We start from the raw sequence: 57,671 nt of genomic DNA, 5'->3' as shown, positions 1-57,671 counted from the left end.
TGCTGTTTTTTCGATACCAATACTTATCAAAATCAACAATATTAAAGTGATTAAGGAAGGGTTAGTGAAGTTAATTAACGCACCTTCTAAATTAATAAGGCCTGCTAAATAACTTACACTAATCGCGCCAGCAAAAACCCATGCAGGCTTAAGTCGCGTGCCAAAAAGGCAGGCGACTAAAACAAACATAATAAGGCTAAGGCTGACTTGCTGATACATATTTATAGCTTTGAAATATCAATTGCTTGCCAGTGTGGGAAGTGTTTACGCACAAGTGCATTAAACTCAACTTCAAAGGCGCTAAAATTAGATGGTGCTTGTTGTGCATCGGCAGTGTCAAGTACTTGTTCAATCATGCCAGCCGCAACTGTTAGGTTTGACAAGCGATCAATCAAGATAAATGAGCCTGTTTCACGGTTTGCTACGTAGGCATCAGCGAGCACTTGCTCATCGATTTCAATTGTAACAATCGCGATTTCATTAAGCTGTAAACTATCGGCTTGGCCATGCGCTAGTGTATTCACATCGATGGTGTGATCAATAGCAACCACTTTCGTAGTTGTTTTCTTGGTTGCCAACTTAACATTGTATTCTTTGCCTAACACTAACGGTGCTTCGTGCATCCACACTAGCTTAGCTTGCAAGCGGTTTGATATTTTAGCTGTACTATTAGCAGGCACAATAACATCACCACGACTGATATCAATTTCATCGTTAAGCGTTAAGGTAATTGCCTGACCTGCTTCAGCATGCGCTAAGTTACCATCAAAGGTTACAATTTCTTTTACCGTAGACGTTTTGCCTGACGGTAATGCTTTTACTGCATCGCCAACGGCTAATTCACCCGCAACTAAAGTGCCTTGGAAACCACGGAAATTCAGGTTAGGACGTGTAACAAGTTGTACTGGTAAACGCGCTTCAAACTCAGTATTAGATGCCGCTGCAGGCGAATCTTCAAGTAATTCTAGTAGCGGTGCACCCGTGTAGTATGGTGTTTTTTCAGAGCGTGTAACAACGTTATCGCCTTTTAAAGCTGACATTGGGATAAAACGAATGTCTTCTACATTTAACTGCTCTGCAAAGTCTAAATAGTCTTGCTGAATTTTGTTGTAAACGGCTTCATCAAAATCCACGATATCCATTTTGTTGATTGCTACAACAAATTGTTTAATACCAAGCGAATCACAGATAAAGCTGTGACGTTTGGTTTGTACTTGCACACCATAGCGCGCGTCAACCAGAATAATGGCTAAATCAGCTGTAGATGCACCAGTCACCATGTTGCGCGTGTATTGCTCATGCCCAGGCGTGTCAGCAATAATAAACTTACGCTTATTTGTTGAAAAATAACGGTAAGCAACGTCAATTGTGATGCCTTGCTCGCGCTCTGCTTGCAGACCATCAACGAGTAATGCAAGGTCAAGTTCTTCACCTGCGTTACCTACTTTTTCGTTATCTTTATGAAGGGCTGCTAGCTGATCTTCATAAATTTGGTGACTGTCATGCAGTAAACGACCGATAAGAGTTGATTTACCATCATCTACGCTACCACAAGTTAATAAACGTAATAAGCTTTTGTCTTGTTGACGTGCAAGGTATTGCTCAATACCTAATTCTCTTACTTCATTTGCTGTCGACATTAGAAATAGCCCTCACGTTTTTTCTTTTCCATAGAACCTGACGAATCGTGGTCAATTGCACGACCTTCGCGCTCAGATGATGTTGATAACAACATTTCTTCAATGATGCCAGTTAAAGTATTTGCTTCTGACTCAACCGCACCCGTTAGTGGGTAGCAGCCTAGAGTACGGAAGCGAACAGAACGTAGTTCTGGCTCTTCGCCTTCACGTAGAGGCATACGCTCGTCATCGACCATAATTAGCAGGCCATCACGCTCAACAACCGGGCGTTTGTCTGATAAGTAAAGCGGTACAATTTCGATATTTTCTTGGTAGATATATTGCCAAATATCAAGCTCTGTCCAGTTTGATAACGGGAATACACGAATGCTTTCGCCAGGGTTTACTTGGCCGTTATAGTTGCTCCACAATTCTGGGCGTTGGTTTTTAGGATCCCAGCGGTGGTTTTTGTCACGGAACGAATACACACGCTCTTTTGCTCGTGATTTTTCTTCGTCTCGGCGAGCACCGCCAAATGCAGCATCAAAGCCATACTTATCAAGCGCTTGTTTTAAGCCTTGAGTTTTCATAATGTCAGTGTGCTTAGATGAACCGTGGGTAAATGGGCCGACACCCATAGCAATACCCTCAGGGTTTTTATGCACAATTAGTTCAAAATCATATTCTGCAGCTAAGCGATCACGAAATTCGATCATTTCGCGGAATTTCCAATCGGTATCTACGTGCAGTAGTGGGAAAGGAATTTTGCCTGGGTAAAAAGCCTTGCGCGCTAAGTGCAATAACACCGATGAATCTTTACCGATTGAGTAAAGCATCACTGGGTTTTCAAACTCAGCCGCAACTTCGCGGATAATTTGAATACTTTCAGCTTCGAGTTGCTGAAGATGGGTTAATGCCATGATTTTGTCCTAAAACGTAAAGTTAATTCTAAATTTGTTATGCAGCGTTTGTGAGCAATTGACTGCTCGCCAAAGATGTCTGCTGTGAATTACCAAACCAAGCAAGCTCTTTGCTAAGGTTGGCAACTTCACCAATAATCAGTAATGCTGGCGATTTAATCTGTTCACGTTCAATTAAATTAGCCAAGTCATTGAGCTCACCTGAGACTACACGTTGCTCTTTGCGTGTACCATTTTCAATAATCGCCACAGGTGTCTCGGGTGCTCGCCCATATTCAATTAATTTTGCTTGAATATGCGGCGATTTTATCACACCCATATAAACAGCGAGAGTTTGATTTGCCTTTGCTAATGATTGCCAATCAAGCTCCTGACCTTCTTTCTTGCAGTGACCGGTAACAAACTGGATTGCTTGAGCATAATCACGGTGTGTTAATGGAATGCCGGCATAGGCTGAACAACCTGCTGCCGCTGTGATACCAGGCACAATTTGAAACGCAATATTCTGCTTAGCAAGCTCTTGTACTTCTTCACCACCGCGACCATAAATAAAAGGGTCTCCGCCTTTTAAGCGGCATACTTTTTTGCCTTGCTTAGCAAGAGAAACTAAAATTTGGTTGATTTCATCTTGTGGCACACTGTGATTACCTAAGCGTTTACCAACACAGACTAACTCTGCGTCTTTACGCACCAAAGCCATAATTTCGTCAGATACTAAATAATCATACACGATAACATCAGCAGTTTGCATTGCTTGCAGTGCTTTAATTGTTAATAACTCTGGGTCGCCTGGACCTGCACCAACAACAAATACTTCACCGCTTAACTGATTGTCACCGGCTAAGATGTTCTCAAATGTCTGTTCTGCCCCAGCGATATCGCCTTTAGCAACTTGTGCTACAGCGTTTGAGGTAAATGCTTTTTCCCAAAACATACGACGTTTGCTAAAGCTATCTAACTGGTTTTTAACTTTATCGCGGAAGTTGCCTGCAAGTTCAGCCAACGGGCCAATATGCTGTGGAATAATGGTTTCAAGCTTTTCACGTAAGCGACGCGCAAGCACTGGTGCTTTACCTGCGCTCGAAATCGCAATCGTAATAGGGCTGCGATCCACAATCGATGGAAAAATAAAGCTACACTTTGGTTGATCATCCACCACATTTACGAAGATATTTTTTGCTTCGGCGGCATCGAAAACTGCTTTATTAACAGTTTCAAGATCGGTGGCGGCAATCACTAAACTTTGGTTGCTGATGTGTTGCTCTGAAAAATAATCATGTATCAGCGTTACTTTATTGCTGTCATTTAGTGTAATTAACTCAGCACAAAATTCAGGTGCAACAAGGGTTATGTTTGCATTTGCTTGCAACATAGCTTGGCATTTTCTATGTGCGACTTCACCACCGCCGACAATTAATACAGGCTTGTTTTCAAGCTTGGTAAAAATTGGAAAATAATCCACGAGTTGTCCCCTAAAAAAGAATTTCGTACTGCTTTACCCGATTACTGCTTAACTGGGTAAAAGATTTAGCATGGAGCATAGAGAAGAGTTATCAAAGAAAAAAATAACTTTAAATCTGACTATATTCCTTTTGGTTATATATCAACTTTCATTTTGGTTTAAGCAAGTAAAAACAAGGGCTTTGAATTAAATAACTGTCTTAATAGTGGATTAGCCATTATAGTTATTAGATATAAGCTTTTTATTCTTTATAGGACAACCATGCTGCAAGCAATTTATTTATGCCTTTTTGCGTGTTTTGGTGCAACCGCGACCTGCTTTTTGCAGTTTATGTATGCCTATTGGGTTAAAGGAGAAATGAGGGCTGTATATTTACAACGGGCAGGTGCCGGGCTGGTGTTAGCGGTGTTGTGTTATGGCGCTATTTTATTGCTTCATTGATAGCAAAAAAGAGCGCAAGCGCTCTTTTGTATTTAGTTAACCTGAACTCAGCTTAACTTAGTCTTTCTCGTTAAGCCAAATCGCAGCTTTTTTCGCGAAGTAAGTCAAAATGCCATCAGCGCCAGCACGTTTGAATGCCAATAATGACTCCATAATCACCGGCTTTTCTGCAAGCCAGCCATTTTGAATCGCTGCCATATGCATTGCGTATTCACCACTCACTTGGTAGGCAAAGGTTGGTGCGCCAAATTCATCCTTCACGCGACGCACAACGTCAAGATACGGCATACCTGGTTTCACCATCACCATATCGGCACCTTCTTGTAGATCTAATGCAACCTCGCGTAGTGCCTCGTTAGAGTTTGCGGGGTCCATCTGATAGGTCTTCTTGTCAGCGCCTTTTAAGTTGCCAGCTGAGCCAACCGCATCCCTAAATGGGCCATAGTAACTTGAAGCATATTTAGCTGAATAAGCCATGATACGCGTATTAATAAAACCAGCTTCTTCAAGTGCTTCGCGAATTGCGCCAATACGGCCATCCATCATATCTGATGGGGCAACAACATCTGCACCAGCCTCTGCATGAGACAATGCTTGCTTAATTAGAATATCGGTAGTGATGTCGTTTAATACATAGCCATTTTCATCGATAATGCCGTCTTGACCATGTACAGTAAAAGGATCAAGCGCAACGTCGGTAATAACGCCCATGCTCGGTACTTCTTGCTTAAGTGCTTTCACCGTTCGCTGTGCTAAACCTTCTGGGTTATAGGCTTCTTCAGCTTCTAGCGATTTTTTGTCAGATGGCGTAACAGGGAAAATAGCCATGGCAGGCACGCCAAGCGCTGCTAGTTCTTTTGCTTCTTCGATAAGTAAATCGATTGAAAGTCGCTCGATACCTGGCATAGAGTCAATTTTCTCGCGACGCCCTTTGCCTTCTAAAACAAAAACTGGGTAAATTAGATCCGCTGGTGTTAACACATTTTCTTGCATTAACTTACGTGAAAATGGGTCTTTACGCATGCGACGCATACGTGCATATGGGAATAAATCTAAACCTGATTGGGCCATTATAACTCCTCGGTATCGTTGGATGACTGGGTCGAGTTAGCAAAACACACGCGATTTCGACCTTGTTGCTTGGCTAGATAGAGTGCTTTATCTGCCCAGTCGGTATATTGATTTGGATCTAAACTTGCGTCAGCAATATGGCTAAATATGCCAGCACTTATGGTTAGTTTAACATCGCCAGAACTTGTTTTAATTGCGTGCTTTGCAATGCTCTTACGAATTGTTTCAGACACTAACTTTGCACCTTCAGCATCGGTGTTAGGTAATATCAATGCAAATTCTTCACCACCATAGCGGCACGCGATATCTGATGGGCGACGCAGCGCTCCTTTGATACTGGCTGCCACGTATTTTATTGCTTCATCACCAGCGAGATGCCCGTATTCATCATTGATTGGTTTAAAGTGATCAATATCGAGCATCACCACAGCCAATGGTGTTTGTTCGCGGCGAGAGCGGCGAAACTCCATAGTGATTTTTTTATCAAAGTGGCGGCGGTTTCTTAATCCGGTGAGTGAATCTAACGTATTCAGTTCTTCCAGTTCTAAATTCTTTTCTTGCAGCTCGCGTAATGTTACTTCTAGTTCAAAAGTACGCTCTTGGATTTTGCTTTCCAATTCTTCTTGATGTTGTTCTTGTAAGCGAATCGTTTCACTTTGAATTGCTTCGTTAGCCTCAGCTTCTGCTAGGCGTTTTTGCTGTTGGCTTACTTTTATGTCGCGTTGTTGAATGTATTGGCTGATAGCTATAAGTGTTAAGGTAATACAGCTTATTAGGTAACTTATGCCAAACAACACCATCAATTGGCTAAAGAAGATGCTATAGGAAAATATCAATGCGCCTTTGTACAGCATGGTTATAAGTAGCGGTAAAATGCAGACAACCAATAACTGAGCTTTAGTATCGCGTTTTTGTGCACGAATACCTGTTACAAACAACAATACTAAAATATGAAATAGGGCAAATACCACCGCCACAGTGAGTGCTAGGGTGTAACTTAATAAAGGTGATATTAGCACTAAAGCGACGCTTATACCGAGTGTTATTCTAAGGCATGCAACTAGAGGCTTGGCAAGGCTGTGCAAACCTAGCAGACGTTCGGTTAAAATATTAAGCGGGATTAAAACAAAAATAGTAAGTGCTGGCACCACAGTATGTACTAGCCAAAATCCTTGATCAGAAATATAGCGATAAACATAACCAAGTAGCCAAGCAAACAATAGCCAAACACAAATGTTAAATACCGCAGCAAGCGCAAACGTTTGCTTTTTGGTTATGAAAAAAAGCACCGATAGAATCAGCGAAGATGCAAACATAACACCTAAAATAAGGCCCATTATTAGATTGAATCGGGCTTTTTGTTCGATGTATTTGTCTTGTTGCCAAAGCGATAAATTTAATTTCATTACCCCGGCAGTTTGAGCTTTGATGTAATACTCTTGTTTTTGATTAGGCGCTAAGCTGAGTTTAAATATCTGATCAGCATCTTTTAAATAGCGTGTTTTTATTGGCACACTGTCACCCAATTCTCTTTGGGTAAATAGCTTACTGCGCTCTTTGTGATAAAGCGTTAATTTATCAATATGTACAAAAGCGTTGAATAAAAATAAGTCTTGCTGCGTCGCTGTGTTATTAACAATAGCGAACTTTAGCCAAACAGGGGAGGTACCTAACCCTAAATTGATTTGTCCACCTTCAACACGTTGCCATGCTGATGCAGGAATGTCTTGTGGTGAACTTACATTAGCGATGCTGTATTCATAATTAAGCTCGGTATGCCCATGCAGTTTACTGTTTAAGGTATTAGCATGCAGTGCAAAAGAGAACAGCCAACACAAAATAGCGATTAATCGCATTACGCTAACTCCAAACCAAACAGGTTATGGGCATTGTAAAATGCAGCGTTTGCAACTTCTTCTAAAGGACGTTGGTATAGTTCAGCTGCCTGTTTTGCCACATATTCAATATGCAAAGGTTCAGAGCGTCTGGATTTAGGTTTTGGCTTAATATTTCGTGGCAAAAGATAGGGTGCATCAGTTTCAAATAGCAGCTTATCAAGTGGAATGCGCGGCAGTAATTTTCGTAATGTATCGCCACGGCGCTCATCACAAAGCCAGCCCGTAATACCAATATAAAAACCGAGATCTAAGTAAGTCTCTAAAGCTTCTTCACTGTCAGTAAAACAATGGACAACACCCGGAACTTGAGCTTCTTTAACTATGGCTAAAAAATCATGATGGGCATCACGTTGATGCATATAGAGCGGTTTATTAAGTTTATTTGCAAGTGCGACTTGCGCTGCAAAGACTTCGCGTTGCTTATCGCGAGGTGAAAAGTCGCGATTATAATCAAGACCACACTCACCGATAGCGGCAACAACGGTATTTTGCTCGACAAGGTTTTGGATTATTTGGCAATAATCACCTTCGGCTGTTTTTGCATCATGAGGGTGAATTCCAGCACTTGCAATAAGTGAAAACTCGTTTGCAAGTGCAATTGCCTGGTGACTATCTTCGATATTGGAACCAATCAGCAGCATGTTATCAACACCCGCTAAACGGGCGCGACTAACTACATCTGCTCTGTCTTTAGCAAATTGTTCACTGCTCAGGTTTACACCAATATCAAAGTAGCGCATAAAACTATTTGCGTTTAACTTTGATGCCTCTATTACGACCTTCAACTTTCATAATAAATGAGTTAAACATACCGCGAGAGATCACTACCGTTTCACCTTCTTTAAGAGTAAATCTATCACTACCAATTTGTTGCCAAACATGGCCGTTTTCTAAGGTAATAATCAGTTCACCATGAGGATGCGTTTTCACATTGGTAACAACAGATGTAATCTCATCACCTTGTTTTTCAACTTTACGGTGCTCTAAACCAAAATTGTCTTCAGCTTTTTTAGGTGCAGTTTCAACACTTTTTGATTTAACTGTTGCAGGGGCGGCTGCATGCTCAGGTACCTTTGCATGACTTTTTGCAGCTTTGCCTTTTTTGGTCGTGGTTAATTCTTTACCTGCGATAACTTGGTCATAGCATTGCAGGCGCTGAAAATCATTTTCTACAAAACTACAGGCTTTTAAAGCTTGTGTATTAATCTCTGCTGCACTTAAAGGTAATGCAAATACTGAGAAAATAAGGGTAGGTAACTTTTTCATTTTAGTTTTTGACCTCTTCTGAGTCCGTATTTTTTTGGTAAAAACCAGCTAGCAGTAAGCCTAACTCAAAAAGGGCTAGCATGGGAATAGCCAACAGCGTTTGTGATAACACATCTGGCGGTGTTAAAAACATCGCTATGACAAATGCGCCTACCACTACGTATGGGCGTTTTTCTTTCAGACTTTCCTTGGTTGTTGCACCACTCCAGCAGAGCAACATAATCGCAACAGGGATTTCAAAAGCAATACCAAATGCGAAGAACAACTTTAATACAAAACTTAAGTAACTACTGATGTCAGGCGTAATAGTCATGACATCTGGACCGATTCCTGTGAAAAATCCAAGCACTATTGGCATTACTAGGTAATAACAAAACGCGATGCCACTATAAAACAAAATAACGGAGGCCGCTAAAATTGGCATTAATACCTTTTTTTCATTTTGATATAAGCCAGGTGCAATAAATCCCCAAACTTGATGCAAAATAAAAGGAAATGCTAAAAACAGTGCTGCAAATAATGTTAGTTTGAATGGCGCGAAAAAAGGCGCTGTAACATCTGTTGCAATCATGCTGGCATTTTCTGGCATGTTTGATATCAAAGGGGTTGCTACAAATTCATAAATATCATTCGCAAAATAGACAAGCGCTAAAAATATTAACAAAATTGAGGCAAGCGCTCGCATTAAGCGATTACGTAACTCAACTAAATGGCTAATAAATGTTGGCGTTGTTTCAGCGTTACTGTGAGGGTTTGTCATTACTGCTATTCTGCACTTGCTCGGTCGTTTGAACGCTCGATTTGTAGCTGTGGGTCACTGATTGCGCAGCTTCAGAAAGTTCATTAATTGAACGCTGAAGTTCTGGCGATAGATTATCCATACCTTGTTGTTCGGCTTTTTTAAGGTTTTGATGCAGTTCATGTACACGCAACTCTTCGTTGATCTCAGCTTGTACATTTGTTGCCATTTGCTTAATTGTTTTTATCCAACGTGCAACAGAGCGCACCGCCGTTGGCAAACGCTCAGGGCCCAATACAATCAGACCTACAACAAGAACAACAAAAAGCTCCCAAAAGCCCATGGTTATACCTTATCGTGCTTTTTTTCGCTTTCGCTTGTTTTATCGTGCTCAGTTTTATTTTGAATTGCCTCAGATTTTTGTTCTTCATCTGAAACAGCTTTCTTAAAACCTTTAACTGCACCACCTAAATCGCTACCGATTCCACGCAGCTTTTTAGTGCCAAACAACAATACGATAATTGCTAAGATAATCAGTAGTTGCCAAATGCTAATACCACCAATACCCATAATAGTTTCTCCAATTCAGTCGATGGTTAAATTATACCTGATGATTGCTTGAATGTCGCAAAGCGCGCCAAGCACAGATTGTTGCTGCGCTAAACAAAGCAATTGAAGGAATAATAAATTCAGTCACAAAAAATACAGTGCCAGTTAATGTAAATGTCATGGCAAAAATTGCCCATACAATAGCACGGTTAGATTGTTGTATTGTGACGTTTGCACTGTTATTTGTGTTTTGTTTAAGTGCTTTATAGAGTAAATCTGGCATTTCAGGCAGCTTTTCGCCCCAAAATGGCAGGTTTTCTTTAATTTGTGAAAAGACTGCTTTAGGCCCTATTTGTTGTTTTACCCAATCTTCTAAAAATGGTTTTGCGGTTTTCCAAAGATCTAATTGTGGGTAAAGTTGGCGGCCTAATCCTTCAATATACAACAGCGTTTTTTGCAGTAACACAAGCTGTGGCTGTACTTCCATATTAAACCTGCGGGCGGTATTGAATAAATTTACCAGTACTTGGCCAAAGGAAATCTCAGCAAGCGGTTTTTGGAAGATTGGTTCACATACTGTGCGAATCGCAAACTCGAATTCTTCAACATTTGTATCTGCTGGCACCCAACCTGAATCGACATGAAGTTCTGCCACTTTGCGATAATCACGATTGAAAAACGCGATAAAGTTTTCGGCTAAATAGCGCTTATCTTCTTTGTTGAGTGTGCCAACGATGCCGCAGTCGATACCAATATACATTGGGTTTTCTGGATGCTCGCGAGAGACAAAAATATTGCCTGGATGCATATCCGCATGGAAAAAACTGTCGCGAAATACTTGGGTGAAGAAGACCTCTACACCGCGTTCTGCAAGCAACTGTAAGTTAGTGTTTTGTGCCTCAAGAGCGCAAATATCAGATACGGGAATACCGTAAATTCGCTCCATTACCAGCACATTTTTACGGCTGTAATCACTGTAAACATAAGGGATATAGAGGCTGTCAGAGTTTTCAAAATTGCGCTTAAGCTGAATCGCGTTAGCGCCTTCACGTTGTAAATCAAGCTCATCTAACAGTGTTTTTCGATATTCGTTAATAACTTCAACAGGGCGTAGGCGTTTTCCATCAGGCAAAAATTGACTGACTAATTTAGCCAATTGCGCCATTAGTTTTAAATCCGCATAAATTGCGTCTTCAATATCGGGGCGAATGACTTTGATCACTACTTCATGACTTTCATCATGGTGCTTTAACTGTGCAGTATGAACTTGTGCAATTGATGCAGAAGCAAGTGGTTTAGTATCAAAATCGTCAAATAATTGATGAATATCATCTAAGCCAAGGGCTTGCTCAATAAGCTTTTGCGCTTTTTCACCATCGAATGGCGCGACATTGTCTTGAAGTAAGCTAAGTTCTTTCGCGATATCAGGCGGTAGTAAGTCGCGTCTTGTTGATAACATTTGGCCAAATTTAACCCAAACCGGACCAAGTGACTCGAGTGCTAGGCGCAATCGCTGACCAACGCTCTTATCTTTGTGTTTGTTACCAAGCCAAAAGAAACATGCGCGCGCTATTTTTCCATACCAAGGAAATAAATGATTTGGGATAAGCTCATCTAGGCCGAAATTAAGCAAGGTTTTGATTATTTTATAAGCACGAGGGAAATGCACTAACTGGATCCTTAAATTACCGTTTTAAGCTTATCAACACGCTGTTCTAATTGTGCCAAATTTTGTTGTAATGCACGGCAGTGTTGCTTGAATAATTGCGCTTCAAGCGGGTGAATCGAGACTTTTAACTCATCTTGTAAAAGGCTGGTAATTGTTGTCTCAGTTATCTTTCTTTGCTGTTTCAGTTTATGAGTTGTTTGTTTAATAAAGTTTACTAAGGTGGAAGCTGGGCCATCGCCGAAATAGCGTGACAGATTATCCGCCCAATCAATGTCTAAGTTATTGAATGCTTTGCTGTAGTGCTGAGCAAGATTTAAATCACCGTCTAAATTGAGCTTACCGCTTCGGATAAGTTGAGTAACATTCTCAGGTTTTTTCAGTTCAAGCAGGGTGTTTAAATCTGCGCTAATAAAGCAGTCACTGCTTGCATCACCGTTTGGTAAAATATGAAACTTGGCACCGTCAAAAATCACCGTCATAACAGCATTAAGGTCGGTCACTTCAACGGTTAACTGCTGGCGAACAGCTGGAGTTAAATCATTAATAAACTCATTATCAAGTTTAATTAATCGATTTAATAGCTGCTCGATTGACGCTGCAATAAGACTAGACACCATAGTGTTAGAACTTAAACCCTTTATGAAGAGCAACAATCCCGCCCGTTAGGTTTTCATAGCTGGTCATTTCAAAACCGACTTCTTCCATCATTGCTTTCAATGTTTCTTGGTCTGGGTGCATGCGAATTGATTCCGCTAAATAACGATACGATTCTGCATCGTTAGCAACGAGTTTGCCCATACCTGGTAGTAAGTTAAATGAGTAAAAATCATAAGCTTTATTCAGTGGCTCATAAATCGGCTTGGAAAACTCTAATACCAATAAACGACCACCAGGCTTTAATACGCGTTGCATTGACGCCAGCGCTTTGCTTTTATCTGTGACATTTCTAAGGCCAAAAGCAATGGTAATAAGATCAAATGTATTGTCTGGGAATGGCAATGCCTCAGCGTTCATTTGAACATATTCAATGTTCCCTACCTTACCTAAGTTACGTAGTTTGTCGCGTCCGACTTTAAGCATGGAATCATTGATATCACCAAGAATAACTTGGCCTTCAGGACCAACAATATCACTGAAACGCGCGGTCAAATCGCCAGTACCACCGGCTAAATCTAAAATAGTTTGACCTTGGCGAGCACCTGAGCAAGCAATGGTATGGCGTTTCCATAAACGGTGAACACCAAACGACATTAAGTCATTCATTACATCGTATTTGGCTGCAACAGAATGGAATACATCGGCAACTAAACCTTGTTTTTCGTCTCTTGCTACAGATTTGTAACCAAAGTGCGTTTGCTCGTCTTGCGGCTTCATTTTCAATCCTATGATTATTAACGCCTATAGTTTACTCGAATGGAGTGAGAAATGACAATCATCAGCAAGGTCTAATAGCTTAAATTGGGCACTTTTGTTGATCTCACACTAGACTGAATTTATTGGTGAAAAAATGATCTTATAAAATATGACGTTAAAAACCTATTTTAACTTAATTGTGGCAGTCATTATGGTGCTGCTGTTTGCTGCTATTACAAGCTTTTCGCTGATAAATAGTAAAGCGTTTGTGAAACAGCAGTTAGCACAGCAAACTCAATTGGTTGGTCAAAATGCGGTGCAAACTCTCAAGGTTCAAATGGGACTTGAGCAAGATGAAATGATAAAACGCTTTGCTGACTTTAAAAAAGCGTATGAGTTTACCTATTTACGACTTCAGCACAATAACACCACTTTGCTTGAACACCGCTCAAGTCCAAAAACAGTAATGCCAGCTTGGCTGCAAAGTTTGCTAGCTTTAAATAGTCCTTTATTTCAGCAATCGGTATATGTTGATGAACGTGAATACTTGGTGCAGTTGCAAATATCAAATGTGATGGCCAATGATTATATTTTTCAGCAGCTCAAAGATGTATGTTTGATTTTTGCTTTCTTTACGTTTCTTACTTGGTTTGTTTTTCGCGTCGCGATTAACATTATCAAAGCGCCTATTGAAGCACTTCAGCAGCATACCAATAAATTGGCCGATAACGATTTCTCAGTTGCACCTGAAATTCACAGTGTGTCTGAAATGAATGCTTTGATGTCCAGTCATAATCGTATGACTAATCAAGTAAAAGAACTTGTTAATGAGCTTACAAAGCGTCTTGAACATGCAAAAAATGCCTTATATCGTGATGAGTTAACTCAACTGGGTAACCGACGTTTATTTAGTGCACAGTTTAGTCAGTTGTTACATGAAGAAAAAAACCAAAACGGTGCGCTAATTTTGATGCGTCTAAGTGAATGGGAGAATGTGCGGCGAAAAGAGGGGTTTTTAGTTGCAAGATCATTCTTAGAAGATGTCATTCATACATTGCAAAGCAACTCAAAGCAAGGAGCCAATGCGCGTATTTTCCGCCTTAACGACAATGAGTTTGCTTGTGTTTTACAGCATCTAACACGTGATGAATTAGTAAAACTTCTCAATGATTTATCATCTGATTTAGCAAGGTTACAAGGACGTTATCAGCAGAAAAAAGAAGTGTTGATCGGTGCGGTGCTATGGCACAGCAATGATGATATGTCGGCGGTAATGAAGGCTGCTGATGAAGCTGTCTTAATGGCAACAAAAGAGCGCTGGCAATATCACTTATACGAACCTTCAGAACGCATTAAGAAAGTATCCGATATGCTTGCTACGCGTGAGGGAGTGCTATTAGCCATTAATGAATCAAGTCTGCACCTTTCTCAACATGGGGTGATGATGTCAGATCAATTGAATTTAATGTTTTCTGAGGTGCTAAGTAAAATTCAGTACAAGGACGAAATAATACCTACTTTATTGCTGCAGTCTAAAGCAGAGCAGTTTTCAGCAAGCGCGCAGTTAGATAAACGGATATTTGATCAAATTAGAGCTTTGTATATCAAGGGTAACTTAGATTTACCTGTGAGTATTAACGTCTCAGTGCACAGCGTATTAGATGATGAATTTTACGCATGGCTAATGGAGCAATCACACCAATATGGGGATTTATTTTCTTCTATTATCTGGGAGTTTGATGAAATGATGTTGTCGCAAAGCCAGTTAGCGCCTCAGGTAATCACTAAATTACATAAACTAGGGTCAAAGGTAGCCATTGACCATTTTGGTACTGGTGACAATACATTATTAGCCCTTCGCAAGTGGCCAGTCGATATTGTGAAGCTAGATGGCAGCTTTATTCATGAATTGGAGCAAAAACAAGATTCTTGGTATTTTCTTGAAAATATTATCAAGTTGGCGCACAGCTTAGGCGTTGTTGTTGTATGTGAGCAACTTGAGTCTGAGCAGCAGGTAAAATGGGCCAAAGAATTGGGCAGCGATGGTTTACAAGGGTTTAAACTTGCACTGCCCCATTCGGTAAGTTGATTTAAGCGTTAGGCTGGGTCGAAGAATACGTTATTCTTGCCCTGCAGTTTTGCTCTTGCTACCGAGTGTCTTGCTGCTGCCGTCAGCTGATTTAGATTATTGTCATGCATTTCACTGATGCCCAATGAAATAGTCAATGTTGGCAAACGTCTGCCACTTCGCGAGCTGATAAACTTCAGCTTTTCTACACCTGAGCGCATTCTTTCTGCAATTTCTTTGGCTGTTTGCAAGCTTACATCAGGCAATAAAATGATGAACTCTTTCCCTTTGGTTCGAACAGGTAGTCCACTTTCTTGAACATAAGAGCGAATTTTTTTGGCCACTTTACCAATAACCACATCGCCAACGGCTTGACCGTACTTCTCATTGAAGTCATTAAAGTCATCAATATCAATGGCGATTGCACAGATAGACTTTCCTTGCTCAACCCAAACAGCTGCTTTATCGGCCATGTATGTTTCTTTATACAAACCTGTTAGTGGATCGACATGTCGCTGCTTTTCAATTTTTTGTAATTGCTGTTGGCAGATCTTGAGTTCTTGTCTGGCTTGCAATAATGATTCGTGCACATGTTGTTGCGAGCCTTTAAGCTCATAACTGGCATTGATTAAATCTGCGATAAGTTGTTTAGCTTCGCTGATATCTGCATCATCAATTGCAATTAAACTGCTGTCGAGAGTCGCAATGTATTTATTGACAGTATCACTGCTTTTATCAATTGATGTATCCATAGTGTCTAATGTTTTTGAGACACCTTGAATTAATTCTTTTTGGCTTGAATCTTGTTCAGATAGATAGCGATTGAATAGATTTTCTAGGATGAAATTATCTAATTTTTCATCGGCGGCGAGTAATCCTTCCAATTCTTCACACAAAGCATCGTTCGATTTTGATATATAGCTGTAAACTGTATGATAGTTGATCGGAATAGGTGGTAAATTATACCTTTCTAAAAACCAGCAAACCTCCGTCATTTTTTGCTGCGCTTGTGCCATGGAATCATGGTACTTCATAAAATCCCAACCTCAGTGGTTAATTACCGCTTAAATATTCACCCTAAATTATTAGCAACCTTCATCCATTAAAGTCCTAAGTAATTAGAAAACAATTTTTCTATTTTGGGAATAGGAAAAGTCTATTAATTATCAAAAAAAAGTGATTTTTTCACTATGAATAATGCCAAAATTTACTAATTGGAAATTATCGCTATAGAAATAGTTAAAAACCACTATCTGTATACTGAAATGTTGACTTAGTCGCAAATAAGTTGAGATTAAAAAATGAAATTGCGTATGCTGGTACGAAATAATCATTTTGGTTTTAGTTTATGAGAACAATAAAAGTATCCTTACTGACGTTAGCCTTATCGAGCGCTTTATTAATAGGCTGCCAATCAACAGACAATTCAACAGCTTCGCAACCAGTTGTTTCAGAAGCGCAAACGGCACAGCAATTTGAGAAACTAGCAGAGAAAATAGTCGGATACCGCAATAGTATTGATCCGTTTAAGAATAAAGAGGGTGTCGATGGTTACTTTTTACAAAACCTCTCAAGTGAGTTTTTAGCAGAAAATTTTACTAAGAATCAGGCATTTTTAAATGAGCTCAACAGCATCAATGTTGCGCAACTTGATGAGCAAAACCAAATTAACCATTCAATTATGCTTTCTCAGGTGAAAAATGAGGTTGATGAATATCGCTTTAATGCCCATTACATGCCTTTAACCTCAGAGTTTGGTTTTCACTCTGCGCTGTCATTTATGGTTTCAAGCAGTAGCTTTAAAACAGTAGGAGATTATCAGCTGTATTTAAATCGCTTAGCAGGGGTAAAACGCTATTTTGAGCAAAATATTTTTTGGATGAAAAAAGGCATTGAGATTGGCTTAACACAGCCAAAACCAGTACTTGTTGGTTATGAAGAGTCAATCAAAGCGTACCTAGTTGATGAGCCAAGCAAGTCAGCTTTTTACAAACCGTTTATTACTAAGCCTGAGCATATTTCTGACAAAGAGTTTGCTGAGCTGCAAGGTAAAGCTAAAGCAATTATTGCAGAACAAGTAATCCCTGCGTATGAAAACTACCTAGTTTTCTTCGAATCTGAATATCAACCAAATGCGCGCGCTGAAATAGGTATATCATCAACACCAGGTGGAGTGGATTATTACCAGAATCGGGTGAAATACTACACCACAACCAATATGACTGCAGAGCAAGTACACCAACTTGGTTTGCAAGAAGTAAAACGTATTCGTTCAGAAATGCAACAAATCATCGATTCAACAGGTTTTAAAGGTAGTTTTGCGGAGTTTGTGCAATTTTTAAGAACTGATCCGCAGTTTTATGCCAAATCAGCTGAAGAGTTATTGAAAGAAGCATCGTATATTGCCAAAAAAGCGGATGCGCAATTACCTAAATTCTTCAAACTACTACCGCGCACGCCTTATGGTGTTGAACCAGTACCAGATTCAATTGCACCCAAATACACTACAGGTCGCTATGTGGGTGCCAATAGAGATACCGACCCAGGTTATTATTGGGTAAATACATATGGTTTGGATAAGCGCCCATTATACGTGTTAGAAGCGCTGACTTTACATGAAGCTGTGCCGGGGCATCATTTACAAATATCTCTTAATAAAGAACTAGAGAATGTTCCTGACTATCGTCGCAATCACTATATTTCGGCATTTGGTGAGGGGTGGGGGTTATACTCAGAATACCTTGGCAAAGAAATGGGATTTTACCAAGATGCTTATAGCGACTTTGGCCGTTTAACTTATGAAATGTGGCGTGCTGCACGTTTAGTTGTAGACACAGGTATGCATTTATTTGGTTGGAGCCGTGAACAAGCGATGACTTTTATGCAAGAAAACTCAGCATTATCATTGCATAACATCAAAACAGAAACGGATCGCTATATCTCATGGCCGGGTCAGGCCCTTTCATACAAAATAGGTGAATTAACGATTAAACGATTACGTGCGAAAGCTGAAGCTGAGTTAAAGCAAAACTTTGATATAAGAGAATTCCATTATCAAATCTTAAAGAATGGTTCATTACCGTTAGATTTATTAGAACGTCAAATTGATAGATATATCGAATTGGCTAAACAAGAAAAATAAAATAAAGGCTGCTTCAAGCCACGTAATTTTTATAATGTTACAATGGTTTCGAAGCAGCCTACATAGCCCCCGACCTGTTAAAGTGGTGGCAGCACCGCAATCATAGGAAACTCCCTTAGACCGATAGCTTTGCGTCCCCAGTTTTCACTGAGTTTGCCCTTTTCGAACTCAACAGTTCAATTTAAGTTTAGAACGAGTTTTCGTTTTTGACACTTTTAATTGTTTTTTTTTCCAATCGTGTAAACTTGTTATAGTTTTTAAAGAGATTTTGGTACTCGCTTGCTCATTTGATGGGTAAAAGATAAAGTGCCTTTCATTAAGTTAATTAAATTATAGTTATCATGAACTTAGTTATTAAGAAAATTTTAATAGCTATTCGGCGACATATTCACCATGTTAGTTGGACATCGGTGGTTTCGCTGCTTGCATTACATATGTTCTTAACATGGGCGTGCTTATATGCGGCGAGAGAAACGGAGCTGTTAGCGTTAAATCAATTTATTTATTACTACATAGTAACCACCTCTACGGTGGGTTATGGCGACTTAAGCCCTGCTACTGAGTGGGGCAAACTATTTGTTGCCTTAGTGCAAATCCCAGTAGGTTTGGCACTTTTTGGTGTTGTTTTAGGTAAAGTTGGACAAAGTATTACGGGGTTAATCAAAGCATCTATGACGGGCGATAAAGATTTTTCAGGACAAACAGAGCACATTATCATTTTTGGCTATCACCATGCGCGCACACGCAAGATGATTAACTACATATTGGCAGATAATAAACGCTTGGAGCGACGAATTTTATTGGCTGTAGATGAGGAAATGACGCATCCATTTTCAGATAATCCACATGTTGATTTTGTTAGGCTTTCCAGTTTCACTGACCTTGATGAACTAAAGCGAGTGTCTATTGATGGCGCTGATAAAGTGATTGTGGATGGTGCTGATGATGATCAAACTTTCACAACTGCGCTAAAAATTAGTCGTCTCGTAAATGATAAATGCCATATCAGTGCTTATTTTCTCGATGAAAGCAAAAGCGAGATGCTTCGAGAGCATTGTAAAAATGTTGAATCTACCAGCTCTAAGTCAGTGGAAATTCTAGTACGCTCTATGCAAGACCCTGGTTCAAGTCGTATTCAAGAAGAGTTGCTATCAACATTGCATGGCGATACGCAGTTTAGTTTAGAAGTGGGTAAGGTGAAAGAAGGCCTTAAGTTTGAAGCATTATTCTTTTATTTCAAAAAGGAGTGTGATGCAACGATACTAGGGGTTGCGCAAAATCGCGTTGGTGATGGTTTAGATTTGAACCCACCACTGGATATGGTGATTAAACAAGGTGATATTTTACACTATATGGCAGTGGAACGAGTATTAAGTGACGAGATTAACTGGTCATCACTATAAATTTTAAGCAATTAAAAAGGCAACGAAAGTTGCCTTTTTAACGAATGCTATAAGCTGGTTCCATATCGACTTCACCAAGATGATCAATGGTGGCGTAGATAGAGTCGCAGCGAGCGAATGCTAAATAGTTGTTTTCTAATTTTCGAGCAAACGCGAGCTGATAGCCATAACGATTTAACTTATTCAACTCAACTTTTTGTGCAAAGCTTAAATTTTGCCAAAAGTCGTTTAAATCGCGCTCTCCCTGCCTTCTATCATCTAAAGGGTTCTTTGTTAAAGCGGACATAGTTTATTCGCAGTTAAAAAATAGACAATTGATATTAATACATACCAAAGAGTTGTGTCTAGTCCGATCAGGTAAAGAGTCTTAAATCAACTGTGAAAACAATTTAACCGTATGTATTTAAAATATATTCCCACTCACTTTCGGTGACAGGCTGTATCGACAAGCGACTACCTTTTTGCACTAAGTACATAGATTCGAGTTGTTTATCAGCTTTTAATTTAGAAAGCGCAATAATGCGTAATTTATCGACAAATTCAAGAGTCACACTGGTCCATCTTGGGTTGTCTGTAGTTGATTTGGCATCGTAATATTTTGACTGACTATCAAACTGGGAAGGGTCTGGGAAAGCTGTTTTAATTACCTTGGCTACTCCAACAATTCCAGGTTCTTTGCAGCTTGAGTGGTAAATAAAAACGAGATCGCCCAATGCGACTTGATCTCTTAAAAAGTTTCTTGCTTGGTAATTGCGGATCCCATCCCAAATTTCTTTATTTTTACGTTTTAAATCGTCAATCGAAAACTCATCAGGTTCGGTTTTAAATAACCAATATTGCATTACCCATTCTCGCTAATGTTAAAGTAACCAGTGTTTGCTATTATAGCGTTACTAGCAAATTACGAAATAGTGTTATGAGTCAGGTACTAGACGATCTTTTAGCGTTACTTAAGTTAGAAAAAATTGAGCAGGGATTGTACCGAGGTCCAAGTCAGGATCTTGGCTTCAAAGCGGTATTTGGAGGTCAAGTAATGGGCCAAGCCTTGTCCGCTGCCAAGGAAACCGTTGCAGAAGATAGGCAAGTGCATTCACTGCACTCGTATTTTTTAAGGCCAGGTGATGTTGCGCATCCAATTGTCTATGATGTTGAAAACATACGTGATGGTCGTAGTTTTAGTACGCGCAGAGTAAAAGCAATCCAGTTTGGTAAACCAATTTTTTACATGACTGCGTCATTTCAAGTGGAAGAGCAAGGTGTTACTCACCAGGCGGCTATGCCGAATGTACCTGGGCCTGATAAGCTGCCATGCTCACTTGATGTATATCGAGAGCATAAAGATTTAATCCCTGAGAAAATCCGCAATAAAATAATTTGTGATAAGCCGATTGAAATGCGTCCGGTGAATTTTCAAAATCCATTTAAGCCGGTTGTGACTTTGCCTGAACGTTACGTGTGGTTTAAAGCCAATGGTGATATGCCGGATGATCCGCGTGTTCATAAGTATCTATTAGCATATGCATCTGATTTTGAGTTTTTACCAACAGCATTACAGCCTCATGGGTTGTCATTTTTACAACCAGATATGCAAGTGGCAACAATAGATCATGCAATGTACTTTCACCGTCCTTTCCGTTTGGATGATTGGATTTTATATGCGGTTGATAGTCCAACAGCAAGTGGCGGCCGTGGTTTGGTACGTGGGCAGTTCTTTAATCAGCAAGGTGAGCTGATAGCCTCAACCATTCAAGAAGGTGTTATTAGGCAATACAAATAGAAAAGGCGGTTAAACCGCCTTTTTATTTAGTTTTCCAATGCGCTGGCTATGCGAGGTGCAAGTTGCTCTGCAATAATTTCGCTGAGCTTATGGGTGGTTTGATTGCCTGAGAGCTTGCCTTGTTCGCAATCATTAATCATATCGTTTTGTTTTAAAGTACAAATAAAGCCAGACAGTATTTTCTTGTCAAAAAACTCTGGCGTATCAATACCAAACAGTTGTGCTAGTTGCTGTGCAAACTCTTGGCTTTGCTGTTCTAACTGCTCTTGTGAAATACCATCAGTCGCTAAAATCAGTTTAATTACACTGGCGTAGCGAATCAGAGTGCATTGAATAAAACGGGCTAATAAATTGAGCTGAGCTAATGATTTGCTGTTTGGGTTAACAGCAATTGAGTCATTTTCTATGGTAACAAAGCCAATACTGCTTAACGCGTCAATTGACTCGTTGATGTAATTTTCACAATACGGCTGCATAAACCACTCTTGTTTAAATAGTGGGTAAAGCGCTTCTACCTGGTGTATTAGTTTTTCACGCGAAATTTGCTTATGACTAACTAAAATTGAGCTAATTAAACTCGGCACTGCAAATAAATGAAGCACATTATTTCGATAATAATTGAGTAACACTTTTTGCGTGTCTTTAATGCGAATAACATCAACACGGCTTTGTGTAATCGTTTCAAACTTATCTAATTTTAATGCGTGTTCTAACAGCTGTTCAGCACTTTGTTCTGGTAGGCTTACATCTTGGCTATATGGTGCAATTTCTAGCAGTCTTAAATAGCTTGTCATAGATGCGATAAGTTCAGTTTTTGTCATTGCTTGCTTATCGGTATTTAGCAAAATGCACGACATTAATGTAACCGCATTAATTGCAGCTGCGTTGTTAATATTAACCATTACAGAATCAGCTAACTTACCTACCATAGGAGTAAGCCAAGAGGGTTTATTTGAAGCATTGATGCTGTCACGCCAATCTGATTGGTGATGTGTAAGGTACTGATTAATGTTAATTGGTTCGCCAAAATTAACATTGCCTTTACCGTAATTCTTTAGCTTTCTTAGTGTTTTAAAAACACCCAAAACAGATTCGTTTTTCTTTTGTTGTCCAGCTAACTCACCTAAGTAAGTATTAACTTCCATTACGTGTTCGTAGCCAATGTAGACAGGCACAATTGAAATTGGTCTATCGATACCGCGCAAAATTGATTGTAATGTCATTGCCAGCATTCCGGTTTTAGGTGGCAGTAAACGACCTGTTCTGCTGCGGCCACCTTCAGTATAAAACTTAACGGCGTACCCTTTAATAAACAGCTGGCTTAAGTATTCACGAAATACCGATGAGTAAAGTTTGTTGCCTTTAAATGAACGACGTAAGAAGAAAGCTCCACAGCGCCTGAAAATAGGGCCTGCAGGCCAAAAGCTTAAATTGATGCCAGCCGCAATATGCGGTGGAACATAGCCTTGATGATAAATGACATAAGTCAGTAATAAGTAATCCATATGGCTGCGATGGCAGGGCATATAGATAATTTCATGACCTTTGTCAGTGAGTTCTTGAATACGCTCTGGATTATTAACTTCAATCCCGTTGTAAAGCTTGGTCCAAAGCCAAGTAAGAATTCGCTCGGAGACACCAATCATTGATTCGTTGTAATTAGCGGCAATTTCATCTACCAACTTGATGGCATTATGACGTGCTTCAGTGATTGAAATATTTTTACTTTTTGCTTCTTCTTCTATCGCTGCTTTTACTGACGCAGAAGCAAGTAGCCCTTGATAGAGTTGATCACGTGAAGGTAATTTAGGGCCAAGAGCTGCCAGTTTTTGGCGTTTAAAGTGTACGCGAGCAACGCGAATTAATTTATGCGGTAAATCGCTGCTTTGTTTTTTTCCTGAGAGCTCAGATAGCTGCAAAGGGCGACTAAAACGAATTAAATTGTCGCGACCAGAAAGTAAGACAACAAAGAGTTTGCGTAGCCAGCTTGGAGTTAGCGAGCTCGATAAAATAGTACCAAGTCCGGGTTTTTCTTTACCAGGATTACGTCCCCACAAGATAGTCACAGGAATAACTTGTAAATCATTAACATCAGATTGTTTTAATGCGTTGAAAATTTCTTCGCTTATAGCAAGTGCTGGGCTTTCTTTTTTCGCTTTACCAAAAAGCGGTGAGCGATGGTGAATTGGTATATAGCGAGGAACTTGTTTTGAGCCAATCTGTTGATTAGTTTGCGGGTCAGGTAGTCCTAACTTGTTACAAGTGGTTTTTAGTACTGCTGCATCAGCAAACGAATTTAATAAAGTGATATAAACGGTTGGCTTATTTACATCAATACCAAGATTGTCCAAAGGGTGTTCCGGTACAATTTTAGAACGCACAAAAAGCTTGTTCATACCGTTTGCGAACCATTGAATCAGAGTACTAACCAAATTCATATAACCAACCTAAAACAAAAAGGGGCGCTAGCATACCAGTTAACGTAAAAAGATTAAATAACTGGTCATGCCAGAATAAAAATAAAGCAATTGAGTGTACAACTGTAAGCATTATTTTCTTGCTTATACAAAAGTTTCTAAAAGAAATGTAATTATTAAGCATAGCGCGAATTATCAAAGAATTAAAAGTTGCGAAATAGTAACAACTGTATATACTCACAGTTACCTGTACTGTATGGAAAACCAGTGAATGAGACCATTAACTAAACGCCAAGCGCAAATTTTAGAGCTTGTTAAAGTATTTATTAAAGATACCGGCATGCCCCCAACGCGTGCTGAAATTGCCTCTACATTAGGATTTAAAAGTGCCAATGCAGCAGAGGAACATCTTAAGGCTCTTGCTAAAAAAGGGGTGATTGAGATGGTACCTGGCGCGAGTCGAGGTATTCGTTTAGTTGAAGAGGAAGAGCCAGAGCAACTAGGTTTGCCGCTAATTGGTCAAGTAGCAGCGGGCTCACCAATTTTGGCTCATGAACATATTGAAAGTCATTATCAAGTGGATCCCAATCTTTTCAATCCATGTGCTGATTTCTTACTTCGCGTTAAAGGTGAGAGTATGAAAGATATTGGCATTATGGATGGTGATTTATTAGCTGTTCACCGAACTCCTGTTGCTAATAATGGGCAAGTTGTTGTCGCGCGCGTAGATGAAGATGTAACGGTTAAGCGCTTTGAAAAAGCAGGTAAGCATGTGTTACTACATGCTGAAAATGAAGCATTTGATACCATCAAAGTCGATTTAGAGCACGATCACTTTAATATTGAAGGATTAGCTGTTGGCGTTATTCGAAACGCAGATTGGATGTAAATAAAAACAGTTAATAAGTAAGGCTAGTCGCTAATGTTACTAGCCTTATAAACTAAGCAAACACTTCTTAACAACACATTTCTAGTGTCAAATCCCCTTACTTAAATATCGCTAACTTGTAGATTTATAAAAAATTTATCTTAAATTTGACTTGCGTAAAAATTAATCGTTTACTAGACCTTAGTAGTAACCTTTGTTTTCTTTGAGCTTAAGTGCGGGCTTTGAAAACAAAATATAATAAAGAAAATGGAGTGATGCTGTAGTGCGTCGTGTGATCAAATCACATTAACTTTCACTGACCATTTCCTAACAACATAATAATAATTAGCAAAGGAGCGAGCATGAGGTTAGTTAAACTATCCTTATGGTTACTATTGAGCTTTCCTTTTTTAGCAGTTGGGACGAGTCAATATAACTTACCTGTTGGGGTGACGGACATCAGCCGTGATGTTTACGAGCTCCATATGACCATATTTTATATCTGTTGCGTTATTGGATTAGTCGTATTTGCCATCATGTTTTGGGCAATTATCCATCACCGTAAATCTAAAGGGGCTGTTCCCGCCCAATTTCATGAAAGTACCAAAGTTGAAATTTTGTGGACAGCAATTCCATTTGTCATTTTGATTGCCATGGCGGTTCCTGCCACCAAAACATTAATTGCAATGGAAGACACCACCAAAGCGGACCTGACAATCAAAGTCACAGGCTCGCAATGGAAATGGCATTATGAATACCTTGACCACGATGTGTCGTTCTATTCGGTGTTATCAACCCCTCGAGAGCAAATAACCAATCAAGATGAAAAAACAGAAACCTATTTGTTAGATGTTGATAAGCCATTAATCATTCCAAAAGGCAAAAAGGTACGTTTTTTAATGACATCAGATGATGTTATTCACTCTTGGTGGGTGCCTGAATTTGCTGTGAAAAAAGATGCCAATCCTGGTTTTATCAATGAAGCTTGGACACGTGTTAATGAAACCGGTATCTATCGTGGGCAATGTGCTGAACTGTGCGGTAAAGACCATGGCTTTATGCCAGTTGTTGTTGAAGTAAAAGAGCCTGCTGAATTTGATCAATGGCTCGTTAATGCGCAACTAGAAAAAGCACAAGCAGCAGCTGCTGAGAAAGCATCGCTTGATTTGACTCTATCTAAAGAAGAGTTAATGACACTTGGCGAACAAGTTTACATGGCAAATTGTGCTGCATGTCACCAACCTACAGGTATGGGATTGCCAGGCGTATTCCCAGCTCTCAAAGATAGCCCCATTGCACTTGGCGATGTTAAAGCGCATATCGGCATTGTGGTTCATGGTAAACCTGCAACTGCGATGCAAGGCTACAGTAAAATGTTGTCTTTAAAAGAAATTGCAGCAGTGGTGACGTTTGAGAGAAATGCTTGGGGTAACAATACAGGTGATTTAGTTCAACCTAGTGATATTCAAGAATCTATGGGAGAAGCACAATAATGACAACAATAGCTGAATCTCATCATCACCATCATGCCCCAACAGGCATCAAACGTTGGTTATTTACGACAAACCACAAAGATATTGGCACGCTTTATTTATTATTTGCACTGCTGATGTTTTTGACTGGTGGCGCAATGGCGCTAGTGATCCGCGCTGAATTATTCCAGCCTGGATTGCAATTTGTAGAACCTCACTTTTTTAATCAAATGACAACTGTGCATGGTTTAATTATGGTTTTTGGTGCCGTAATGCCTGCATTTACAGGGCTTGCAAACTGGATGATCCCAATGATGATTGGTGCGCCAGACATGGCTTTACCAAGAATGAATAACTGGAGTTTTTGGATACTGCCTTTTGCATTTTTTATTCTGTTAATGTCGCTTTTTATGGAAGGCGGCGGTCCTGCATTTGGTTGGACTTTTTACGCACCTCTTTCAACTACTTATAGTAATGACAACACTGCGCTATTTGTTTTTGCGGTTCACATAATGGGTATTAGCTCGATTATGGGGGCAATCAATGTGATTGTAACCATCGTTAATATGCGTGCTCCAGGTATGACCTATATGAAACTGCCACTGTTTGTATGGACATGGTTAATTACGGCGTTTTTATTAATTGCTGTAATGCCTGTTTTGGCAGGGGCAGTGACTATGGTATTGACTGATAAATATTTTGGCACTGACTTCTTTAATGCGGCTGGTGGCGGTGATCCGGTAATGTTCCAGCATATTTTCTGGTTCTTCGGTCACCCTGAAGTGTACATTATGATTTTGCCGGCATTTGGTGTCATCTCCACAATTATTCCAACATTCTCGCGGAAAAAACTGTTTGGCTATGCGTCGATGGTTTATGCCACTGCATCTATTGCGTTTTTATCGTTCATTGTGTGGGCGCATCATATGTTTACTACGGGGATGCCGCTTGCAGGTGAGCTGTTCTTTATGTACAGCACCATGTTGATTTCGGTACCTACAGGGGTAAAAGTATTTAACTGGGTCGCTACTATGTGGCGAGGTTCAATTAGCTTTGAAGTGCCAATGCTCTTTTCCATCGCGTTTATTGTGTTATTCACCTTAGGTGGTTTTTCCGGCTTGATGTTGGCAATTACTCCTGTGGACTTCCAATATCATGATACCTATTTTGTGGTAGCGCATTTCCATTATGTACTTGTTACTGGTGCTGTGTTCTCGATTATGGCCGGAGCATATTATTGGCTGCCGAAATGGACAGGCAATATGTATCACATAGGGCTTGCGAAAACGCACTTCTGGCTATCATTAATTAGTGTAAATATCTTGTTCTTCCCAATGCACTTTGTTGGATTAGCTGGTATGCCTCGTCGTATTCCAGACTATGCGCTTCAATTTGCTGATTTTAATGCACTAATAAGTATTGGTGGTTTTGCATTTGGCCTATCGCAGTTGCTTTTTGTTGCTGTGGTATACAAATGTGCCAAAGGTGGCAAAAAAGTCCCAGCAAAAGTATGGGATGGTGCTGAAGGTTTAGAGTGGGAGGTGGATTCACCTGCACCTTATCACACTTTCTCTGAGCCACCGGAAGTGAAGTAATGAACAACGTAAAGCTACTTAAAAAGTTAATTTTAACCAGCTTGCTAATGTTTGCTTTTGCATTTGCTTTGGTACCTCTATATGACGTTTTTTGTGATATCACAGGATTAAACGGCAAACCGAATATGGAGCAAGCCAAAGTAAGTGCGAACAGTGATGAATCACGTAGTGTTCGTGTGACGTTTATTACCCATGCGCAAGCTGGGGCGCCTTTCAAAGTGAAGGCGAAACGTTACAGCGTTGATGTTAGCCCTGGTGAAATGGAGCGCATAGAATTTATTGCGCAGAATTTATCGAGTAGCGACAAAATAATGCAAGCCGTGCCGTCAGTAGCGCCTGGACGTGCGGCTAAATATTTACATAAAGTCTCTTGTTTTTGTTTCAATCAACAGCCGTTAACCAGTAAAGGGTTTGCGGATCTACCTCTACTATTTTACTTAGATGAAACGTTGCCGAATGATATTCATGAAGTTACTTTGTCATACACAATTTACGATATCACCGCAGATGTTAAGGGGAAAGTTGCAAACAATAGCAAGAGCGATGGAGAGTTAACAAATGAAAACTCAATATGAAAAATATTATGTACCTGAGCAAAGTCAATGGCCCATTGTCGGGGCTGTTGCATTATTTTTAATTGCGATTGGTGCAGGTTTAGCTGTAATGCAAACGGCTAAACAGCAAGGTGGAATAGGTTTTTATGTCTTGATATTAGGCATCGCTGTTCTGCTTTATATGTTATTTGGCTGGTTTAAAAATGTGATTGATGAATCACAAGGTGGGCTTTATTCAGCGCAAATGGATCGCTCCTTTAGGCAGGGAATGGCGTGGTTTATTTTCTCTGAAGTGATGTTCTTTATGGCATTCTTTGGCGCGTTATTCTATGCCAGAACCTTTGCTGTACCTTGGTTAGGCGGTGACAGCAATAATGCCATGACCAACGAGGTATTGTGGCCTTCTTTTGAAGCTGTATGGCCGTTATTAAGTACCCCCGGTGGTGATGAAACTAAGGCGATGGGGTGGCAAGGTTTACCTTTAATCAACACCATTATTCTGCTTACATCTTCGATCACCTTACACTTTGCTCACACCGCAATGGAGCATGGTAAGCGCACACAATTAAAGGTCATGTTAGCTATGACAATTACACTTGGTGCTATTTTCTTGGGGTTACAAGGTGAGGAATATGTTCATGCCTATCAAGATTTGGGACTTACTCTCGACTCAGGCATTTACGGTAATACCTTCTTTTTATTAACTGGCTTTCATGGCATGCACGTAACGCTAGGTACTATCCTGTTATTTGTTGTGTTTGTGAGAATTTTGAAAGGGCATTTTAGCGAAGAAAAGCATTTTGCTTTTCAAGCAGCTGCTTGGTATTGGCACTTTGTTGATGTGGTGTGGTTATGTCTATTCGTCTTTGTGTACGTACTTTAAGTGCCAGCACTGATTAGCTAACAACGTAGGGGTTGCTGTTTGGCGTAATAAGACCAAACAGCATCGCGATTAAAATAATCACTAATACTATTGCAGAAAATAATACTCTTCGCCCTAAGTAATGGGACATAGAGTTGGGAGAGGCGTCGCTTTTAAGCATGCACACAAGTGCCTTAAACAAACTAAAAACGATGTATAACAATAAGAATACGATAATTAATTTTATCAACATAAGTTGGAGAGTTTGCGGTATGCGGTTAACCCAGAATAGTGCAAAAAGCATCACTCTGCTAGTGTGTACAACCACAATTGCATTTATTTGCGCAAGTTTAGCTGTTTGGCAATACCAAAGGTCACAGCAAAAAATAACTATTCTTGAAAAATTAGAAAAACTCAGTGAGCAAGGTGTTTTACCTTGGCATCAGTTAGCTAGTTTGCCTAAAGAGTGGGTAGCAACAGGGCTTAATGTATCTTTAGAGGGGGCGCTAGCCCCAGAGTTTTGGTGGCTTGATAACCAAGTGGTCAATGGAAAATTTGGTTATGATTTGATTGTCGCTGTTAAACCTTTTAATTCATCTCGCTGGTGGCTCGTAAATATGGGGTGGTTTGCGGGTTCTTACCAGCGAGAGCAACTTCCAGATGTAAATTTACCACCGCAATTGTCACTTAATGGCGTACTTAAAGTAAGTGACTTTAAAGGGTTTAGCCTTGCTGAAAACCAAAATGAAATCGTGCAAGGCCAGCGCTTACAATACATTTCGCCTCAATTGGCGTCAGAACTACTCAATCAAGAGTTTGCGCCATACATTGTCTATGCAAATGCGCAAAGCGCACTAGGTGCATACCATTATCAAGTTATCAATATGTCGCCAGACAAACATCGCGCATATGCGTTGCAATGGATTTTACTTGCGCTTGCAGCACTTGTTGTTGGTGGAGCTATATATCGCAAAGGAGGTTCAAATGAATAAAACACTTTGGTTGTTTATTGTGTGCTTTATTGCCCCTGTATTAGTTGCTGTGATGGCCCTCAAATACAGTTGGCTAGAACCTGCACAAACAAACTATGGTCACTTTCTTGATAATGAAAAAGTTATCTCAAATTGGCCCTCAGATCAGCATACCAAATGGTCTCTCGTTACAGTAAACAAACAAGATTGTAATCAAGCATGTTTATCAAAAAATCAATTAATTAAAAATGTGTTTGATGTGCTTGGTAAGCACAATTTATACGTAGGTGCGTATGCTATTGAACAGCAAACAGGGTCTGTACAGTTAACGGATTTAGTTTCTACTGAGCGCGCATTACATGAATTAGACCAACAACCTTTAACCATGGAGGTTGATGCCATTTACCTGGTAGATCATCGAGGTTTGGTAGTGCTTGAATACCCAGTGACCTATCAAATGCAAAATGACAATGAGATGAAGCGCGGATTAATCAAAGATCTGAAAAAGTTACTTAACTACAGTCGCAGTCGAGCTTAAGGAGAAGTTGAGTGAAGGGTTATCATAAACTGGTGTTTTTTGGATGTATCTTTGCATTTATTGTTGTGGGCTTGGGCGCGTATACAAGGTTAAGTGATTCGGGCCTAGGTTGTCCTGATTGGCCAGGCTGCTATGGTTTTCTTACTGTGCCTAATGAAACGCATGAAATTGAAAAGGCTGAAACGCATTTCCCAAGCCTAGAAGTAGACCAAGGCAAAGCGTGGAAAGAAATGATCCATCGCTATTTTGCAGGCACGCTAGGCATTATTATTTTACTGATTGCAATTTATGCGTTAAAGCAGCGTCAGCATAAACTCGCACCTGTAAAACTTCCTTTGTTACTTTTAGTCTTAGTTATCTTTCAAGCGGCGCTCGGGATGTTGACTGTGACTATGAATTTACAGCCGCTCATTGTGATGGGGCATTTGCTCGGCGGATTTTCTATTATTAGCTTGCTGTTCTTGCTTTATATCAGATTAACATCAGAGCGAATTCCTGGAGGAGATTCAGGGGCAAAACCCTTTTATGGCTTATCGTTAGTTGCATTATGTTTTGTCATTTCACAAATTGCTCTCGGTGGTTGGCTTGCCGCTAATTATGCCGCATCGTTATGTGCTGATTTTCCCCTTTGCGGAGCAAACACGTTCGAACGTTTTTCGTTTAGCAGTATTTTTCAACTACCTGATGATCATGCTACCTATGAATATGGTGTGCTTTCAGCCGAGACCAGAATGTCGATTCATTTTTTCCATCGAATATGGGCATTAGTGACTGCTTGTGTGGTGTTTTGGGTAGGGTTCAGAATACTTAAAAATTGTTATTCAACGGTAGTTAAACATGCTGTTTATCATGTTTGGGCTGTGCTGTTATGCCAAATCGCTTTAGGTGTAAGTTTAATTTTATTACACATACCACTGAATGTGGCGCTTATGCATAACCTGACAGCTGTCTTATTACTATTGAGTTGTGTTCGATTGGCTTACCTCTTAAGAAGCAAGTGCTAGGAGTAATTTATGACAAGTAACGTTTTACAATTGCAGCGCTCTGTTAGCGCAAAAATTCATGAGTACTTGGTGTTATGTAAACATAAAGTGGTAATGCTCTTAGCGTTAACTGCCGTTGTGGGGCAGGGCTTAGCCCCAGCTTCAGGGCGCTCATTACTAGAACAAACCCTAACAATCCTTGGTATCGCATTATTAGCAAGCAGTGCCGCGGTAATTAATCATATTGTTGATAGTGATATCGATAAAAAAATGCGCCGCACAGATAACCGCCCAGTTGCAACCGGTAGCATCTCGAATACACATGCCTTTACTTTCTCAATGATACTGTTAGTTGTTGGCTTTTGTATTTTAGCGCAATTTGCCAACTGGCTGACTGCATGGCTGACAATGTTTGCCTTAGTAGGTTATGCCTTTATCTATACGCTGGTACTAAAAAGAAGAACACCTCAAAACATTGTGATTGGTGGTTTTGCTGGAGCAATGCCGCCACTACTTGGTTGGGTGTCTGAAACCGGTGCGATGTCAGCTGAACCTTGGTTGTTAGTGATGATAGTGTTTGCATGGACGCCACCTCATTTCTGGGCGTTAGCGATTGATCGTAAAAAAGATTATGAAAATGCAAAAATACCTATGTTGCCGGTAACTCATGGGATCGAATTCACAAAAACCATGGTTTTATTATACAGCGTGCTATTAACCTTAGTTTGTGTATTACCATTTTTAATAGGTATGTCGGGCAATATTTACCTAATTGCTAGCCTAGTGTTGAACAGCATATTTGTTTACCGAGCTTGGCAGTTAAAATTTGCTCCCAAAGAGAAGTTAGCGATTAAACTCTTTATCTATTCTATTTGGCAACTTATGCTACTATTCATTGTACTGTTTGTAGATAAGTGGTTGATTTAATGCCTCAAATTAGACTTCGTTGGCTCTCTATACTTTTTATCTCGGTGCTTATGGGGTGCGGTCCCAAAGCGCCACCTGAAACCCATGGTTTGCTTTATCAAGAAGCGAGAGCGGTTAAGCCATTTATCTTAGAAGATCAACTTGGCAAAAGCGTTTCTGAAGCTAACCTTAAAGGGCAATGGACATTATTATTTTTAGGTTACACGAGTTGTCCTGATATTTGTCCGATGACATTAGCAAAATTAACTCAAGTCTATGAAAAACTTTCCGATACCTACCCTGTAAATATTTGGTTTGTTTCTGTTGATCCTAAGCGTGATGTCGCTGATAAACGTCGACAGTATATTGATTATTTTAATCCAAGCTTTACAGCGGTTTCAGCGGAGCATAAACAGTTGTTTCCATTTGTTAGGAATTTAGGCTTAGTTTATGCCATTCATGATGATGGAGAGACTGAAAATTACACCGTTGATCATAGTGCTTCTGTCACCTTGGTTGACCCAAGTGGTGCCGTTAGAGCGATATTCAAACCTGAATTTGCAAAAGGAAAAGTACCGATTATCGACCAGTCAAAAATTATAGAAGACTTGACTAAGATAATTGAATACTATTCTAGCGCACTATGAATTTAAGTTGCCTAACACATTAATTAGATTTAAATAATCGATAATATTTTGGCAATTTCAAATTCTGGGTCTACGCTTAATTTTAAGCGAACAAGGAAAGAAAACTATGTATCAGTTACCCGCCGAGCTTGTCATAAACTCGGTCTCTGAGCTAAAAGAAACTCTCTTAGATTTGTTGTCGAAGCAATCGAGTATTGAACTTGATATTTCTCAGGTTACTCGTGCTGATACAGCTTCAATTCAATTACTCTGTTCGTTGCAAAAAAATCTAGCGGAAACTCAGCAGCAAATTACTTGGCATGGCAATAGTAATGCGTTATTTGCTGCAGCAAAAACTTTGGGAGTGCAAGATTTTCTTGCCTTGTCAGAACAATAATTTGGGGTCTGTATGAAAAAGATTTTGGCGGTTGATGACTCAGCATCAATGAGACAAATGGTTGGTTTTACGCTTAAAAAAGCGGGTTTCGATGTAACAGAAGCAAAAGATGGAAGCGAAGCGCTTGAAATAGCAAAAGGCGAAAGCTTTGATGTTGTGATTTCGGATGTAAACATGCCAGTAATGGATGGTATTACACTTATCAGAGAGTTAAGAGCGCTTCCAGCTTATAAATTTACACCAATGCTGATGCTAACAACTGAATCAGGTTTGGATAAAAAGACTGAAGGTAAAGCAGCAGGAGCGACTGGCTGGATTGTAAAACCATTTAATCCTGACCAATTATTGGCTGTAATTAAAAAAGTCATCCGATAAACAGGAGGCGGCATGAGCATCGACTTAAGCCAATTCTTTGAGGTTTTCTTTGAAGAGAGTCTTGAAGGTCTGGATGTAATGGAATCTGAGTTACTAAATCTCACACCGGGAGACTTAGATAACGAAACCATCAATACTATTTTTCGTGCCGCCCACTCAATTAAAGGCGGGAGTGGAACTTTCGGATTCACTCACGTTTCAGATTTTACTCACGTTCTTGAAACTCTGTTAGATCAAATTCGCGAAGGATCTCGTGAGTTGACATCTGAGCATGTTAATTTACTTCTTCAATCGGTCGATTGCTTGCGAGAAATGCTTGGTGATTTGCAAAACAACCAAGAGACAGATTTGACTAATGCGACACAATTAAAAGAAAAATTCGAGTTAATCTTATCTGGTGAAGAGCAATCATCAAATGTTCAATCACCTGCTGAGCAACAACAGGTTGCAAGCGAAGCGCAAACTGAGCATGGTGCATTAGACACTTATGAAGTGGTATTTAAGCCACAACATCATTTATTCAAAACGGGTAACGAGCCTATTTACCTTATTGAAGAGCTCGCGGAGCTAGGTGAATTAGACGTTGTTGCTAATCTTGAGTTAATCCCTGATATTCACAATCTTTCTGCTGATGAATGCTACGTCACTTGGACTTTTTATCTTGAGACGGATAAAGCTGAAGATGCCATCAAAGAAGTGTTTGAATGGGTTGAAGATGATGCTGAAATTAACATTACCTTATGTGGTGGGCTGTTTGGCGATGACCCTATTGAAGAGAATACGCCAAATGAACCAAGTGCCTCAGAGCCTTCAGCACAAACAGCAGCTGTTTCAAAAAGTGAAAGCAAAAATGATGCTCTACCTGTTGCTAATAAAGCAGCTTCAAAAGCCGCCTCTACTGAAAGCACATCAATTCGTGTAAGCATTGATAAAGTTGATTCGCTTATTAATATGGTGGGTGAACTTGTTATTACTCAAGCAATGTTAACTCAACTCGGTGAGGGAGAAATCACTGAAAATAAGATGATGGCGTTGCAAGAAGGGTTAGCACAACTCGCGCATAATACACGCGACCTGCAAGAAAGTGTTATGCGTATTCGGATGTTACCTATTAGCTTTGTATTTAGCCGCTTCCCTCGTTTGGTACGAGATACCTCGCAAAAATTAGGCAAAGAAGTTGAGTTAAAGCTGCTTGGTGAACAAACCGAGCTTGATAAAACTGTGATGGAAAAAATATCCGATCCTATGGTGCACTTAGTGCGTAACTCATTGGATCATGGCCTTGAAACACCCGAACAAAGGGAAGAGGCCGGCAAGCCTAAAGTGGGTACGGTGACGTTAAATGCATTTCACCAAGGCGGTAACATCGTAATTGAAATTATGGATGATGGTGCAGGCCTTAATACTCAAAAAATCAAACAAAAAGCAATTCAAAATGGCCTAATCAGCGAAGGTGACGAACTGTCAGATGATGAAATTAATGAACTGATCTTTATGCCAGGTTTTTCAACAGCCGACCAAGTAAGCGATATTTCTGGTCGTGGTGTTGGGATGGATGTTGTAAGGCGAAATATTCAATCCCTAAATGGCTCAATTGAGGTTACTTCAGAGCAGGGTATTGGTTCTACTTTTACCATTCGTTTACCACTAACGTTAGCCATTTTAGATGGGCAACTCGTCACGGTTGCACAGCATACGTATATTATCCCGCTTATTTCCATTGTTGAATCTCTGCAAATTGATTTAAAAATGGTGAATTGTGTTGGAGGCGGGCTAAATGTTTTACGTTTGCGCGATGAATACATTCCAATTTTAAGATTGCACCAAATTTTTAATCATAGCGGTGCTATAGAAGACCTCGACAAAGGCCTGCTGGTTATTGTTGAAAGTGATAACCAAAAAGTAGGTTTGCTTGTTGATGACTTACTAGCTCAGCAACAAGTGGTTATAAAGAGTCTTGAAGCAAATTACCAAAAAGTAGAAGGCGTTTCTGGAGCAACTATTTTAGGTGATGGACGAGTTTCTCTGATCATAGATATTACCGGTTTGATTAAGCTGGCAGGCCTTAAAAAAGCAGGCTCAACAGAGCTGGCGATAGAGTCATTAGAAAGTGAGGAAGCTTAATGGAAGCAGTCGTTGATGAGCTCTTAGACTCAGCTGATGAACACCAAGAAGATAATATCTGCCAATTCCTTACTTTTATGATGGCAGATGAAGAATACGGCGTTGATATTTTAGCTGTGCAAGAAATAAGAGGTTGGGAAGAAATTACTCAAATTCCAAACTCTCCCGCTTATGTAAAAGGTGCGATTAACTTGAGAGGAACGATTGTTCCAATCATTGATTTACGCGCTCGCTTTGGTTTGCCTCAAGTACCTTACAGTTCAGTAACTGTAGTTATTGTGGTTAAAGTTGGATTACAAAGTGGCGATAAAATTATGGGTATTGTGGTTGATGCTGTTTCAGATGTTTATAGCATCTCCGAATCAGATGCACGTGATGTGCCTGATGTCACTAATACTGAAAATACAGAATTTGTTCATGGTCTAGTGAATGTCGGCGAGAAAATGGTGGTTTTACTGGATCTCGAACGTGTGCTCAACCTTGAATTTGGCGCAAGCAAGAATTAATTTCCGTTAGGGGGCATGATGGAAAATATAAAAGCAACCATATTAAATAAACTCTATGTATCTGCCGCGGTGGTTTTGGTCGGATTCTTTATCTGTTTGCAATTAGCAGGTGTAGACATGCAGCAAGGGCTTGCGGCCATTGCCGTCTTTGTTCTAGTTGTAGCGGGTATAACGTTTTTTCTGGCACAAAGTGTGACAGCAATCGCCGAAAAGCTTGAGGTTGTATCAGCATCGTTACCGAGTTTATTAGAGGGTAATGCTGAAAAGTTAGCACTTGTTGATCAAGATAAGTTTCCAGCTTACTTCAGAGCACTCGATAGCCTGTTAAATAAAGAAGTCGAAACTGAAGAAGTATCAGACAATGCATTAGCATCGAGTAAGTTAGAAGCCCTCGAAGTGTGCCAAGCGAATGTTATGTTGGCAGATGCCGACTGCAACATTGTTTACGTTAACAAATCAGTCGTAGATATGTTGTCTAAAAACCAAGTTAAGTTACAACAAGCTCTACCGAATTTTAATGTGAATACGCTTGTTGGTACTAATGTTGACGTTTTCCACCAAAACCCAGCACATCAACGCAGTATGCTTAAAAATCTTCAACAAGTATACCGTACTAAAATTCATGTGGCTGGCTTGCATTTCGATCTAATTGCAACACCTGTTTTCTCAGATAGTGGAGAACGTTTAGGTACTGTGGTTGAGTGGGACGACATCACTGAGCAGTTAGCCCAGCAAGAACTCGCAGCAAAAGAAGCTGCCAATAATGCACGTATTGCTAGCGCATTAAAAGTTTGCCAAGCAAATGTGATGCTCGCAGATAATGATTTGAACATTGTTTATGTTAATGATTCAGTAGTTGATATGTTAAGTTCAAATCAGTCACAAATCCAAACAGTATTACCTAACTTTAAGGTAAGTGAGTTAGTTGGAACATGTGTTGATGACTTCCATAAAAATCCTGCGCATCAACGCGGCATGTTGGCAAATCTTAAATCTGTTTACCAAACAGAACTTAATTTAGCAGGTTTCACTTTTGGCTTAATTGCCACACCAGTATTTGATGAACAAGGTGAACGAGTAGGAACTGTTGTTGAATGGGATGATAAAACAGAGCGCTTAGCAGCCGAAAAGCAAGCTAGAGATATTGCTAACGAAAATGCACGAGTTCGTCAGGCACTAGATACAGTAAATACCAACACAATGATTGCAGACGCAGGTAATAACATTGTGTATATGAATGAAGCTGTGCTAGGCATGATGCGAAATGCTGAATCAGATATTAAACGCGATTTACCAAACTTTAATAGTGCTGCGTTAATGGGTTCAAATATGGATGTATTCCATAAAAATCCAGCCCATCAGCAACACATGATAGAGCGCTTATCATCAACATACAGTACTGAGATCACGGTAGGTGGTCGTACATTTGCGCTTACAGCGAACCCAATTTTCTCTGAAGATAAAGAACGCTTAGGCACGGTTGTAGAGTGGCTTGACCGCACAGCTGAAGTAGTTATTGAGAAAGAAATAGATGAGTTGGTTTCAGCAGCTTCAAGAGGTGAACTTGATACACGTATTGAAGAGGTTGGTAAACAAGGCTTCTTCCTGAGCTTAGCGCAAGGCTTGAACAAACTAGTGGGCATTTCTGACAAAGTGATTACAGAAACAGCCGAAATGCTGGATGCCATGGCGCATGGTGATTTAACCAAACGTATCGAGAGCGATTATTTAGGTTCGTTTGATAAATTAAAACGTGATGCAAATACAACGGCTGAAAAATTAACAGAAGTAATTGAAAAAGTAAGTGTTTCATCTAATTTAGTGGCCAGTGGTGCGGAAGAGATTTCACAAGGTAATACCGATTTAAGTCAGCGTACTGAAGAGCAGGCTTCTTCTCTTGAAGAAACCGCATCGAGTATGGAAGAGATGACAAGTACCGTTCGTCAAAATGCGGATAATGCAAAAGTTGCGAATGAACTAGCTAACGATACGCAAATTAAAGCTAAGCAAGGTGGCGAAGTTGTTGAACGTGCCGTTGAGAGCATGGCTGAAATCAATCATTCAAGTAAGAAGATTGCCGATATTATCGGTGTAATTGATGAAATTGCTTTCCAAACCAACTTACTAGCATTAAATGCTGCAGTAGAAGCTGCGCGAGCAGGTGAACAAGGTCGTGGTTTTGCGGTCGTTGCTGGCGAAGTGAGAAATCTTGCACAGCGTTCAGCAGCTGCAGCGAAAGAGATTAAAGAGCTTATTCGCGACAGTGTTAGTAAAGTTGAAGATGGTACGTTACTTGTTAATGAATCGGGCAGCACGTTACAAGAGATTGTGGCATCAGTACAGCGAGTAACTGAAATGATTGCTGATATTACCGTAGCTTCTGAAGAGCAAAGCTCTGGTATTGAGCAAGTTAATAAAGCAATTACCCAAATGGACGAAATGACTCAGCAAAATGCGGCGCTCGTAGAGCAAGCATCGGCAGCGAGTGAGTCTATGGCTGAACAAGCAAACGGTATGCGTCAATTGCTAAGCTTCTTTAATACCAGTGGCAGTAGTGGTATTGAAACACCGAGAATTGCGCAACGTTCAACTTCAAGACCTGCACCAAAAATCACCTCTCGTAGTGAGCGTTTGCAAATTTCATCAGTGCCATCGGGCGATGACTTTGCTGATAGCAGCGAAGAGTGGGAAGAGTTTTAACTGATGTAGTTAAGAGCTAAGCAATTCAACTTGCTTAGCTCACTCTAGGAGTCATTGTGGCGAAGGAATTTTTGCTTACAGATGGTGAGTTCGAACTAATTGCGAAAATGGTTTATGAGGCATGTGGTATTGTGCTTGGTGGCCATAAACGTGAAATGGTTTATTCTCGCCTTGCTCGCCGAATAAGAGTGCTGAATTTATCAAGTTTTGCTGAGTATATTAATTACTTGGAAGATCATAAACGCGAAGAGTTTAGCCACTTTATTAATGCGATTACGACCAACCTTACTTCTTTTTTTCGTGAGCCATATCACTTTGACTTTCTGCGTGAAACACTGATCCCTCAAATATTAGAGCGCAATCGAAACACTAAGCGAGTAAGAATCTGGTCCGCAGGTTGCTCCACTGGCGAAGAGCCTTATACCATTGCGATGACGATTGCTGACCGCTTTCCACCTTCGTGGGATGTGAAAATATTAGCAACCGATCTGGACTCGAATGTGTTATCAAAAGCCAGTGCTGGAGAATATGCTGAAAATTCCATAACGGGCTTAGACGATTCGTTAAAAAAACGCTTTTTTTTGCGAAATAAACAAAGTGGTTTGTTTAAAGTCAGGCCTGAGCTTAGGAAAAACATATATTTTAAGCGTTTAAACTTATTGCAAGACTGGCCTATGAAAGGTGAGTTTGATGTGATCTTTTGTCGCAATGTCGTTATTTATTTTGATCAGCCTACCAAAGAGTCGTTATTTCAACGTTACGCTGAAAAATTATGTACTGAAGGTCATTTATTTTTAGGTCATTCAGAAAGTATGAATAAATCGCAGACTCAGTTTGTAGCGTTAGGGAAGACAATGTACAGGAAGGCTTTTTGAATACAGAATTTAAACGATGCCTTCATGGCTTTGAGCACATTAAACGATATTGGGATAGAGGGCGCGACAGTGTTGTTGCGAAAATTTTACCCGGTGAAGTTTATGTGACTAAGCAAGATGAATTAATATCGACAGTTTTAGGTTCGTGCATTTCCGCATGTGTTTACGATTATAAAATGGGCATTGGCGGTATGAACCATTTTATGCTGCCAGCTAACAATAATGCCAGTATTGATAGTTTGAGCTGCCGTTATGGCAACTGGGCTATGGAATTCTTGATTAATGAAATTATAAAAAATGGTGGTAGTAGAGAGAATTTCAAAATCAAAATATTTGGTGGCGGAAAAATTATCAAAGGTATGGGCGATGTTGGTGAGGGGAATATTATGTTTGTCTCGCAATATTTGAAAAATGAAGGGCTACAAGTTGAATCTCATGATGTTGGAGGCCCGTGGCCTAGAAAAGTGCTGTTTAATCCAACAACAGGCAAGGCGCATGTGAAAAAATTACGTAGTATGCATAATGACACAATTCAACAACGCGAATTTAAATATCTTCATGAAATTGAAGAACAAGATACGCATACAGATATCGAGCTGTTTTAGGAATGAAGATGATCAGGGTTTTAGTAGTCGATGATTCGCCTTTAATTCGGGCGGTACTGACAGAAGTCTTACAACAAGCACAAGATATAGAAGTCATTGGTACGGCAAATGATCCTTACCAGGCTCGGGATTTAATTAAGCAACTAAATCCCGATGTCTTAACGCTTGATGTTGAAATGCCAAAAATGGATGGGGTTAGTTTTTTAAAAAACCTGATGCGTTTAAGGCCAATGCCAGTTGTGATGATATCTACCTTAACACAGCAAGGCGCACCCGTTACCCTTGAATGTCTTGAGCTTGGTGCAGTTGATTTTGTGGCTAAACCGACGCAACAAGTTGGCGATAAGCTGCTTGATTATGCGGAAACGCTGCATGAGAAAATTCGCGCTGCTGCAAAAGCGCGAGTCCGTTCATTAAAGCCTGTAGCTACGCCTGTTTCTAAGCCAGCATTTGGTAGTTTTGATGCCACTAAGCTGGTGGCTATTGGTGCATCAACGGGTGGCACTGAGGCTATTAAAGAATTACTTACAGGTTTGCCTGATACTTTTCCTCCTGTTGTGATCACGCAGCATATTCCACCGGTTTTTTCGGCATCGTTTGCGGAAAGAATGGATCGCTCCGTTGCGCTTACGGTTAAAGAAGCAGAAGATGGCGAGCTAATAAAACCTAACCATGTTTATATTGCGCCGGGTGATTACCATCTAGCAGTTGTCGGCAGGGCGGGTAACTTAAAGTGTAAAGTCACGCAGTCACCACCTGTTAATCGTCATCGTCCAGCAGTGGATGTTTTATTTAAGTCAATTGCCAAACTTGAGCTCGGTAATAAAGTTTGCGCATCCATTTTAACGGGTATGGGAGCTGATGGCGCAGCCGGCTTGCTTAAATTAAAAGAATACAATGCATATACTTTAGCTCAGGATGAAGCGTCATCTGTGGTGTGGGGCATGCCGCGCGCAGCTATTGATCTGGATGCTGCGCACAAGGTATTAAGCTTAGATGCATTTGCCGCAGAAATTACAAACTGGGCAAAGAAATAATTTTGCAGCCCTTTCGTAATTAGTTCTCAACTACGAAAGGGTGTGATAGCCAATAAAAGCGTCCAGGTTTAGCTTTGCTTGGTGCGGTACAGTTATAGCGAGACCGCCCTTTATTAAGATCCTTTTCAGCTTGTATCTCAACTTGGTTTTCACTTAGCCAAGTTATTTTTGCCGTATTGCCAGTAATAAAACAATTAAACTGTCCTTTGTTAAAATCCTTTTCCAGAAAAGACAATTTTAGTTGTGGTTTTGTGTTGTTAGTTACTGATTTAGCATCGACTTTAAAAGCGAAGGGTAAGCTGGCTATTTTTGTTTTTAAGGTTTCTAAATTAGCGTAAATACCTGATGCTGGGAAACGTGGCACCCGCGTTAAATCTGTATGCTTACCCACAGCTCCTGAATGCTGCCCAATTCCCACAAAACCGAGTTCAGCTACCAGTTCTTGTAAGTCTTGATTAAACTCCCCGTAAGGGTAAGCTAAATATTTAAAGTTATGACCAATTTCTTGTTTAATTCTTAGCTCAGAATGGGTGATATCATGACGCATTCTCTCTTGCCATTGGGTAAACGATTCTCCCTCTTCAAGTACATGAAGATAATCATGTTTCGCACTGTGATTTGCGATAAATGCGCCAGCTTTACTTAATTCTCTTAATTGCTGCCAGTCCATAACATAGCTTTTTCCCTCATCAATCAACTGTGGATTGACGAAAATAGTATAGGGATAGTTAAAGCGCTTTAAAATGGGGGCAGCTTGCGTGAAATTGTTTATAAAACCATCGTCAAAGGTGAGCGCGACAGTTTTGTCAGGTATACTCTTTTGCTGTTTTATTGCTTCAATTATTTGGTGCAGTGGCACGACTTCGTAATCATGCTCTTTTAAGAAACTTAAATGGTCACTAAATTCACTTTCAGACAAACTTGTTACTCGCGGTAATGTTTCTGAAACGTGATGGTATTGCAAAATGACTGCGGCTTGAGCAAGGCAAAAATACAAACTTAAAAATAGTCCAAGGCTTAAATGAAAAACTTTTTTACTCGCCATAAATCTTTCCATATTGGATTGTTACTTCTCGCGTGGCCAATGATTTTATCAAATATCAGTGTACCATTACTGGGCTTGGTTGATACAGCTGTGATTGGCCACTTAAGTGACGCGAGCTTTTTGGCGGGTGTTGCACTGGGTAGTATGGTTATTAATCTGCTTTTTTGGCTGGCAGGTTTTTTGCGAATGAGTACCACAGGGTTGGTTGCACAAGCTTATGGCCAAAATAGTCAACAAGGATTAATGCAGGAACTAAAAGGTGCTGCCTTACTCGCAATCTTAGTTGCCACACTATTACTACTCTTAAGCCCTTTCATTAGCCTTTTTATGGGGCATTTTCTTTCTGGTAGTGATGATGCAATTGGGTATGCCCAAACATATTTTAATATTCGGATTTTTAGCGCACCGGCAGCGCTTCTTAATATGGTTATTCTCGCGTGGATGCTAGGTACCCAGTTTAGTAAAGGAACACTGATAATTGTATTAGTAACTAACATCGCGAATATTATTTTAGATGTACTTTTTGTGGTGGTTTTTGAGTGGCAAGTTGAAGGTGCGGCTTTTGCGTCAGTGGTGGCTGATTATATAGGTTTGCTTGCGGCACTAGTGCTGTTAAAAGCGCGTTTTACAAAGCATGCTTTATCGTTTTTTGCTTTGTTAAAAGTACCATTAAACGGAATGATGCGATCATTAAAACTGAATCGCGATATCTTCATTCGCTCTTTGTTTTTGCAGCTATGCTTTGCATTTATGACTTACTACGGTGGCTTTCTTGGCGATGTAACACTTGCAGCAAATGCTGTTTTGCTTAACTTTTTGCTGTTGGTGAGTTTTGCCCTTGACGGTATTGCTTACGCAGTTGAAGCAAAAGTAGGTCAAGCAAAAGGGCGGAAAAAAGCACAAGCGATCCATTTATGGGTGGTGATAGGGCGTTTCTGGGCGTTTATCTTTGCTTGTCTTTATAGTTTGCTATTTATGCTTTTTGGCTCGGCTATTATTGGTTTATTAACCGATTTACCAGATGTGATTAGCACAGCTGAAAGTTATCTAATTTGGTCCATTATTCTTCCGCCTGTTGCGAGTTTTTGTTTTTTATACGATGGAGTATTTGTTGGTTTAACCAGAGCGAAAGAAATGCGCAATACCATGATATTTTCTGCGTTAGTTGGATTTGCAGGCGTTTTTGCTGTGAGTTACCAATGGGGAAATCATGGGCTTTGGTTAGCGATGACTAGTTTTATGGCGCTTAGAGGGTTAACACTCGCTAAAAAATATCACGATGCTTGGCGCTTTCGTCAGCTTTTGCAATAACTTGCGAAAAGCGGTTAGCAAAAATACCTAAGTAGCCGTAAATAGCAAAATAGAGTGCTATGGGTAACAACAGCAGGCCTCCAATTTGAAAGTAATGGCTGTTAAAGTAGCCATAAACAATCAATGCTGCTGCAATTACAAATAAGCCTAAACCGCTTAGAAAGCGCTTTAGGCTTATTTTAGGTTCATTACCTAGGCGGTAAATAGCCTGTTTAAACTTAATAATATGAGTGCTCGCCAGATTGGTGCTCAGTTATATCACGTACACCTGTGATCTCTTCAAACTTAGCAATCATTTGAGTTTCGATGCCATCTTTTAATGTCACATCAATCATAGAGCAACCATTACAGCCACCGCCAAATTGAACAACAGCGATACCGTCTTGTGTGATTTCAACTAAATTAACCTGGCCACCGTGATTTGCAAGTTGCGGGTTAATTTCGGTTTCAATCATGTGCTGCACACGTTCTTGAAGGCTTGCATCATCGCTCAGTTTTTTCGCTTTTGCGTTTGGTGCTTTTAGCGTTAACTGTGAACCCATTTTGTCTGTTACGAAGTCGATATCCGCTTCTTCTAAAAATGGTGCACTCTCTTCATCAACAACTGCATCAAAGCCATTAAATGGAAGTTTAATGTCAGTTTCTTCAACTGCATCAGCCGGGCAATACGAAACGCCACACTCAGCTTGTGCCGTACCAGGGTTAACCACAAAAACGCGAATGTTTGTGCCTTCAGCTTGATCAGCGAGTAATTTGGCAAAGTGGCTTTGTGCTGCCTCAGAAATGGTAATCATAATTCGACCTATACCTGACTAATTTACTTGGTTTTTAGTATATCACTTTTTTTGTTTGCTAAAATAGTGGCAGAAGTTGAAAAAAGGCTTTAACTGGTCTTATTTTTTTGCCGCTTCGACTGAAACGAGTGGGTTTAAATAGTAAACATTGTTAGTGTAAGTTTGCGCAATAATGCAATAAACATAACCAATCTATCATTATGGCATCACTATGAAAAAGCTGTACCTTTTATTTATAACAGCCTGTTTGGCACTGCTCAGTATAGAAAGCTCAGCTAAGAGCTTAGATTTTTATTTTGACGAAAAAATTAATTTTGACCCAACTATTCCAACACCTGAATCAGTGCTTGGTTATCAAGTGGGTGATTGGCACGTTCGTCATGATCAACTTGTAGCGTATATGACGTTGCTTGCTGAAAAAAGTGAGCGTATTAACTTAGAAGTAATTGGTTACAGCCATGAGCAGCGTCCTCTTTTACTGCTTACGATTACAAACCCATCAAGACTTAATAATATTGATGCTGTGCGTAAACAGCATTTAGCTCAATCAATTCAAGGTAGTAACATTGAAAATGATTCACCTGTTATTACTTGGATGGGCTACAGTGTGCATGGCAATGAAGCAAGCGGCAGTAATGCGGCGTTGTTAGTGGCATATTATTTGGCTGCGGCACAAGGCGAAAAAATAAATAAGCTGCTAGATGAAACTGTGATTCTACTTGATCCTTCACTGAATCCTGATGGATTGGCGCGTTTCTCTCAATGGGTTAATAGCTATAAAGGTAAAAATATTTCGGCAGATCCAAATCACAAAGATCACAACGAAGCTTGGCCTAGTGGCCGCACAAACCATTATTTTACTGACTTAAATCGTGATTGGTTGTTACTACAGCACCCAGAATCACGTGCTCGTATAGCTAAATACCATCAGTGGATGCCGCATGTACTTACAGATTTTCATGAAATGGGCCCGCACAGTACGTATTTTTTCCAACCGGGTATTCCATCACGTAAGTTTCCGCTAACACCGGATGAAAATGTGCAATTGACGAAAGATATTGCGACTTTTCATGCGGCGGCACTCGACCAGCAAGGTGAGTTATATTTTACGGAAGAAAGCTTTGACGATTTTTATATCGGTAAAGGGTCTACCTATCCAGATATTCACGGAACAATTGGTATTTTATTTGAGCAAGGCAGTGTTCGCGGCCATAAGTATGACACCATTAACGGCCTTCGCGAGTTCTCTGATGCAATTAAAAATCAATTAACTACATCACTTTCAACGTTTGATGCTGTTGTGTCTGGCAAGCAGGGTTTACTTTCATATCAGCAACGCTTTTATCAAGACACTGCAAAGTTAGCTAAAAAAGATGATGTAAAAGGTTATGTAGTTGCTGGGGGTAAAGATAAGTCACGATTTAATGCATTCTTAACGCTGTTAAATCAGCATCAGATTAAAGCTTACCCGCTTAACAAAGATGCAAGTGTTGCAAAGCAAACATTCCAAGCAAACAGCAGTGTTTTTATTCCGCTTAATCAGCCCCAGTACAGATTAATTAAAGGTGTGTTTTTACAACAAACAAGTTTTAACGATAATACATTCTATGATGTGTCTGGTTGGAATTTAGCGCATTCATTTAATTTAGCATTTGCAGAGGTTAGCTCAACTCGTGCAGTTAAGTATCAAGAACAAGCTTGGCAGCCGACGTCGAATAAAGGTAATCAAACACTTTCACCAAATTATGCCTTTGCATTTGAATGGAATGATTACCTTGCACCGAAATTACTTTCACAGTTGCAGCAAAACGGTATTGTCGCACGTGGTGCAATGAAGCCATTTACAGCATCAACAACCAATGGCGAGCATGCGTTTGCCGCAGGTACAATAATTATTGCCAAAGGGTTGCAGCAAGATGAAAACTGGTTTAATAAATTCCAAAAATTAGCAAATAACTCTACTGTAAAAGTTCATCAAATTACCTCTGGCTTAACCACACAGGGCATTGATATTGGTTCACGCAACATTGTGCCTTTAAAAACACCAAAAGTACTGCTAGTGGGTGGACAGGGCACAAGCCAATATGAAGTGGGTGAAGTGTGGTATTACCTTGACCGTTATTTAGATATTGCAGCTACATTAGTTGACTTAGAACGATTATCACGAATTGATTTGGCACCTTATACCCACATCATTATGACAAATGGCAGCTTTTCGTCGGTTTCAACTAAAACAGTCGATAAATTAAAATATTGGGTTCAGCATGGCGGCGTTGTTTGGGGTCATAAATCAGGCGCTAAGTTTCTGGCCGATAAAGGCATTTTAAAAGCTGAATATCTTTCGAGCAGAGATATGGCCAAGGCGTTTCCAACTGATAACTTAAGCTACGCAGACAAAGACAGCTATCATGGCGATAAGCGAATTGCAGGTGCAATATTCAATGCAAATATTGACTTAAGCCACCCTTTGAGTTTTTCATATGAGCGCAATACATTACCTGTGTTCAAAAATAACACCTTTGTTTTAAAACCAAGTGCAAAACCTTTTGTGAACGTTGTCACCTATACGGCAGAGCCATTACTTGCCGGATTCAGTCATGATAAGAACAATCAACAGATTGCTGATCAAGCTGTCCTTGTTGCGCATAACTTTGGCAAAGGAAAGGTTGTAGCGATGTCTGATAACCCTGTTTTCAGAAGTTACTGGTATGGTACCAGTCGCTTACTTAGCAATGCGATTTTCTTTGGTCATGCAATTGATTCAGAGTAAATAGCTTTAATTGAGGGGCGAGAGCCCCTTTTTTAATGCTTATTTAATGGATCGCTAATAGCGACAACCCAAACAGAAACCTGCTTTACACCAGCTTTTTTTAATAGCTGTGTTAATTCATTAACCGTATTACCAGTTGTGATGATGTCATCAACGATAGCCACATGCTGATAAGGCTGAATTAAGTTACAACTAAATGCTCCTTTGATATTACCTTTTCGCTGTCTTTTATTTAATTCGCTTTGCGCCTTTGTGTTTTTAATGCGTGTTAAAGATTGGGTATCAATTGGAATATTCAAATTTCTCCAGATTTCTTCACTTTGATTAAAACCACGCCGGAAATGCCTAAACCAGTGCAGCGGGACAGGCATTATGACCTCAGGGTGTTGCCAATTTTTTTGGTTACTTGCTTCTTTAAGTTGTCTTTTTATCAACTGACGAAGAGCATTGATATAAATAAGCTGCTTATTAAACTTAAGCCCTTTTAACCATAATGAAGAGGGGGGCTGATACCAAGTTACCGCAAATAACGAATCAAATTTAGCTGACTTTAGTAATTTATCGATATCTGGGCGGTGAAGTAGATTTGCGGAGTCTTTGAATGTGATACGTTCAATATCGCCTAGGCAAGAGCGGCATAATTTTGCCGGAGCAAGAAGGTGCTCACGGCAAGAAACACATAGGTTGGGTAAAACCCAATTTAATAATTTGTTATAAAAATTCATGCAGGATTTCCATATCACTAACTGTTAGTATAGCGGCAAAATTTTTAAGCGAGGAAATTCGATGGCGAACGTTGTTTTATTGCATGGTTGGGGGATGAACCAAGGCATTTGGCAAATGCAAAAAGAGACGCTTGAAAAGCACAGTGAACACACTTTTAGCGTATTAAATTTACCCGGTTTTGGTGGTAATCAATTTGATGACACTAAACAATACCAATTGGAAAATGTCACACATCAGCTATCACAAGAAATTGAAGATAATTCGGTTTTGGTTGCATGGTCACTTTCTGGCTTAATTGCCCTTAAAATGACAGAGCTTTATCCAAGCAAAGTAAAACAAATCATCTTAATTGCCTCGACTCCTTTTTTTGCATCTAATGATGAATGGCGAGGTATTGATGAAAAAGTTCTCGATACATTTATGCTGCAATTAAGTAAAGATCATAAAAAAACAGTTGAACGTTTTCTAGCAATTCAAGCAATGGGCAGTGAACATGCTAAGCAAGATATTAAAGAAATTAAATCATTGCTCGCGGCGTATCCTGATGCACAACCAATTGCACTCTCAGGCGGCTTAGAAATATTGAAAAATGATGACTTGCGTGAGCTTTTTGCCACTGTTGAAGTGCCAATATCAGGTATCTTTGGCCGTTTAGACTCACTTGTTCCTGTAAAGTCAGTGCTTAAAATGCAGCAGCTCAATTCACATTTTAAAGCGGATATTTTACCTAAAGCTTCACATGCGCCATTTATATCTCATCCTCAAGAGTTTACTAACTTACTGTTATCCCACATAGAAAATTAACCTTGATAAAGGGCGGCAAATTATTGCCGCCTTAACTTTATTTTGTGTGAAATTTGAGCGATACTATAGCTATCACAAGTGTTTTAATTGAGGGTGCTTATGGATGTTTCAAATAACTTGAGCTCTGCTTTTAATTCGGGCTTACAAGGTTTGCAAAGTGCATCTGATGGTATCACTGAGGCATCGTCTAATATTGCTCGTGCACAAACTGAGCGAGAAAATGTTGAACGCCCAGAACCGACTCCTGAAACAAGAGAAGCACAAAGCCAACCCGTAAATGTAACGGAAGAACTTGTTAACCTACGTGTAGAGCAGTTTAATGCTCAAGCAAATACACGTTCTATTCAAACCGCTGATGAAGTGCTTGGCACTTTAATAGACGTGAGAGTGTAACTCAGCAACTAAATGAATATTGTATCGACTTACCCCAACATTAGCCTTAACACCGCTAATGTTCATACTGAAAATGCCCGTCGCGATAATCAATTGCGAGAGTTGGTTACACCTGCAAAACAAGCTGAAGCTTCAGCAACTAGCCCTCGTTTAGCGGCTGAGCAAGATAAAACACGTCAACCAGGTTCAAGCCAAATTGCTAATCAAGAAGCACTTGATAATCGCAGTGAAGACACCACTAAAATTAAAGAAAAAAAGCAGCAGGATCAGCAAGAGCAACAAAGCCAGCAGCGTGAAGAAGAAAAACAGCAGCAATTAGAGCAAAAAGAAGCGCAAGCATTAGCGCAGCTTAAAAAGCGTGATCTTGAAGTTAAAGCGCATGAACAAGCGCATGCAGCAGTTGGCGGGCAGTATGCAGGCAGCCCTAGTTACGAATATGAACGAGGCAGTGATGGTAATAACTATGCTGTAGCGGGCGAAGTGCCAATTGATATCAGCGAAGTGCCAAACGATCCGCAAGCTACGATTGAAAAAATGCAGCAAGTGAGAGCCGCAGCTTTAGCACCGCAAGAGCCTTCAGGCGCTGATCGTGCAATTGCGGCAGAAGCAAACCAAAAAATGAGTGAAGCGCGCGCGGATCTGAATACTGAATTAAGCGATTTCTTTAAGCGTGATGGTGAAGTTGAAGAGGAAGCTAATGCAGAGTCAAAGTATGATTTTAGTGAGCGTAGAGATTCAGAGATTAATCAAAGAGCTGAGCGCATAGCTAAATTCTATCAAGCGGCTACATCCCCATTTGAAAGACCAAATTTAGCAAACTACGCATAATTAATATGATTGGTATACACAAAAAAACCGCACTGAGTGCGGTTTTTTTGTGGCAGTTTTAATTAATCTGAATTTGATTAATCCGTTAAAACTACTTTTTAAGTTTGGCAAAGGCTTCTGCAAATGCATTACCCATTGCAGCATTATTATTTTGCTGAGGTTTCGCTTTCTTTGCTGCTGCCTGAGTTGGTTTGCTTGGCTTAGCTTTAGATGGTGCTTTTTCGCGTACTTCTTCATCTAATCGCATTGTGAAGCTGATACGTTTACGCTCAACATCAACTTCCAAAACTTTTACTTTAACAATATCGCCTGCTTTTACTACTTCTCGTGGATCTGAGACAAACTTATTTGTTAATGATGAGATGTGTACTAAACCATCTTGATGCACACCTACATCAACAAATGCACCAAAGTTAGCAACATTTGAAACAACGCCCTCTAAAATCATGCCAGGTTTTAGGTCTGCAATTGTTTCAACACCTTCTTTAAAACTTGCTGTTTTAAATTCAGGGCGCGGGTCACGACCAGGTTTATCAAGTTCAGCAATAATATCTGTGATGGTTGGTAAACCGAATTTTTCTGTTACAAAGTCATTTGGGTTTAACGACTTAAGCAGTGTCGAGTTACCAATTAGTTCAGCGACAGGCACGCCTGTCTTATCTGCAATACTTTTAACAATTTCGTAGGCTTCAGGGTGAACTGCAGAACCATCAAGTGGATCTTTACCTTCATTAATGCGTAAGAAACCCGCTGACTGTTCAAATGCTTTCGGCCCTAAACGCTCAACTTTTTTCAGTTCTTTACGAGAGCTAAAGCGACCATTCTCGTCACGATAAGCCACAATATTCTGCGCTAACGTTTTATTTAAGCCCGCAACTCGGGTAAGTAACTGTGGCGATGCCATGTTTACGTCTACACCTACTGCGTTTACACAATCTTCAACAACTGCGGTTAGGCTTTGGCCTAATTGGCTCTGTGACACATCGTGTTGGTATTGGCCTACACCAATGGCTTTTGGTTCAATTTTTACTAATTCAGCAAGTGGATCTTGTAATCGGCGTGCAATTGATACTGCACCACGAATTGATACATCAAGATTTGGGAATTCTTCAGCAGCTACTTCAGATGCAGAGTAAACAGATGCACCTGCTTCACTAACCATAATTTTGCTTATCTTAAGATCAGATTCTTGCTTTATTAGCTCAGCAACAAGCTTATCGCTTTCACGTGATGCGGTGCCATTACCGATCGCAATGAGTTCAACTTTATGCTGGCGGCATAGCTGGCTTAATGTGCGTAATGATTTATCCCAATGGTTTTGTGGTGCATGAGGGTAAATCGTCACGTTATCGAGTAGTTTACCTGTTTTATCAACAACTGCGATTTTACAACCAGTACGAAGACCAGGGTCGAGACCTAATGTGGTTTTTGCACCCGCTGGAGCAGCCATTAATAAGTCATTAAGATTCTTTGCAAAAACGTCTATAGCGCCTTGTTCTGCAACTTCTCTGATTTTGCCCAAAAATTCATTTTCTAAGTGCAGTGCTAGTTTAATCTTCCAAGTCCATTGCGCTACTTGCTTAAGCCAAGGGCTTGCTAAAACGTCTAGCTTATAGTGATCAGCAATGATGCGAACGCATTCAGCATTGCCATCTTCTAAGCTAGGATCAGGGTTAATCGTTAAGCTGATAACGCCTTCATTTCGTGCGCGCAACATGGCAAGTGCACGGTGAGATGGAATACGGCTAAGCGCTTCGCTATGTTCGAAGTAGTCTTGGTACTTGGCACCATCTTTTTCTTTGCCTGCAATCACTTTGCTTTCGATATGCCCGTTCCTTTGCAGCATGCCTCTGAGTTTAGCTAGCAGTTTTGCATCTTCGGCAAAGCGTTCCATTAGGATAAATTTAGCGCCATCAAGCGCAGCTTTGCTGTCTTCAATGCCTTTTTCAGGGTTAATAAAGTCACTTGCAGTTATTTCAGGGTCAAGTGTTGGATTATCTAGTAGTTGATCCGCTAGTGGTGCTAAACCAGCTTCTATTGCAATTTGACCTTTCGTGCGACGCTTTGGTTTATATGGCAGGTATAAGTCTTCTAACTCTGTTTTGCTGGTCGCGCCATTAATATCGGCTTTTAACTCAGCAGTGAGTTTGTCTTGTTCTTCAATCGTTTTAAGAATAAACGAACGACGTTCTTCAAGTTCTCGTAAATAACCTAAACGCTGCTCTAACAAACGCAATTGGCCATCATCTAAGCCACCGGTTACTTCTTTTCTGTAGCGTGCAATAAATGGCACAGTTGCACCATCATCGAGTAATTGTGTTGCGGCAGTCACTTGCTGCACTGAAGCATTTAGCTCATGAGCTAATTGATTAGCAATAGCGTTCATTAAAAACCTTTAAATCGGTAAGTATGGGTGGTTTTTGTATTGAGAGACCACACCAGAAAAATTGTTTTAAATATAATGCCTATAGATCTTGTATCTAAACATAAATTTTTCAATCATAAGCGATAAATAAATTACGATACTTAGTTACTTAACTATGAGAAAACCACCTAAGCAGACATTTCCCAAGCGCTCTAATTATATTACACGCAGCGGTTATGATGAACTAGAAAGAGAGCTGCGTTATTTGTGGAAAGAAGAACGCCCGAAAGTGACGCAGGCAGTATCTGAAGCAGCAGCTCTTGGAGACCGCTCAGAAAATGCTGAATATATTTATGGTAAAAAGCGCTTGCGAGAGATTGATCGCCGTGTGCGTTTTTTAACAAAGCGTTTAGAGCAGTTAAATATTGTTTATCCTAAACCAGAGCAAGCGGGCAAAGTCTTTTTTGGCGCGCATGTAGAGGTAGAAAATGAAGAGGGTGAGGTGTTTAACTATCAAATTGTCGGCCCAGATGAATTTGATGTTAGACAGGGCAAAATTAGCATTGATTCGCCATTTGCCCGTGCCATGCTAGGTAAACAGCAAGACGATGAGTTTGAGTTTAAAAATGCAGAAGGTGTAACGCTCTTCTTTATTAATGCAATTCGCTACGATGCTGCTTAGTAAGAGTTTGTAATACCTAGTAACACTCTTCTTTTGCCTAATTTGACAAAAATTATTTATAGTAGGCATATTGCCAAAGAAAAATAACAGAAGAATGAAATCATGGGACAAGAAACAACAAAAATATTGGTAGTCGATGATGACATGCGTTTACGCAGCCTACTAGAGCGCTACTTAGTTGAGCAGGGCTTTATTGTTCGCTCTGCAGCAAACTCGGAGCAAATGGACCGCTTATTAGAACGAGAAAACTTTCATTTAATGGTATTAGACTTAATGTTGCCTGGTGAAGATGGCCTTTCAATTTGTCGTCGTTTACGTCAAAAAGAAAATGACATTCCAATCGTAATGTTAACGGCAAAAGGTGATGAAGTTGACCGTATTATCGGCTTAGAACTTGGTGCGGATGACTATATTCCTAAACCGTTTAACCCGCGCGAACTCCTTGCGCGTATTAAAGCGATTCTTCGCCGCAGAGCGAGTGATGTGCCGGGTGCACCTTCTGCAGAAGAAAATGAAATTCGCTTTGGTCAGTTTTCGCTTAACTTGGCGACGCGTGAAATGAGTAAAGGCGATGAAACTATCTCGCTTACAAGTGGTGAATTTGCCGTATTAAAAGCCTTGGTATCGCATCCGCGTGAGCCTCTGAGCCGTGATAAATTAATGAACTTAGCGCGTGGACGCGATTACAGTGCATTAGAACGCAGTATTGATGTTCAAGTTTCTCGCTTACGTCGCATGATTGAAGAAGATGCTGCAAACCCTCGCTATATTCAAACAGTGTGGGGCTTAGGTTATGTATTTGTGCCAGATGGCAAAGAATAGGATATATAAAGCCTAAATTATGCGTATTTTTCCCCGCAGTGCATTTGGCCAGACCGTCTTTTTGGTAGGTGCACTGCTGCTTATAAATCAAATCGTTTCTTATATCTCGGTTACCCTTTACGTAGTAAAACCTTCCATCGAACAAGTTAACTTAATGTTAGCTAAACAGGTACGTACTGTCTTTATTGGTCATAATGATGGTGTGGAGATGCCAAATGATGTTGCTGAAAAATTTTATTTAGCAACTGGCGTTGAGGTGATGAGTGAACGTGAAGCTATGCGAAATGGCTTAGAGCAAGCCAGCGAATACCCTTATTTATCACGTGTGATGTCAGAATACTTACAAGGTGAAGCGCGAGTACGTATTAGCCAATCGGATATACTTGTTTATTGGATTGAGCCACCGCAAGCACCTGGCTATTGGGTAAAAGTACCGCTTGTCGGCTATCAAGAAGCAAATGTTAAAGTGCTGACATTTTATTTAGCCTTTATTGGTGTATTAAGTGTGCTTGGCGGTTGGTTATTTGCAAGTCATCTAAACCGTCCATTAAAAGCAATGCAAAAAGCGGCAAGCAAAGTGGAAGTAGGTGATTATTCAAGCCAACTTCCTGAACAAGGCTCGATTGAAATGATTGAGGTAACACGTGCATTTAATCAAATGTCGCGAGGGCTGGCTGCGGTAGAAGAAGATCGTCGCTTGTTAATGGCGGGTGTTTCCCATGATTTACGTACGCCGCTAACACGCATTCGCCTTGCCACCGAAATGATGTCAGAACACGAAGATTATTTGCGTGAAGGTATCATCACCGATATCGAGGATATGAATGCAATTATTGACCAGTTTATTGAGTATCTTCGTAATCACAAGTTAAGCGATTTAGCGCCCGATGATATCAACGCATTGGTATCTGAGGTGGTTGCTTCAGAGCAAAAACAAGGTCGAGAAATTAGTTTTAGCGCCAACGAAGCACTGCCGAATATTCCGATTAGTCATGTAGCGATGAAGCGTGTAATCACCAATATGATTGAAAATGCACTGCGCTACAGTGAAGAAGATGTCACGGTTGTAACCCAGTTTTCAACTAATAAAGAATATGTTGAAATTTTGGTGCAAGACAAAGGCCCAGGTATTCCTGAACACGAGCTAGAGCGAGTGTTTCAGCCGTTTACTCAGGGCGATCAGGCACGAGGAAGCGAAGGAAGTGGCTTAGGCCTTGCTATTATCAAGCGTATTGTTGATATGCACCAAGGCAAAGTAACACTGCGCAATCGCTCTGAAGGTGGCTTAGAAGCAAAGGTTAGCTTGCGAATTCATCTAAGCAATTAATATTATGGTGCCTATTTAGGCACCATAAATCTGTTCTGCTGTATTAAACAGCACCCAGGATGTGACAATGTATTTGTCATTAGACACCGGAATACATCCCCTGTGGGTGTGCGTGAAATAAGCTGGTGCTATAACCATAGAGCCTTGCTTTGGTTTTATCTTTTTATTCTGATAATAAAACTCTGTTTCGCCGCCTTCTTCTACATCATTTAAGTAAAACATAAACAGTAAAATACGGTGCAAGCTATCGTTATGCCCTTTTTGTGGATAAACCTCACTATGCCAGTAGGGATAACCACCTTCTCCAGCAGTATATTTTTGCGCTTGAATTTGGCCTAAGCGAAAGATTTGTTGAACCAGAACTGGCAATTGAGGTTTCCCAACTTCTTCAAAATTTTCAACCGTTAAGTCAACTGGTTGTTTCGTTGTTGGGTGATACACCTTTAAACCAAAAGCACCGATTAATGCAAAGAAGTGTTCTTCAAAGTATTCAAATATTTTCTCAGTGGTATGTTGCAGAATATGCTGGAGTTCTTTTTGATATTCAATATGTTGGTTGAGGTATAAATCTTGGCTATTTTTCTTACTAAGATCGACCCCACCACTGGTTTTACCTTGTGCTAAAAATGGGCTGTTATCAAATTTAGTGATAAAGCTATCACAAAACTCTTTGCTCAATACGTTGTCATAAACCCGAATAAAATCCTGCATTATTGACCTTATTATTTTAATTATGATTAAACATAACTATAGTGAGCACATAATTAGTATATAAAGCTCAATTGATATGTTTAGTGAAACACTTATGCCGCGTTTTAGCGAAACAGATGCGTTAGGACACATTAATAATACTGCGCTACCGGTTTGGTTTGAAGCCGCTCGTACCCCTTTTTTCCGTTTTTTTACTCCTGACTTAGATTGCAACAACTGGAAGCTTATCGTTGCAAAAATTGAGGTGGAATTTAAAGGTGAGCTATTTTATGGCCAAGAAATCACTATAAACTCAAGTATTAGTCGCATTGGATCATCATCATTTGTGATTTGCCAAGAAGTGTACCAGCATAGTGAGTTGTGTGCGGTTGGGCATGCCACAATGGTGCGATACGACTTTGCCAATAAAGCATCTACACCGTTAAGTGAGCAAGAAAGAGCGTCATTAACTGCCCACCTAAAAGCAGAGTAAGCTGTTTTTAGGTGGATAAAAAGTTTCAGTTACCTGTTTTTGAAAAGCTCATTGCTGGGTGAGTCACAAACAGCTACCACAAACTCATAACCATACTGGGTATTTTTGTTTTCACTAATCAACAGCACCTCGTAGTCGTTTAACTCTACTACTTTTGTATTTGCGGATTTAGCACAACGAGAATAGCTATCAGCTTCTAGTCGATAAGCGAACATTGCAATTAAATAACGCATTACCGATTCGTACCCTCTATCAATTGGAATTAATAGTTCGTCTGACTCACCCGCGGCGTTATTAAATTTAATGCTAAATGTTTCTGGCTTCTCTGGCTCTTGTGTTTCAACAACAGCAGCAGTATCAAGAGCTTGTTGCTTCGCTAAATCAGCTTGTTTTTGTTCTACTTCAGTGACATTAGGGTCAATTCCATTAAGTATTTCTTCGATGCTCTTTTGCTCTCCTTGCCAAAGCGACAGTAACTGGAAGACTACAGTAAAACACACCATAAAACGCATGGAGTTAGAAAAAAACGGATGATTACTTTTAGAAAAGAAACGCACCATTTTGATGCCAAATGGCTTTGCCAACAAAATTGCGAACAGATAAAACGGCACAAATAACTGGTAAATCATTAACGCTACAACGCTAATGCCTAAAATCCAGCTAGGTAACACCAGTAAAATGGCAAAGTTATGCGTGTAGTTAAAGTGTGCAGCAGGTACGCCTGTTACTTCATTCACCATAGACGCACTTGATACCAGCGCAAAATTTGTAATGGTGGCATAAAAAAGTAGGATGACAGCTTTTCCAGCAAGACTTTCCCATGCCCTGGAAAA

At 40.1% G+C, this 57,671-nt stretch carries 57 protein-coding genes and 1 riboswitch (2 of these 58 running past the window's edge); of the genes, 31 read left to right on the top strand and 26 right to left on the bottom strand.

Annotated features, from left to right (window positions below):
* The 14 genes from AAEU29_RS14255 to ubiE all read right to left on the bottom strand — a co-directional run.
* On the bottom strand, positions 1-219 hold the beginning of the coding sequence (locus AAEU29_RS14255; protein WP_421973960.1) for an SLC13 family permease. It extends 1,506 nt beyond the left edge of the window; 219 of the gene's 1,725 nt are visible here — the first part of the coding sequence; the start codon lies at positions 217-219; the stop codon falls past the left edge of the window.
* 2 nt (positions 220-221) lie between these two features.
* Positions 222-1,640: a sulfate adenylyltransferase subunit CysN gene (cysN, locus tag AAEU29_RS14250; protein WP_421973959.1), complete on the bottom strand. Its 1,419-nt coding sequence runs from the start codon at positions 1,638-1,640 to the stop codon at positions 222-224.
* Positions 1,640-2,539 carry a sulfate adenylyltransferase subunit CysD gene (gene cysD, locus AAEU29_RS14245; RefSeq protein ID WP_421973958.1) on the bottom strand — a complete coding sequence of 300 codons (900 nt, stop codon included), beginning with the start codon at positions 2,537-2,539 and terminating at the stop codon, positions 1,640-1,642. Before cysD ends, cysN begins: the two co-directional genes overlap by 1 nt.
* A 37-nt stretch (positions 2,540-2,576) precedes the next feature.
* The gene (gene cysG / locus AAEU29_RS14240) at positions 2,577-4,001 is read right to left on the bottom strand and encodes a siroheme synthase CysG (RefSeq protein WP_421973957.1); all 1,425 of its coding nucleotides are present in this window, start codon (positions 3,999-4,001) and stop codon (positions 2,577-2,579) included.
* Between the two features lie 498 nt (positions 4,002-4,499).
* Complete coding sequence (hemB, locus tag AAEU29_RS14235) at positions 4,500-5,513, bottom strand: porphobilinogen synthase (RefSeq protein WP_421973956.1); 1,014 nt, start codon at positions 5,511-5,513, stop codon at positions 4,500-4,502.
* Entirely contained in the window at positions 5,513-7,369 is a 1,857-nt protein-coding gene (locus AAEU29_RS14230) for a sensor domain-containing diguanylate cyclase (protein ID WP_421973955.1), read from the bottom strand. The genes hemB and AAEU29_RS14230 overlap by 1 nt, the downstream gene beginning before the upstream one ends.
* On the bottom strand, positions 7,369-8,151 hold the full coding sequence (locus AAEU29_RS14225; RefSeq protein WP_421973954.1) for a TatD family hydrolase: 783 nt from the start codon (positions 8,149-8,151) through the stop codon (positions 7,369-7,371). The genes AAEU29_RS14230 and AAEU29_RS14225 overlap by 1 nt, the downstream gene beginning before the upstream one ends.
* A gap of 4 nt (positions 8,152-8,155) precedes the next feature.
* Positions 8,156-8,677 carry a hypothetical protein gene (locus AAEU29_RS14220; RefSeq protein ID WP_421973953.1) on the bottom strand — a complete coding sequence of 174 codons (522 nt, stop codon included), beginning with the start codon at positions 8,675-8,677 and terminating at the stop codon, positions 8,156-8,158.
* A 1-nt stretch (position 8,678) separates the two neighbouring features.
* Positions 8,679-9,437: a twin-arginine translocase subunit TatC gene (gene tatC, locus AAEU29_RS14215; RefSeq protein WP_421973952.1), complete on the bottom strand. Its 759-nt coding sequence runs from the start codon at positions 9,435-9,437 to the stop codon at positions 8,679-8,681.
* Positions 9,418-9,759 carry a Sec-independent protein translocase protein TatB gene (tatB, locus tag AAEU29_RS14210; protein ID WP_421973951.1) on the bottom strand — a complete coding sequence of 114 codons (342 nt, stop codon included), beginning with the start codon at positions 9,757-9,759 and terminating at the stop codon, positions 9,418-9,420. Before tatB ends, tatC begins: the two co-directional genes overlap by 20 nt.
* 2 nt (positions 9,760-9,761) lie before the next feature.
* The gene (tatA, locus tag AAEU29_RS14205; RefSeq protein WP_372767433.1) at positions 9,762-9,986 is read right to left on the bottom strand and encodes a Sec-independent protein translocase subunit TatA; all 225 of its coding nucleotides are present in this window, start codon (positions 9,984-9,986) and stop codon (positions 9,762-9,764) included.
* A 31-nt stretch (positions 9,987-10,017) separates the two neighbouring features.
* Positions 10,018-11,634, bottom strand: a complete 1,617-nt coding sequence (gene ubiB / locus AAEU29_RS14200) for a ubiquinone biosynthesis regulatory protein kinase UbiB (RefSeq protein ID WP_274761977.1) — start codon at positions 11,632-11,634, stop codon at positions 10,018-10,020.
* Positions 11,635-11,645: 11 nt separating this feature from the next.
* Positions 11,646-12,251, bottom strand: a complete 606-nt coding sequence (locus AAEU29_RS14195) for a ubiquinone biosynthesis accessory factor UbiJ (RefSeq protein ID WP_421973950.1) — start codon at positions 12,249-12,251, stop codon at positions 11,646-11,648.
* Positions 12,252-12,255: 4 nt separating this feature from the next.
* Positions 12,256-13,008 carry a bifunctional demethylmenaquinone methyltransferase/2-methoxy-6-polyprenyl-1,4-benzoquinol methylase UbiE gene (gene ubiE / locus AAEU29_RS14190; RefSeq protein ID WP_274761979.1) on the bottom strand — a complete coding sequence of 251 codons (753 nt, stop codon included), beginning with the start codon at positions 13,006-13,008 and terminating at the stop codon, positions 12,256-12,258.
* Positions 13,009-13,156: 148 nt separating this feature from the next.
* On the opposite strand from ubiE, the gene AAEU29_RS14185 reads away from it, so the two are divergent.
* The gene (locus AAEU29_RS14185; protein ID WP_421973949.1) at positions 13,157-15,076 is read left to right on the top strand and encodes an EAL domain-containing protein; all 1,920 of its coding nucleotides are present in this window, start codon (positions 13,157-13,159) and stop codon (positions 15,074-15,076) included.
* An 8-nt stretch (positions 15,077-15,084) separates the two neighbouring features.
* On the opposite strand, the gene AAEU29_RS14180 is transcribed toward AAEU29_RS14185, so the two are convergent.
* On the bottom strand, positions 15,085-16,089 hold the full coding sequence (locus AAEU29_RS14180; RefSeq protein ID WP_421973948.1) for a GGDEF domain-containing protein: 1,005 nt from the start codon (positions 16,087-16,089) through the stop codon (positions 15,085-15,087).
* A gap of 314 nt (positions 16,090-16,403) precedes the next feature.
* On the opposite strand from AAEU29_RS14180, the gene AAEU29_RS14175 reads away from it, so the two are divergent.
* Together AAEU29_RS14175 and AAEU29_RS14170 are read left to right on the top strand one after the other, a co-directional pair.
* Positions 16,404-18,197 carry a DUF885 domain-containing protein gene (locus tag AAEU29_RS14175; RefSeq protein ID WP_421973947.1) on the top strand — a complete coding sequence of 598 codons (1,794 nt, stop codon included), beginning with the start codon at positions 16,404-16,406 and terminating at the stop codon, positions 18,195-18,197.
* Positions 18,198-18,281: 84 nt separating this feature from the next.
* A riboswitch (cyclic di-GMP riboswitch) is annotated at positions 18,282-18,365 on the bottom strand.
* A 173-nt stretch (positions 18,366-18,538) separates the two neighbouring features.
* Positions 18,539-19,600 (top strand): potassium channel family protein, encoded by a 1,062-nt coding sequence (locus AAEU29_RS14170; RefSeq protein ID WP_421973946.1) that lies wholly within the window; start codon positions 18,539-18,541, stop codon positions 19,598-19,600.
* A gap of 37 nt (positions 19,601-19,637) precedes the next feature.
* Here AAEU29_RS14170 and AAEU29_RS14165 read toward each other — a convergent pair whose 3' ends face one another.
* Together AAEU29_RS14165 and AAEU29_RS14160 are read right to left on the bottom strand one after the other, a co-directional pair.
* Positions 19,638-19,886 carry a hypothetical protein gene (locus AAEU29_RS14165; RefSeq protein ID WP_421973945.1) on the bottom strand — a complete coding sequence of 83 codons (249 nt, stop codon included), beginning with the start codon at positions 19,884-19,886 and terminating at the stop codon, positions 19,638-19,640.
* Between the two features lie 103 nt (positions 19,887-19,989).
* Positions 19,990-20,442, bottom strand: a complete 453-nt coding sequence (locus tag AAEU29_RS14160; RefSeq protein ID WP_421973944.1) for an EVE domain-containing protein — start codon at positions 20,440-20,442, stop codon at positions 19,990-19,992.
* A gap of 74 nt (positions 20,443-20,516) precedes the next feature.
* Here AAEU29_RS14160 and tesB point away from each other — a divergent pair, with 74 nt between their 5' ends.
* Positions 20,517-21,377 (top strand): acyl-CoA thioesterase II, encoded by an 861-nt coding sequence (gene tesB / locus AAEU29_RS14155; RefSeq protein ID WP_421973943.1) that lies wholly within the window; start codon positions 20,517-20,519, stop codon positions 21,375-21,377.
* A gap of 26 nt (positions 21,378-21,403) precedes the next feature.
* On the opposite strand, the gene plsB is transcribed toward tesB, so the two are convergent.
* Positions 21,404-23,815, bottom strand: coding sequence for a glycerol-3-phosphate 1-O-acyltransferase PlsB (gene plsB / locus AAEU29_RS14150; RefSeq protein WP_421973942.1), 2,412 nt, complete (start codon positions 23,813-23,815; stop codon positions 21,404-21,406).
* Between the two features lie 250 nt (positions 23,816-24,065).
* On the opposite strand from plsB, the gene lexA reads away from it, so the two are divergent.
* From lexA to AAEU29_RS14125, 5 genes are all read left to right on the top strand, one after another.
* On the top strand, positions 24,066-24,683 hold the full coding sequence (lexA, locus tag AAEU29_RS14145) for a transcriptional repressor LexA (protein ID WP_421973941.1): 618 nt from the start codon (positions 24,066-24,068) through the stop codon (positions 24,681-24,683).
* A gap of 341 nt (positions 24,684-25,024) precedes the next feature.
* Positions 25,025-26,155, top strand: coding sequence for a cytochrome c oxidase subunit II (coxB, locus tag AAEU29_RS14140; RefSeq protein ID WP_421973940.1), 1,131 nt, complete (start codon positions 25,025-25,027; stop codon positions 26,153-26,155).
* Positions 26,155-27,729 carry a cytochrome c oxidase subunit I gene (gene ctaD, locus AAEU29_RS14135; RefSeq protein WP_421973939.1) on the top strand — a complete coding sequence of 525 codons (1,575 nt, stop codon included), beginning with the start codon at positions 26,155-26,157 and terminating at the stop codon, positions 27,727-27,729. Before coxB ends, ctaD begins: the two co-directional genes overlap by 1 nt.
* Complete coding sequence (locus AAEU29_RS14130; RefSeq protein ID WP_421973938.1) at positions 27,729-28,304, top strand: cytochrome c oxidase assembly protein; 576 nt, start codon at positions 27,729-27,731, stop codon at positions 28,302-28,304. Before ctaD ends, AAEU29_RS14130 begins: the two co-directional genes overlap by 1 nt.
* Positions 28,288-29,166, top strand: coding sequence for a cytochrome c oxidase subunit 3 (locus tag AAEU29_RS14125; protein WP_421973937.1), 879 nt, complete (start codon positions 28,288-28,290; stop codon positions 29,164-29,166). The genes AAEU29_RS14130 and AAEU29_RS14125 overlap by 17 nt, the downstream gene beginning before the upstream one ends.
* 13 nt (positions 29,167-29,179) lie before the next feature.
* Here the strand turns inward: AAEU29_RS14125 and AAEU29_RS14120 are convergent, their stop codons facing one another.
* Positions 29,180-29,398, bottom strand: a complete 219-nt coding sequence (locus AAEU29_RS14120; RefSeq protein ID WP_421973936.1) for a DUF2909 domain-containing protein — start codon at positions 29,396-29,398, stop codon at positions 29,180-29,182.
* A gap of 19 nt (positions 29,399-29,417) precedes the next feature.
* Between AAEU29_RS14120 and AAEU29_RS14115 the strand changes: the two genes are divergently transcribed.
* From AAEU29_RS14115 to AAEU29_RS14055, 13 genes are read left to right on the top strand one after another with little or no spacing between them, the layout of a single operon-like run.
* Positions 29,418-30,137 carry an SURF1 family protein gene (locus AAEU29_RS14115; protein WP_421973935.1) on the top strand — a complete coding sequence of 240 codons (720 nt, stop codon included), beginning with the start codon at positions 29,418-29,420 and terminating at the stop codon, positions 30,135-30,137.
* Positions 30,130-30,654: a redox-active disulfide-containing membrane protein gene (locus AAEU29_RS14110; protein WP_421973934.1), complete on the top strand. Its 525-nt coding sequence runs from the start codon at positions 30,130-30,132 to the stop codon at positions 30,652-30,654. Before AAEU29_RS14115 ends, AAEU29_RS14110 begins: the two co-directional genes overlap by 8 nt.
* A gap of 11 nt (positions 30,655-30,665) precedes the next feature.
* The gene (locus AAEU29_RS14105; protein WP_421973933.1) at positions 30,666-31,658 is read left to right on the top strand and encodes a COX15/CtaA family protein; all 993 of its coding nucleotides are present in this window, start codon (positions 30,666-30,668) and stop codon (positions 31,656-31,658) included.
* A 9-nt stretch (positions 31,659-31,667) separates the two neighbouring features.
* A complete protein-coding gene (gene cyoE, locus AAEU29_RS14100) occupies positions 31,668-32,564 on the top strand; it encodes a heme o synthase (protein WP_421973932.1) in 897 nt (298 codons plus the stop codon).
* A gap of 8 nt (positions 32,565-32,572) precedes the next feature.
* Positions 32,573-33,190, top strand: a complete 618-nt coding sequence (locus AAEU29_RS14095) for an SCO family protein (RefSeq protein WP_421974107.1) — start codon at positions 32,573-32,575, stop codon at positions 33,188-33,190.
* Positions 33,191-33,230: 40 nt separating this feature from the next.
* A complete protein-coding gene (locus AAEU29_RS14090) occupies positions 33,231-33,566 on the top strand; it encodes an STAS domain-containing protein (protein ID WP_421974106.1) in 336 nt (111 codons plus the stop codon).
* 12 nt (positions 33,567-33,578) lie between these two features.
* Positions 33,579-33,941, top strand: a complete 363-nt coding sequence (locus AAEU29_RS14085) for a response regulator (RefSeq protein ID WP_421973931.1) — start codon at positions 33,579-33,581, stop codon at positions 33,939-33,941.
* A 12-nt stretch (positions 33,942-33,953) separates the two neighbouring features.
* Entirely contained in the window at positions 33,954-36,065 is a 2,112-nt protein-coding gene (locus AAEU29_RS14080; RefSeq protein ID WP_421973930.1) for a chemotaxis protein CheA, read from the top strand.
* Positions 36,065-36,571, top strand: coding sequence for a chemotaxis protein CheW (locus tag AAEU29_RS14075; RefSeq protein ID WP_421973929.1), 507 nt, complete (start codon positions 36,065-36,067; stop codon positions 36,569-36,571). The genes AAEU29_RS14080 and AAEU29_RS14075 overlap by 1 nt, the downstream gene beginning before the upstream one ends.
* An 18-nt stretch (positions 36,572-36,589) precedes the next feature.
* The gene (locus AAEU29_RS14070) at positions 36,590-39,271 is read left to right on the top strand and encodes a methyl-accepting chemotaxis protein (RefSeq protein ID WP_421973928.1); all 2,682 of its coding nucleotides are present in this window, start codon (positions 36,590-36,592) and stop codon (positions 39,269-39,271) included.
* Positions 39,272-39,327: 56 nt separating this feature from the next.
* Positions 39,328-40,146 (top strand): CheR family methyltransferase, encoded by an 819-nt coding sequence (locus AAEU29_RS14065; RefSeq protein WP_421973927.1) that lies wholly within the window; start codon positions 39,328-39,330, stop codon positions 40,144-40,146.
* Entirely contained in the window at positions 40,143-40,751 is a 609-nt protein-coding gene (gene cheD / locus AAEU29_RS14060; RefSeq protein ID WP_421973926.1) for a chemoreceptor glutamine deamidase CheD, read from the top strand. The genes AAEU29_RS14065 and cheD overlap by 4 nt, the downstream gene beginning before the upstream one ends.
* Before the next feature lie 8 nt (positions 40,752-40,759).
* The gene (locus AAEU29_RS14055) at positions 40,760-41,788 is read left to right on the top strand and encodes a protein-glutamate methylesterase/protein-glutamine glutaminase (protein WP_421973925.1); all 1,029 of its coding nucleotides are present in this window, start codon (positions 40,760-40,762) and stop codon (positions 41,786-41,788) included.
* Positions 41,789-41,807: 19 nt separating this feature from the next.
* On the opposite strand, the gene AAEU29_RS14050 is transcribed toward AAEU29_RS14055, so the two are convergent.
* Positions 41,808-42,833: a polysaccharide deacetylase family protein gene (locus AAEU29_RS14050; protein WP_421973924.1), complete on the bottom strand. Its 1,026-nt coding sequence runs from the start codon at positions 42,831-42,833 to the stop codon at positions 41,808-41,810.
* Between AAEU29_RS14050 and AAEU29_RS14045 the strand changes: the two genes are divergently transcribed.
* Positions 42,810-44,144: an MATE family efflux transporter gene (locus AAEU29_RS14045; protein ID WP_421973923.1), complete on the top strand. Its 1,335-nt coding sequence runs from the start codon at positions 42,810-42,812 to the stop codon at positions 44,142-44,144. The two genes, AAEU29_RS14050 and AAEU29_RS14045, sit on opposite strands and share 24 nt — an antisense overlap.
* Here AAEU29_RS14045 and AAEU29_RS14040 read toward each other — a convergent pair.
* On the bottom strand, positions 44,098-44,367 hold the full coding sequence (locus tag AAEU29_RS14040; RefSeq protein WP_421974105.1) for a hypothetical protein: 270 nt from the start codon (positions 44,365-44,367) through the stop codon (positions 44,098-44,100). The genes AAEU29_RS14045 and AAEU29_RS14040 overlap by 47 nt on opposite strands.
* Positions 44,363-44,938 carry a Fe-S biogenesis protein NfuA gene (gene nfuA, locus AAEU29_RS14035; RefSeq protein WP_372767495.1) on the bottom strand — a complete coding sequence of 192 codons (576 nt, stop codon included), beginning with the start codon at positions 44,936-44,938 and terminating at the stop codon, positions 44,363-44,365. Before nfuA ends, AAEU29_RS14040 begins: the two co-directional genes overlap by 5 nt.
* Before the next feature lie 211 nt (positions 44,939-45,149).
* Between nfuA and AAEU29_RS14030 the strand changes: the two genes are divergently transcribed.
* Positions 45,150-47,708 carry a M14 metallopeptidase family protein gene (locus AAEU29_RS14030; RefSeq protein ID WP_421973922.1) on the top strand — a complete coding sequence of 853 codons (2,559 nt, stop codon included), beginning with the start codon at positions 45,150-45,152 and terminating at the stop codon, positions 47,706-47,708.
* 32 nt (positions 47,709-47,740) lie between these two features.
* Here AAEU29_RS14030 and AAEU29_RS14025 read toward each other — a convergent pair whose 3' ends face one another.
* On the bottom strand, positions 47,741-48,433 hold the full coding sequence (locus AAEU29_RS14025) for a ComF family protein (RefSeq protein WP_421973921.1): 693 nt from the start codon (positions 48,431-48,433) through the stop codon (positions 47,741-47,743).
* Positions 48,434-48,494: 61 nt separating this feature from the next.
* Here AAEU29_RS14025 and bioH point away from each other — a divergent pair, with 61 nt between their 5' ends.
* From bioH to AAEU29_RS14010, 3 genes are all read left to right on the top strand, one after another.
* Positions 48,495-49,238, top strand: a complete 744-nt coding sequence (gene bioH / locus AAEU29_RS14020) for a pimeloyl-ACP methyl ester esterase BioH (protein ID WP_421973920.1) — start codon at positions 48,495-48,497, stop codon at positions 49,236-49,238.
* Between the two features lie 99 nt (positions 49,239-49,337).
* Entirely contained in the window at positions 49,338-49,631 is a 294-nt protein-coding gene (locus tag AAEU29_RS14015) for a flagellar basal body rod C-terminal domain-containing protein (RefSeq protein ID WP_421973919.1), read from the top strand.
* 12 nt (positions 49,632-49,643) lie between these two features.
* Positions 49,644-50,459 (top strand): putative metalloprotease CJM1_0395 family protein, encoded by an 816-nt coding sequence (locus AAEU29_RS14010; protein ID WP_421973918.1) that lies wholly within the window; start codon positions 49,644-49,646, stop codon positions 50,457-50,459.
* Positions 50,460-50,550: 91 nt separating this feature from the next.
* On the opposite strand, the gene AAEU29_RS14005 is transcribed toward AAEU29_RS14010, so the two are convergent.
* Complete coding sequence (locus tag AAEU29_RS14005; RefSeq protein WP_421973917.1) at positions 50,551-52,845, bottom strand: Tex family protein; 2,295 nt, start codon at positions 52,843-52,845, stop codon at positions 50,551-50,553.
* 154 nt (positions 52,846-52,999) lie between these two features.
* Between AAEU29_RS14005 and greB the strand changes: the two genes are divergently transcribed.
* From greB to envZ, 3 genes are all read left to right on the top strand, one after another.
* Positions 53,000-53,506 carry a transcription elongation factor GreB gene (gene greB / locus AAEU29_RS14000; protein WP_421973916.1) on the top strand — a complete coding sequence of 169 codons (507 nt, stop codon included), beginning with the start codon at positions 53,000-53,002 and terminating at the stop codon, positions 53,504-53,506.
* Positions 53,507-53,608: 102 nt separating this feature from the next.
* Positions 53,609-54,328: an osmolarity response regulator transcription factor OmpR gene (gene ompR / locus AAEU29_RS13995; protein WP_274760921.1), complete on the top strand. Its 720-nt coding sequence runs from the start codon at positions 53,609-53,611 to the stop codon at positions 54,326-54,328.
* A 19-nt stretch (positions 54,329-54,347) separates the two neighbouring features.
* On the top strand, positions 54,348-55,655 hold the full coding sequence (envZ, locus tag AAEU29_RS13990; protein ID WP_421973915.1) for a two-component system sensor histidine kinase EnvZ: 1,308 nt from the start codon (positions 54,348-54,350) through the stop codon (positions 55,653-55,655).
* 15 nt (positions 55,656-55,670) lie between these two features.
* Here envZ and AAEU29_RS13985 read toward each other — a convergent pair whose 3' ends face one another.
* The gene (locus AAEU29_RS13985; protein ID WP_274760923.1) at positions 55,671-56,366 is read right to left on the bottom strand and encodes a 2OG-Fe(II) oxygenase; all 696 of its coding nucleotides are present in this window, start codon (positions 56,364-56,366) and stop codon (positions 55,671-55,673) included.
* A 76-nt stretch (positions 56,367-56,442) separates the two neighbouring features.
* Between AAEU29_RS13985 and AAEU29_RS13980 the strand changes: the two genes are divergently transcribed.
* On the top strand, positions 56,443-56,838 hold the full coding sequence (locus tag AAEU29_RS13980; protein WP_421973914.1) for an acyl-CoA thioesterase: 396 nt from the start codon (positions 56,443-56,445) through the stop codon (positions 56,836-56,838).
* Positions 56,839-56,867: 29 nt separating this feature from the next.
* Here the strand turns inward: AAEU29_RS13980 and AAEU29_RS13975 are convergent, their stop codons facing one another.
* Positions 56,868-57,671 carry the 3' portion of a hypothetical protein gene (locus tag AAEU29_RS13975; protein ID WP_421973913.1) on the bottom strand. It continues 192 nt past the right edge of the window, so 804 of the gene's 996 nt are visible here — the last part of the coding sequence; its start codon lies off the right edge, out of view — the gene reads right to left on this strand; the stop codon is at positions 56,868-56,870.

The sequence above is a fragment of the Pseudoalteromonas aquimarina genome (genome assembly GCF_049257255.1).
Classification (GTDB): domain Bacteria; phylum Pseudomonadota; class Gammaproteobacteria; order Enterobacterales; family Alteromonadaceae; genus Pseudoalteromonas.
Note: the sequence above shows the minus strand (reverse complement) of the source record. Positions and strands in the feature narration are given on the sequence as shown.

What these genes read in the sequence shown, in the direction of transcription:
- cysN (WP_421973959.1), bottom strand. Translation starts at nt 1,640, where the DNA reads ATGTCGACAGCAAATGAAGTAAGAGAATTAGGTATTGAGCAATACCTT.
- cysD (WP_421973958.1), bottom strand. Translation starts at nt 2,539, where the DNA reads ATGGCATTAACCCATCTTCAGCAACTCGAAGCTGAAAGTATTCAAATT.
- hemB (WP_421973956.1), bottom strand. Translation starts at nt 5,513, where the DNA reads ATGGCCCAATCAGGTTTAGATTTATTCCCATATGCACGTATGCGTCGC.
- AAEU29_RS14230 (WP_421973955.1), bottom strand. Translation starts at nt 7,369, where the DNA reads ATGCGATTAATCGCTATTTTGTGTTGGCTGTTCTCTTTTGCACTGCAT.
- AAEU29_RS14225 (WP_421973954.1), bottom strand. Translation starts at nt 8,151, where the DNA reads ATGCGCTACTTTGATATTGGTGTAAACCTGAGCAGTGAACAATTTGCT.
- AAEU29_RS14220 (WP_421973953.1), bottom strand. Translation starts at nt 8,677, where the DNA reads ATGAAAAAGTTACCTACCCTTATTTTCTCAGTATTTGCATTACCTTTA.
- tatC (WP_421973952.1), bottom strand. Translation starts at nt 9,437, where the DNA reads ATGACAAACCCTCACAGTAACGCTGAAACAACGCCAACATTTATTAGC.
- tatB (WP_421973951.1), bottom strand. Translation starts at nt 9,759, where the DNA reads ATGGGCTTTTGGGAGCTTTTTGTTGTTCTTGTTGTAGGTCTGATTGTA.
- tatA (WP_372767433.1), bottom strand. Translation starts at nt 9,986, where the DNA reads ATGGGTATTGGTGGTATTAGCATTTGGCAACTACTGATTATCTTAGCA.
- AAEU29_RS14195 (WP_421973950.1), bottom strand. Translation starts at nt 12,251, where the DNA reads ATGGTGTCTAGTCTTATTGCAGCGTCAATCGAGCAGCTATTAAATCGA.
- ubiE (WP_274761979.1), bottom strand. Translation starts at nt 13,008, where the DNA reads ATGAAGCCGCAAGACGAGCAAACGCACTTTGGTTACAAATCTGTAGCA.
- AAEU29_RS14185 (WP_421973949.1), top strand. Translation starts at nt 13,157, where the DNA reads ATGACGTTAAAAACCTATTTTAACTTAATTGTGGCAGTCATTATGGTG.
- AAEU29_RS14180 (WP_421973948.1), bottom strand. Translation starts at nt 16,089, where the DNA reads ATGAAGTACCATGATTCCATGGCACAAGCGCAGCAAAAAATGACGGAG.
- AAEU29_RS14175 (WP_421973947.1), top strand. Translation starts at nt 16,404, where the DNA reads ATGAGAACAATAAAAGTATCCTTACTGACGTTAGCCTTATCGAGCGCT.
- AAEU29_RS14170 (WP_421973946.1), top strand. Translation starts at nt 18,539, where the DNA reads ATGAACTTAGTTATTAAGAAAATTTTAATAGCTATTCGGCGACATATT.
- AAEU29_RS14165 (WP_421973945.1), bottom strand. Translation starts at nt 19,886, where the DNA reads ATGTCCGCTTTAACAAAGAACCCTTTAGATGATAGAAGGCAGGGAGAG.
- AAEU29_RS14160 (WP_421973944.1), bottom strand. Translation starts at nt 20,442, where the DNA reads ATGCAATATTGGTTATTTAAAACCGAACCTGATGAGTTTTCGATTGAC.
- tesB (WP_421973943.1), top strand. Translation starts at nt 20,517, where the DNA reads ATGAGTCAGGTACTAGACGATCTTTTAGCGTTACTTAAGTTAGAAAAA.
- plsB (WP_421973942.1), bottom strand. Translation starts at nt 23,815, where the DNA reads ATGAATTTGGTTAGTACTCTGATTCAATGGTTCGCAAACGGTATGAAC.
- lexA (WP_421973941.1), top strand. Translation starts at nt 24,066, where the DNA reads ATGAGACCATTAACTAAACGCCAAGCGCAAATTTTAGAGCTTGTTAAA.
- coxB (WP_421973940.1), top strand. Translation starts at nt 25,025, where the DNA reads ATGAGGTTAGTTAAACTATCCTTATGGTTACTATTGAGCTTTCCTTTT.
- ctaD (WP_421973939.1), top strand. Translation starts at nt 26,155, where the DNA reads ATGACAACAATAGCTGAATCTCATCATCACCATCATGCCCCAACAGGC.
- AAEU29_RS14130 (WP_421973938.1), top strand. Translation starts at nt 27,729, where the DNA reads ATGAACAACGTAAAGCTACTTAAAAAGTTAATTTTAACCAGCTTGCTA.
- AAEU29_RS14125 (WP_421973937.1), top strand. Translation starts at nt 28,288, where the DNA reads ATGAAAACTCAATATGAAAAATATTATGTACCTGAGCAAAGTCAATGG.
- AAEU29_RS14120 (WP_421973936.1), bottom strand. Translation starts at nt 29,398, where the DNA reads ATGTTGATAAAATTAATTATCGTATTCTTATTGTTATACATCGTTTTT.
- AAEU29_RS14115 (WP_421973935.1), top strand. Translation starts at nt 29,418, where the DNA reads ATGCGGTTAACCCAGAATAGTGCAAAAAGCATCACTCTGCTAGTGTGT.
- AAEU29_RS14110 (WP_421973934.1), top strand. Translation starts at nt 30,130, where the DNA reads ATGAATAAAACACTTTGGTTGTTTATTGTGTGCTTTATTGCCCCTGTA.
- cyoE (WP_421973932.1), top strand. Translation starts at nt 31,668, where the DNA reads ATGACAAGTAACGTTTTACAATTGCAGCGCTCTGTTAGCGCAAAAATT.
- AAEU29_RS14085 (WP_421973931.1), top strand. Translation starts at nt 33,579, where the DNA reads ATGAAAAAGATTTTGGCGGTTGATGACTCAGCATCAATGAGACAAATG.
- AAEU29_RS14080 (WP_421973930.1), top strand. Translation starts at nt 33,954, where the DNA reads ATGAGCATCGACTTAAGCCAATTCTTTGAGGTTTTCTTTGAAGAGAGT.
- AAEU29_RS14075 (WP_421973929.1), top strand. Translation starts at nt 36,065, where the DNA reads ATGGAAGCAGTCGTTGATGAGCTCTTAGACTCAGCTGATGAACACCAA.
- AAEU29_RS14070 (WP_421973928.1), top strand. Translation starts at nt 36,590, where the DNA reads ATGGAAAATATAAAAGCAACCATATTAAATAAACTCTATGTATCTGCC.
- AAEU29_RS14055 (WP_421973925.1), top strand. Translation starts at nt 40,760, where the DNA reads ATGATCAGGGTTTTAGTAGTCGATGATTCGCCTTTAATTCGGGCGGTA.
- AAEU29_RS14045 (WP_421973923.1), top strand. Translation starts at nt 42,810, where the DNA reads ATGAAAAACTTTTTTACTCGCCATAAATCTTTCCATATTGGATTGTTA.
- AAEU29_RS14050 (WP_421973924.1), bottom strand. Translation starts at nt 42,833, where the DNA reads ATGGCGAGTAAAAAAGTTTTTCATTTAAGCCTTGGACTATTTTTAAGT.
- nfuA (WP_372767495.1), bottom strand. Translation starts at nt 44,938, where the DNA reads ATGATTACCATTTCTGAGGCAGCACAAAGCCACTTTGCCAAATTACTC.
- AAEU29_RS14030 (WP_421973922.1), top strand. Translation starts at nt 45,150, where the DNA reads ATGAAAAAGCTGTACCTTTTATTTATAACAGCCTGTTTGGCACTGCTC.
- AAEU29_RS14025 (WP_421973921.1), bottom strand. Translation starts at nt 48,433, where the DNA reads ATGAATTTTTATAACAAATTATTAAATTGGGTTTTACCCAACCTATGT.
- bioH (WP_421973920.1), top strand. Translation starts at nt 48,495, where the DNA reads ATGGCGAACGTTGTTTTATTGCATGGTTGGGGGATGAACCAAGGCATT.
- AAEU29_RS14015 (WP_421973919.1), top strand. Translation starts at nt 49,338, where the DNA reads ATGGATGTTTCAAATAACTTGAGCTCTGCTTTTAATTCGGGCTTACAA.
- AAEU29_RS14010 (WP_421973918.1), top strand. Translation starts at nt 49,644, where the DNA reads ATGAATATTGTATCGACTTACCCCAACATTAGCCTTAACACCGCTAAT.
- AAEU29_RS14005 (WP_421973917.1), bottom strand. Translation starts at nt 52,845, where the DNA reads ATGAACGCTATTGCTAATCAATTAGCTCATGAGCTAAATGCTTCAGTG.
- greB (WP_421973916.1), top strand. Translation starts at nt 53,000, where the DNA reads ATGAGAAAACCACCTAAGCAGACATTTCCCAAGCGCTCTAATTATATT.
- ompR (WP_274760921.1), top strand. Translation starts at nt 53,609, where the DNA reads ATGGGACAAGAAACAACAAAAATATTGGTAGTCGATGATGACATGCGT.
- envZ (WP_421973915.1), top strand. Translation starts at nt 54,348, where the DNA reads ATGCGTATTTTTCCCCGCAGTGCATTTGGCCAGACCGTCTTTTTGGTA.
- AAEU29_RS13985 (WP_274760923.1), bottom strand. Translation starts at nt 56,366, where the DNA reads ATGCAGGATTTTATTCGGGTTTATGACAACGTATTGAGCAAAGAGTTT.
- AAEU29_RS13980 (WP_421973914.1), top strand. Translation starts at nt 56,443, where the DNA reads ATGTTTAGTGAAACACTTATGCCGCGTTTTAGCGAAACAGATGCGTTA.